The 54,728-nt window shown below is 47.6% G+C and carries 52 protein-coding genes and 1 tRNA gene; 26 read left to right on the plus strand and 27 right to left on the minus strand.

The window, feature by feature from the left end; genetic code table 11:
* Positions 1-97 precede the first annotated feature (97 nt).
* The 5 genes from ACYVGO_RS25645 to ACYVGO_RS25665 all read right to left on the minus strand — a co-directional run bounded on the left by ACYVGO_RS25645 (position 98) and on the right by ACYVGO_RS25665 (position 4,488).
* Positions 98-1,231 carry an AAA family ATPase gene (locus tag ACYVGO_RS25645; protein ID WP_460971718.1) on the minus strand — a complete coding sequence of 378 codons (1,134 nt, stop codon included), beginning with the start codon at positions 1,229-1,231 and terminating at the stop codon, positions 98-100.
* A gap of 79 nt (positions 1,232-1,310) precedes the next feature.
* Positions 1,311-1,514 carry a hypothetical protein gene (locus ACYVGO_RS25650; RefSeq protein WP_460971719.1) on the minus strand — a complete coding sequence of 68 codons (204 nt, stop codon included), beginning with the start codon at positions 1,512-1,514 and terminating at the stop codon, positions 1,311-1,313.
* On the minus strand, positions 1,511-2,656 hold the full coding sequence (locus ACYVGO_RS25655; RefSeq protein WP_460971720.1) for a site-specific integrase: 1,146 nt from the start codon (positions 2,654-2,656) through the stop codon (positions 1,511-1,513). The genes ACYVGO_RS25650 and ACYVGO_RS25655 overlap by 4 nt, the downstream gene beginning before the upstream one ends.
* Before the next feature lie 228 nt (positions 2,657-2,884).
* Positions 2,885-4,261 (minus strand): tyrosine-type recombinase/integrase, encoded by a 1,377-nt coding sequence (locus tag ACYVGO_RS25660; protein WP_460971721.1) that lies wholly within the window; start codon positions 4,259-4,261, stop codon positions 2,885-2,887.
* Positions 4,262-4,272: 11 nt separating this feature from the next.
* Positions 4,273-4,488 (minus strand): hypothetical protein, encoded by a 216-nt coding sequence (locus ACYVGO_RS25665; protein ID WP_460971722.1) that lies wholly within the window; start codon positions 4,486-4,488, stop codon positions 4,273-4,275.
* Positions 4,489-4,624: 136 nt separating this feature from the next.
* Between ACYVGO_RS25665 and ACYVGO_RS25670 the strand changes: the two genes are divergently transcribed.
* From ACYVGO_RS25670 to ACYVGO_RS25695, 6 genes are all read left to right on the plus strand, one after another.
* Positions 4,625-5,293, plus strand: a complete 669-nt coding sequence (locus ACYVGO_RS25670) for a helix-turn-helix domain-containing protein (RefSeq protein WP_460971723.1) — start codon at positions 4,625-4,627, stop codon at positions 5,291-5,293.
* Positions 5,294-6,263: 970 nt separating this feature from the next.
* A complete protein-coding gene (locus tag ACYVGO_RS25675) occupies positions 6,264-6,764 on the plus strand; it encodes a hypothetical protein (protein ID WP_460971724.1) in 501 nt (166 codons plus the stop codon).
* Between the two features lie 14 nt (positions 6,765-6,778).
* Entirely contained in the window at positions 6,779-7,051 is a 273-nt protein-coding gene (locus ACYVGO_RS25680; protein ID WP_460971725.1) for a helix-turn-helix domain-containing protein, read from the plus strand.
* Between the two features lie 615 nt (positions 7,052-7,666).
* The gene (locus ACYVGO_RS25685) at positions 7,667-8,482 is read left to right on the plus strand and encodes a helix-turn-helix domain-containing protein (protein WP_460971726.1); all 816 of its coding nucleotides are present in this window, start codon (positions 7,667-7,669) and stop codon (positions 8,480-8,482) included.
* Positions 8,483-8,707: 225 nt separating this feature from the next.
* The gene (locus tag ACYVGO_RS25690) at positions 8,708-9,565 is read left to right on the plus strand and encodes a helix-turn-helix domain-containing protein (protein ID WP_460971727.1); all 858 of its coding nucleotides are present in this window, start codon (positions 8,708-8,710) and stop codon (positions 9,563-9,565) included.
* 81 nt (positions 9,566-9,646) lie between these two features.
* Positions 9,647-10,798 (plus strand): FAD-dependent monooxygenase, encoded by a 1,152-nt coding sequence (locus ACYVGO_RS25695; protein ID WP_460971728.1) that lies wholly within the window; start codon positions 9,647-9,649, stop codon positions 10,796-10,798.
* 77 nt (positions 10,799-10,875) lie between these two features.
* Here ACYVGO_RS25695 and ACYVGO_RS25700 read toward each other — a convergent pair whose 3' ends face one another.
* Positions 10,876-11,844, minus strand: coding sequence for an aldo/keto reductase (locus ACYVGO_RS25700; protein WP_460971729.1), 969 nt, complete (start codon positions 11,842-11,844; stop codon positions 10,876-10,878).
* A 90-nt stretch (positions 11,845-11,934) separates the two neighbouring features.
* On the opposite strand from ACYVGO_RS25700, the gene ACYVGO_RS25705 reads away from it, so the two are divergent.
* The 6 genes from ACYVGO_RS25705 (at position 11,935) to ACYVGO_RS25730 (ending at position 19,260) form a co-directional block, all read left to right on the plus strand.
* Complete coding sequence (locus ACYVGO_RS25705; RefSeq protein WP_460971730.1) at positions 11,935-12,300, plus strand: winged helix-turn-helix transcriptional regulator; 366 nt, start codon at positions 11,935-11,937, stop codon at positions 12,298-12,300.
* A gap of 152 nt (positions 12,301-12,452) precedes the next feature.
* A complete protein-coding gene (locus tag ACYVGO_RS25710; protein ID WP_460971731.1) occupies positions 12,453-12,908 on the plus strand; it encodes a VOC family protein in 456 nt (151 codons plus the stop codon).
* A gap of 98 nt (positions 12,909-13,006) precedes the next feature.
* Entirely contained in the window at positions 13,007-14,137 is a 1,131-nt protein-coding gene (locus ACYVGO_RS25715) for an FAD-dependent oxidoreductase (RefSeq protein WP_460971732.1), read from the plus strand.
* Positions 14,138-14,309: 172 nt separating this feature from the next.
* A complete protein-coding gene (locus ACYVGO_RS25720; RefSeq protein WP_142773122.1) occupies positions 14,310-15,164 on the plus strand; it encodes a DUF2911 domain-containing protein in 855 nt (284 codons plus the stop codon).
* Between the two features lie 190 nt (positions 15,165-15,354).
* Complete coding sequence (locus tag ACYVGO_RS25725) at positions 15,355-16,572, plus strand: sensor histidine kinase (RefSeq protein WP_460971733.1); 1,218 nt, start codon at positions 15,355-15,357, stop codon at positions 16,570-16,572.
* A gap of 126 nt (positions 16,573-16,698) precedes the next feature.
* Positions 16,699-19,260: a TonB-dependent receptor gene (locus ACYVGO_RS25730; protein ID WP_460971734.1), complete on the plus strand. Its 2,562-nt coding sequence runs from the start codon at positions 16,699-16,701 to the stop codon at positions 19,258-19,260.
* Positions 19,261-19,468: 208 nt separating this feature from the next.
* Here ACYVGO_RS25730 and ACYVGO_RS25735 read toward each other — a convergent pair whose 3' ends face one another.
* Positions 19,469-20,683 (minus strand): PQQ-dependent sugar dehydrogenase, encoded by a 1,215-nt coding sequence (locus ACYVGO_RS25735; protein ID WP_142773119.1) that lies wholly within the window; start codon positions 20,681-20,683, stop codon positions 19,469-19,471.
* A gap of 313 nt (positions 20,684-20,996) precedes the next feature.
* Here ACYVGO_RS25735 and ACYVGO_RS25740 point away from each other — a divergent pair, with 313 nt between their 5' ends.
* Positions 20,997-21,377, plus strand: a complete 381-nt coding sequence (locus tag ACYVGO_RS25740; protein ID WP_460971735.1) for a DUF805 domain-containing protein — start codon at positions 20,997-20,999, stop codon at positions 21,375-21,377.
* 90 nt (positions 21,378-21,467) lie between these two features.
* Entirely contained in the window at positions 21,468-22,073 is a 606-nt protein-coding gene (locus tag ACYVGO_RS25745) for a hypothetical protein (protein WP_460971736.1), read from the plus strand.
* 12 nt (positions 22,074-22,085) lie between these two features.
* On the opposite strand, the gene ACYVGO_RS25750 is transcribed toward ACYVGO_RS25745, so the two are convergent.
* The 6 genes from ACYVGO_RS25750 to ACYVGO_RS25775 form a co-directional block, all read right to left on the minus strand.
* Entirely contained in the window at positions 22,086-22,277 is a 192-nt protein-coding gene (locus ACYVGO_RS25750; RefSeq protein ID WP_142773115.1) for a hypothetical protein, read from the minus strand.
* 191 nt (positions 22,278-22,468) lie between these two features.
* A complete protein-coding gene (locus ACYVGO_RS25755) occupies positions 22,469-22,774 on the minus strand; it encodes a hypothetical protein (protein ID WP_460971737.1) in 306 nt (101 codons plus the stop codon).
* Positions 22,775-22,965: 191 nt separating this feature from the next.
* Positions 22,966-23,655, minus strand: coding sequence for a LytR/AlgR family response regulator transcription factor (locus tag ACYVGO_RS25760; RefSeq protein ID WP_460971738.1), 690 nt, complete (start codon positions 23,653-23,655; stop codon positions 22,966-22,968).
* A gap of 6 nt (positions 23,656-23,661) precedes the next feature.
* Positions 23,662-24,693 carry a sensor histidine kinase gene (locus tag ACYVGO_RS25765; RefSeq protein ID WP_460971739.1) on the minus strand — a complete coding sequence of 344 codons (1,032 nt, stop codon included), beginning with the start codon at positions 24,691-24,693 and terminating at the stop codon, positions 23,662-23,664.
* A 12-nt stretch (positions 24,694-24,705) separates the two neighbouring features.
* Positions 24,706-25,113: a DUF2846 domain-containing protein gene (locus ACYVGO_RS25770; protein WP_460971740.1), complete on the minus strand. Its 408-nt coding sequence runs from the start codon at positions 25,111-25,113 to the stop codon at positions 24,706-24,708.
* Positions 25,110-25,865 (minus strand): hypothetical protein, encoded by a 756-nt coding sequence (locus ACYVGO_RS25775; RefSeq protein ID WP_460971741.1) that lies wholly within the window; start codon positions 25,863-25,865, stop codon positions 25,110-25,112. The genes ACYVGO_RS25770 and ACYVGO_RS25775 overlap by 4 nt, the downstream gene beginning before the upstream one ends.
* A 272-nt stretch (positions 25,866-26,137) precedes the next feature.
* Here ACYVGO_RS25775 and ACYVGO_RS25780 point away from each other — a divergent pair, with 272 nt between their 5' ends.
* The gene (locus tag ACYVGO_RS25780; RefSeq protein ID WP_460971742.1) at positions 26,138-26,827 is read left to right on the plus strand and encodes a hypothetical protein; all 690 of its coding nucleotides are present in this window, start codon (positions 26,138-26,140) and stop codon (positions 26,825-26,827) included.
* A 70-nt stretch (positions 26,828-26,897) separates the two neighbouring features.
* Here the strand turns inward: ACYVGO_RS25780 and ACYVGO_RS25785 are convergent, their stop codons facing one another.
* Complete coding sequence (locus ACYVGO_RS25785) at positions 26,898-28,172, minus strand: ComEC/Rec2 family competence protein (RefSeq protein WP_460971743.1); 1,275 nt, start codon at positions 28,170-28,172, stop codon at positions 26,898-26,900.
* A gap of 224 nt (positions 28,173-28,396) precedes the next feature.
* Here ACYVGO_RS25785 and ACYVGO_RS25790 point away from each other — a divergent pair, with 224 nt between their 5' ends.
* Positions 28,397-29,278, plus strand: a complete 882-nt coding sequence (locus ACYVGO_RS25790; RefSeq protein WP_460971744.1) for an oxygenase MpaB family protein — start codon at positions 28,397-28,399, stop codon at positions 29,276-29,278.
* Between the two features lie 18 nt (positions 29,279-29,296).
* On the opposite strand, the gene ACYVGO_RS25795 is transcribed toward ACYVGO_RS25790, so the two are convergent.
* The 3 genes from ACYVGO_RS25795 to ACYVGO_RS25805 form a co-directional block, all read right to left on the minus strand.
* On the minus strand, positions 29,297-30,217 hold the full coding sequence (locus ACYVGO_RS25795; protein WP_460971745.1) for a glycoside hydrolase family protein: 921 nt from the start codon (positions 30,215-30,217) through the stop codon (positions 29,297-29,299).
* Positions 30,218-30,235: 18 nt separating this feature from the next.
* Positions 30,236-31,696 carry a glycoside hydrolase family 30 protein gene (locus ACYVGO_RS25800; protein ID WP_460972111.1) on the minus strand — a complete coding sequence of 487 codons (1,461 nt, stop codon included), beginning with the start codon at positions 31,694-31,696 and terminating at the stop codon, positions 30,236-30,238.
* A 97-nt stretch (positions 31,697-31,793) separates the two neighbouring features.
* Positions 31,794-33,392, minus strand: a complete 1,599-nt coding sequence (locus ACYVGO_RS25805; RefSeq protein WP_142773105.1) for a SulP family inorganic anion transporter — start codon at positions 33,390-33,392, stop codon at positions 31,794-31,796.
* A 111-nt stretch (positions 33,393-33,503) separates the two neighbouring features.
* Here ACYVGO_RS25805 and ACYVGO_RS25810 point away from each other — a divergent pair, with 111 nt between their 5' ends.
* The 5 genes from ACYVGO_RS25810 to ACYVGO_RS25830 all read left to right on the plus strand — a co-directional run bounded on the left by ACYVGO_RS25810 (position 33,504) and on the right by ACYVGO_RS25830 (position 37,606).
* Complete coding sequence (locus ACYVGO_RS25810; protein WP_460971746.1) at positions 33,504-34,742, plus strand: THUMP-like domain-containing protein; 1,239 nt, start codon at positions 33,504-33,506, stop codon at positions 34,740-34,742.
* A 47-nt stretch (positions 34,743-34,789) separates the two neighbouring features.
* The gene (locus tag ACYVGO_RS25815; RefSeq protein WP_460971747.1) at positions 34,790-35,473 is read left to right on the plus strand and encodes a hypothetical protein; all 684 of its coding nucleotides are present in this window, start codon (positions 34,790-34,792) and stop codon (positions 35,471-35,473) included.
* 292 nt (positions 35,474-35,765) lie between these two features.
* Positions 35,766-36,071 carry a hypothetical protein gene (locus ACYVGO_RS25820; protein WP_460971748.1) on the plus strand — a complete coding sequence of 102 codons (306 nt, stop codon included), beginning with the start codon at positions 35,766-35,768 and terminating at the stop codon, positions 36,069-36,071.
* Between the two features lie 121 nt (positions 36,072-36,192).
* A complete protein-coding gene (locus ACYVGO_RS25825; RefSeq protein WP_460971749.1) occupies positions 36,193-36,411 on the plus strand; it encodes a hypothetical protein in 219 nt (72 codons plus the stop codon).
* Positions 36,412-36,745: 334 nt separating this feature from the next.
* Positions 36,746-37,606 carry a DNA/RNA non-specific endonuclease gene (locus tag ACYVGO_RS25830; RefSeq protein WP_460971750.1) on the plus strand — a complete coding sequence of 287 codons (861 nt, stop codon included), beginning with the start codon at positions 36,746-36,748 and terminating at the stop codon, positions 37,604-37,606.
* A gap of 167 nt (positions 37,607-37,773) precedes the next feature.
* Here ACYVGO_RS25830 and ACYVGO_RS25835 read toward each other — a convergent pair whose 3' ends face one another.
* Both ACYVGO_RS25835 and corA read right to left on the minus strand, forming a co-directional pair.
* The gene (locus ACYVGO_RS25835) at positions 37,774-40,317 is read right to left on the minus strand and encodes a bifunctional UDP-N-acetylmuramoyl-tripeptide:D-alanyl-D-alanine ligase/alanine racemase (protein WP_460971751.1); all 2,544 of its coding nucleotides are present in this window, start codon (positions 40,315-40,317) and stop codon (positions 37,774-37,776) included.
* Positions 40,318-40,357: 40 nt separating this feature from the next.
* Positions 40,358-41,482 (minus strand): magnesium/cobalt transporter CorA, encoded by a 1,125-nt coding sequence (gene corA, locus ACYVGO_RS25840; RefSeq protein WP_460971752.1) that lies wholly within the window; start codon positions 41,480-41,482, stop codon positions 40,358-40,360.
* 106 nt (positions 41,483-41,588) lie between these two features.
* Here corA and ACYVGO_RS25845 point away from each other — a divergent pair, with 106 nt between their 5' ends.
* Positions 41,589-42,812 (plus strand): hypothetical protein, encoded by a 1,224-nt coding sequence (locus ACYVGO_RS25845; RefSeq protein ID WP_460971753.1) that lies wholly within the window; start codon positions 41,589-41,591, stop codon positions 42,810-42,812.
* A gap of 90 nt (positions 42,813-42,902) precedes the next feature.
* Here the strand turns inward: ACYVGO_RS25845 and ACYVGO_RS25850 are convergent, their stop codons facing one another.
* From ACYVGO_RS25850 to ACYVGO_RS25860, 3 genes are all read right to left on the minus strand, one after another.
* Entirely contained in the window at positions 42,903-44,354 is a 1,452-nt protein-coding gene (locus tag ACYVGO_RS25850; RefSeq protein WP_460971754.1) for a S41 family peptidase, read from the minus strand.
* 100 nt (positions 44,355-44,454) lie between these two features.
* Positions 44,455-45,297: a LytR/AlgR family response regulator transcription factor gene (locus ACYVGO_RS25855; RefSeq protein ID WP_460971755.1), complete on the minus strand. Its 843-nt coding sequence runs from the start codon at positions 45,295-45,297 to the stop codon at positions 44,455-44,457.
* Positions 45,278-46,324, minus strand: coding sequence for a sensor histidine kinase (locus ACYVGO_RS25860; protein ID WP_460971756.1), 1,047 nt, complete (start codon positions 46,322-46,324; stop codon positions 45,278-45,280). The genes ACYVGO_RS25855 and ACYVGO_RS25860 overlap by 20 nt, the downstream gene beginning before the upstream one ends.
* A 157-nt stretch (positions 46,325-46,481) precedes the next feature.
* Here ACYVGO_RS25860 and ACYVGO_RS25865 point away from each other — a divergent pair, with 157 nt between their 5' ends.
* Positions 46,482-47,108 (plus strand): DNA-3-methyladenine glycosylase family protein, encoded by a 627-nt coding sequence (locus ACYVGO_RS25865; protein WP_460971757.1) that lies wholly within the window; start codon positions 46,482-46,484, stop codon positions 47,106-47,108.
* On the opposite strand, the gene ACYVGO_RS25870 is transcribed toward ACYVGO_RS25865, so the two are convergent.
* The 5 genes from ACYVGO_RS25870 to purL all read right to left on the minus strand — a co-directional run bounded on the left by ACYVGO_RS25870 (position 47,105) and on the right by purL (position 52,682).
* Positions 47,105-48,499: a DUF4403 family protein gene (locus ACYVGO_RS25870; protein WP_460971758.1), complete on the minus strand. Its 1,395-nt coding sequence runs from the start codon at positions 48,497-48,499 to the stop codon at positions 47,105-47,107. The two genes, ACYVGO_RS25865 and ACYVGO_RS25870, sit on opposite strands and share 4 nt — an antisense overlap.
* A 50-nt stretch (positions 48,500-48,549) precedes the next feature.
* On the minus strand, positions 48,550-48,705 hold the full coding sequence (locus ACYVGO_RS25875; RefSeq protein WP_142773093.1) for a FeoB-associated Cys-rich membrane protein: 156 nt from the start codon (positions 48,703-48,705) through the stop codon (positions 48,550-48,552).
* Positions 48,706-48,829: 124 nt separating this feature from the next.
* A complete protein-coding gene (locus ACYVGO_RS25880) occupies positions 48,830-49,366 on the minus strand; it encodes a YfiT family bacillithiol transferase (RefSeq protein WP_460971759.1) in 537 nt (178 codons plus the stop codon).
* A gap of 125 nt (positions 49,367-49,491) precedes the next feature.
* Complete coding sequence (locus ACYVGO_RS25885; protein ID WP_142773091.1) at positions 49,492-50,292, minus strand: inositol monophosphatase family protein; 801 nt, start codon at positions 50,290-50,292, stop codon at positions 49,492-49,494.
* Positions 50,293-50,423: 131 nt separating this feature from the next.
* Positions 50,424-52,682 (minus strand): phosphoribosylformylglycinamidine synthase subunit PurL, encoded by a 2,259-nt coding sequence (gene purL / locus ACYVGO_RS25890; protein ID WP_460971760.1) that lies wholly within the window; start codon positions 52,680-52,682, stop codon positions 50,424-50,426.
* Between the two features lie 177 nt (positions 52,683-52,859).
* Between purL and ACYVGO_RS25895 the strand changes: the two genes are divergently transcribed.
* The 3 genes from ACYVGO_RS25895 (at position 52,860) to ACYVGO_RS25905 (ending at position 54,661) form a co-directional block, all read left to right on the plus strand.
* Positions 52,860-52,944: transfer RNA gene (locus ACYVGO_RS25895), tRNA-Ser, on the plus strand.
* Positions 52,945-53,031: 87 nt separating this feature from the next.
* On the plus strand, positions 53,032-53,613 hold the full coding sequence (locus ACYVGO_RS25900) for an HIT family protein (RefSeq protein ID WP_460971761.1): 582 nt from the start codon (positions 53,032-53,034) through the stop codon (positions 53,611-53,613).
* Between the two features lie 4 nt (positions 53,614-53,617).
* Entirely contained in the window at positions 53,618-54,661 is a 1,044-nt protein-coding gene (locus ACYVGO_RS25905) for a thiamine-phosphate kinase (protein WP_460971762.1), read from the plus strand.
* Positions 54,662-54,728 lie beyond the last annotated feature (67 nt).

Genomic DNA, 54,728 nt, shown 5'->3' on the forward strand with positions numbered 1-54,728 from the left:
AATTATATATATAGGGACAGTTGTCCTGTCTGTCTATATAGGGCGGGGGCTGTCCGGCTGACCAGGTGGCTTAAAAAATTACTATTCTGAAAAAGACTCATGCCATTGTCGTTAGTCGTTTATAGAACTCTCCGTCATGTTCTAATTCTAATAAACCAAGCTCGATAGCCCCCTGGATTCGTCGGTTAGCCGTTTTGTCCGAACCTGCATCTTTGTCGTATTTACAAATAGCAGCTTGCAGATCTGCTTTGTTTAAAAAGGTCGTTTCTTTGAAACACAGCTTTAATAGACCTCCCAGAAACTCAGGATCTTTGTCTTTACCGGCTTTCTTCTGCGTTAGACGCTTGTTGTGTTCTTCAGTCGATACTGCATCTAATAGCACCATTCGATTAAGGTCTTCCGAATACCGGAAGTAGACATTATCAAAGTCATCCCCTATCCGGATCAGGCGGCTTTCAATGCTATGGGTTTTGGTTTCTCGATCTTTCCGAATGGAAATCAAACCCGCGCATTTACGCTCGATCTGACTACCTAAGTGACCTCGTACCGAACCCCCACCTTTATTTTCGTGAATGACCACTACCAGGCATGTATTATGACGGGAAGCCATCAGTGCGAGTTCTTCAATTAAGGCATTGGCCTTTTCTTCATCGTTTACACTGGGCAATAAGTCAGCAAGGCCATCTAATATGATTAAATGCGGGTCTAGGTCGTGAAATGTATCTCTTACGGCTTGTAGGCGCTCTTCGGTTGTTAGCTCCAACAGACTCAAAATATGTAGATTCTCCGGGCATTGACTTAGATTAGCATACCTTAACACCTTATCATGTAAATCTTGAGTGCTGCTCACATGCTGTTCGAAGTCTAAATACACTACATCGCGGTTGTCAGCCAGGGATGATTGAATACTGAGCGATTCAGTTGAGTTAGCAAATGCGGTCAGTGTTGTGGCGATCATAAAGCCAATGACCGTTGTTTTGCCCGATTTAGGAGGTCCAGTCAACGCTGAAATCATCCCTTGTAATCCATAGTATGCCTCTGAAATGCGAATCACCGGCTTGGGAGCCGGATGTTTCGTTTCATGGGATACGCCATACCTCTTTTTAAGACTGGAAAAAGATTGAGCTTTATCCGGCTGTTTACTTGCGCCAATACCCTGCTGTCCAGTCGGATATAGATTGTTCTTTTGTGTAGAACTCGGTAGATTTGCCACGGTAGATTTACTTTCCATTTAGGGCACTTTTCGAATAGGAATTACAAGTAAGCCCGCTCACTTTGGCCAGTGAGCGGGCTTTACAATAGGTAGCCAGTTAGTTTAAAGGAAAAACCGCTTTAAGTCGGTCAATCTGCCTTTCCTTCTCTCGAACCAAGCCCATTAAGGCCAGGAATTTTTCTTCCTGCAAACGGATGATTACATTCTGGTCACTAATCATGGAGGCTTGCAATTCCACAATAAACCAGGCTATTTGCAGGTCACTGGCTCCCGATCCAGGCATTAATTGATCCGTCCTCATTGCGCCTGACGGTTAGAAAAATTCCGAATGTCCCGGATTACAGCTTCCGGCTGTAATTGAGCATAGTGTCGCTCTGTCATGACAGAACTAGAATGGCCTAATACCTTAGCCACGGTATTAATTGGCACTCCATTGTTAATAAAGATCGTAGCGCACGTTCGCCGGGCAACGTGCGAAGAAAGTTGCTTTTTGAGATCAATAATTCCACCTAGCTGTTTGAGATAGTTATTCATCTTCTGATTAGATAACACCGGCAATAATCGCCCGCTCTGTTGGCAGTACGGATCACTAGCATATTTCCTGAGAAGAAGCTCTGCTTGGGGAATTAGTGGAATGATCGATGGAACGCCAGTTTTCTGGCGGTGCTTGATGATATAACGTTCCCCTTTAGTAGTCGTCATGATATGTGTAGACCGAAGGTCAAACACATCCCGATAGGACAAACCCGTATAAATTTGAAAGGCGAATACGTCACGTACACGAAGCAAAGCAGGAGCAAATATGTCTATGCTAAGTAGTTGATCCACTTCTTTCTCCGTCAGGATTTCGCCCATCTTAAACTCCTTTTTGTTGCGGTGAGTGGTAAATGGATTGTGTTCAATCCATCGATTATCTACAGCAAAAAAGAGCATCTGTTTAGCCGAGCTAACCAGTTTAATGGCGTAGTTATGGACAAACTTATGGTGCCGTTTCATCCAGGTTATGAACTTATTGGCATCGGCAGGCAGAATCTCATCCAAGGTCACTGTATTCCCATAGGTTTGTTGTAAGTAACTTAAAAACAGATGAGTAGCGCGTTTTTTTACATCGTAAGCACTATTGCCTATATCCCCGACAGTAACTCGCTCAAACTGAGCCGCTAAATGTTTCTCGATAGCCACTGATACCCTGACTGTAGATGGATCAGTCAAGGTCATACCTAGTAAGGCATCTCGAATAAGTTCGACTGAAATAGGCTGCTCTGTTAAAAGTAGCTGATGGTAAATCTGAAAAGCTGATGATTTCATCAGGCGCAACACCTCGGTTCCTTCCGGATTTCCGATGATAGCCACTGTGCTGTGATCGAAGAGTTGCCGATCCGTTCGAATACCGGTACTGACTATTAGTTCATGATCATTATAAACCAATTTGATGTAAACCACTAGATTTTTGTTTTTATCCAGAGTTGGCTTCCTCTTTGGCTGTTTGTACTTTCCTCGCAATTTGAAGGATACTGACAACCGGTTTGCACTTTGCTTAGGCTCACATCGGGCCTTACTAATCGCCATTGTTAAGCGAGTTTTCTTTAAATTTGCCATGTTTGACACGGTTAGATGGTTAAACAAAAAATGGCTCGGTCACTATTTGCAGTAGAGACCGGGCCAAACTCTTTAATAGCCGGTGGAATTCTCCGGATTTGGGCTCTGACTTGACACATTATTATTGACGGTTTGAAGAGCAGGAATGCCAAACAAACCGTTGCCATTCAGCCGATGATTGAGCTCATCCATATCCTGAATGACTTTACCAGGTGAAATCTTTGCGTAGTAAACCTGTGTGGTCAATGTGCTGGAATGCCCTAGCATCGCACTCACACTCTGCAACGGTACATTCTGATTGACCAAATAGGTAGCCAGGCTATTGCGAGCCACTTTCGTACTGACCGACTTATCCAAGCCACACATAAAGGCGATCTGTTTTAGGCTCCGGTTGAAGGGTGCGTTGGCCTGTAAAGGCAGCAAACGGCCATTGGTCATTACAGGCTCATATTTGGCTAATATGGTCAATGCAGGTGCAGTCAGCGGAATAGTGGCCGGAACTCTTGACTTGCGGGATAGCATTTTACGGCGGTACAAATGAATGAACTTCGCGCCGTCCTTTTCCGTCTTAATATGCTCATAACTAAGTCGTTCCACGTCAGAATAAGACAAGCCAGTTAGACACATCAGGAAGAATACATCTCGTACTGAGTCCAAGCTAGGAATGGCCAGTGGAAACGTGCAGAAGTTGCGTATTTCTTCCTCGGTAAGCGTCACCCGATCAACGGGGTCCATACTTCGCCGAAAATTGATAAACGGATTGCGATCAATCCACTCATTATCTAGCGCATAGTTTAAAAGCACCTTGGCATGCGAAGCCGTTGACTGAGCGACATTGTTGGAGAGTTTACGAGGTACCTGTTTGAGCCATCTGACATACTCTTTGATGTCAGCAGCTTTGAAATCAGTGATCCTTGCCTGGTATCCGTATTTCTGGACCGTAAATGCCCAAAAATCATTTGTCCATCGTTTGTTCTTCCAGTGAGTTCGTTGAACAATTTCGCCAATCGCAAGTCGCTCATTATCATAAGCAATCCATCGATCTACCAACTCCTTTACATTTGGTGTATTAGCAACTAGCACGTCCTGAGCAAAAAGCGCGTCCCGGATTGCAAACACGTCAATAGGTCTCCCAGCCAACCTACAGTCAGCAAACATCCTTTCAACTCGACTACGAAAGTCATGGAGCAAAGCGGTTTTCTGAACATCTCCTTTAACCTCTAATCGTTCAAGATCAATTGAGTCCCATGGTGCGATAATGCCAAGGCTGAATGGACCTGTGTACTTTCCTTGTTTTGATATATTGCCAGTAATGGTAGCATCAATACCATTTTTAATCCGTCTACGGCCAATAGTAAAGGGAGTGGCTGTAGATGCTCGCTCCGCCCCTTTCCTTTTAAAGGATTCCTTTTGCTTCAAAGAGCGGTCTGTTTTTAAGAGTTTCGCCATAAAATATTGATTTAAAGGATCTCTGTTACCGGAATCTCAAATAGATTGGCTAGCCGTTTAGCTTCTTCGGTGTACATCTTTGTTTCTCCCCGAAGGAGTTGGGCAAACCGCTTGCGGTTAATCCCGACGATAGAATAAAACTTCTTATCGGGCTTGAACTGGCCTGGGATTTTAGACTTGTAGGCTTCAAAAGCCTGTGCTACAGGAGCAACCATTGGTGTTTCCATACATTAAATTTGTTATTTTACGTACAACATTCGCAAAAAATACAATAACATGCAACAATTTGACAAAAAGCCTTCATCAAATTTGCCAATTATAATTAGCACTATTATGAATAGTATTGCACAAAAAAGACAATAGATGGATGTTACAGCCAACATTAAAGCTATAAGAGTTGCAAAGGGTGTTTCTCAAGCCGAGCTGTCAAGGCGGCTTGAACTAGATACATCCTCTTACCACCGTATAGAGAATAGAGGCAATAAGCTGAGTATTGAACAGGTAGAAAAGATAGCGACAGCTTTAGATGTGTCGTTTATGGAGTTACTTACTTGGGGAGAAGAGAAGGGATATGACACTCCTATTAACGATCTCCCCAAAAAACTACAGGAGCGAATTAATGGTAAGGAGAAAGAATTAGAAGAACAGATAAAGCAAAAGGACTATCTTATTAATCTTCAAAGAGATAAGATAACTGATTATGAGCAAATATTAGCTTCAGAAGCTTTCACTAATATATTGATGTATGCATTAGAAAATAATTATAACATAAATAGGGAAGTAGTGGATGTAGTGACTTCAGATTATAGTGCCATGTTAGCAACTTGGATTGATCCCGATGATCTAATGAAAATGTATAAAGAAGGTCTTATTGAGGATAATATCGTTTACAACGTTATAAAAAATCGCATTATAAGAAATGATGCCTTACTAAACTATACAAAATCTCTGGCCAAAATTGATCTTAACCAGGCACTCAATCCTAATCAATCAAGTTCACCTTCAGATTTTCAATCAGGCGAATCCAAATAATAATAGCTTTTAAGGTTAGATCATGTCATAATGTACATAACATTCCTCGTAAAACACTAACTATCATTAACTTACAAAAAAGTTAATGACACCGCTACTTCCTACAAAATTCTAAAAAACCTCAAATCAAGCTGATTTGAGGTTTTTTTTGCTACTGTATTGGATTACTGTATGTAAATTACCAAATACACTAACCAATATATCTACACTAAGAGTTACTCACTTAAAACTAAAAACTGCCATTTTATATATCATGGCTGCTTCCAACTTCATTATTTAGGTGTACTTCCGAAGGGATTCGAACGGGCATCTGATTACCAGTTAATTATATACTTTTTTATATAAGCTGTACCAAAATGCTATCAATACAAACCAATTGCATAACCAATCTCAGGACATCAAGAATTATTTACTTCCCCCACTCTAATAGTTGATATAATATAGGCCGACATCCTTAATTAAAAGGATTCAAGTAAATGAGCCTATTTTGAAAAGAACTGGAAGAGCATATTCGATTTGGGGGATAATGAGGATGTAAATCTGAAAATTCAGGATAACCCGTTTGTGATGATGTCTGAGGTGTCCAATGACAAGGTGAGGGTTATGCATAGGCTAGTGCTTCCAGACTGATTTCTTGATTCATAATCAGTCGAATGGTTGCTTGAATTAAGCCTTCTTTTTATGGATGCTTAATTTAAAATTCGGGCAAAATTGAATCTAGCTTAATCGTGGCCAGATATGGTTCCAGATTAATCAGATTTCTAAATGACCGGCAGGCAGTTACTGTGTTGAAATACATATTGGATGCGCTATTTCTATAAATAAGGAGCCAAGCGCATAGATTAGAACGCTGGAACTACTAATATTCAGAAGCGCACAAGAAACCAACAAAGCCATCAAAAACTAACTAAAGAGGTGAGTTGATTTACTTAAAAGCAGGAGCTACATTTGCCCAATACTTAACTTTAAAGTGAATAAATTTGTAACGATTCGGCTTTTCAAGACGTTTACACAGGTAGCCTACTATACCTTTTTGGTAGAAGGCAGAGAGCAGACTGAAACTGATGCCTTCTTCACTCATTTTGAAAATGATCCAGTGCTAGCCAATGATTTGAATCTATTAGTAACCTGGATTCAGGAAATTGGCCAAAACCGAGGGGCAAAAAGCCGCTATTTCCGCTTTGAGAATGATGCTTCGGCTCTGCCTCCTCCGGCCAGGATCATGGCTGAGTTGGGTAGTAGTTATTGTCAATTCCGCTTGTATTGTATTCGTCTATCGGATGAGATCGTCATCTTGGCCAATGGTGGACTAAAAACGAGTCAGACAGTGCAGAATAGTCCACAACTAATGGCTCACTTCCGATTTGCAAATAAAATGGCTCAACAACTCATTGAGTTGATCCAAACTGGCGAATTAGTGCTAGATGGGAAACAAATAGTGAATTTAGACATGATTGAACTACTCGATTAATTAAACTTACCTCTATGGACGCATTCGACCGTATTGCCGCTCGGACGCCCGATCAAACTCGGCGTTCAGTTCGTAAAATGCTAGATGTAGCTGATCGTATTCATGCTATTCTTGAGCAAAAGGGTATGACTCAGAAGGATTTGGCAGTTGCCCTCCACAAATCAGAATCAGAAATCAGTAAGTGGGTCAGTGGCACACATAACCTGGAGTTGAAGACAATCATTCGGATTGAGGAAGCTCTAGGTGAAGATATTTTAACAGTGCCTAAACCTCAAGCTATAGCTTGACGACCTTCACCGATCCGTGGATTTTTGCTCCCATACATACCAACGGCTATGTGCAAAACAGACAGCAACCAATACTTAAGTTGCTTTTTGAATTTGCTGAGATTAAAAAACAATAGAATAATTAGAGAGAAAATGACAAGTAGTACACAAAGAGCTGACCTACAGAATAAAATTTGGAAATAGCCAACGATGTACGTGGCTCAGCAGATGGATGGGATTTTAAATAATTTGTACTCGTAACACTTTTCTATCGGTTTATCAGCGAAAATTTTATCAATTACATTGATGGCGGTGATGAAAGCATCAACTACGCCGGTTTATCCGATGATGTAATAACGCAGGAAATAAAGGATGATGCCATTAAGACCAAAGGGTATTTTATCTACCCTAGCCAAGTCTTTATAACTATCGCCAAAACGGCCAATACCAACCCCAACCTGAATACCGACTTAAAAACCATTTTCGACGCCATCGAAAGTTCGGCCAACGGTTCATTTAGGTAAACCATCTTTTTACTCCTAACTATCGGCGCTGAGCATATATTCATCTAAAGCGAGAAAGAATTTATCCGGCAGGTTCAATACGGTCTATACGCCAAATGGCCTATCTTTCAACATGGATGCACACGTAGAATTTGACCCTCCTGAAGTACTACGGGATTCCATCAAGTGCTTTTGGTACGACCGAATAGACGTCGGAGAACACGAATCGAGTTTCGAGGTACAGCCGGATGGTTACGCAGAATTGATTTTCTATTTCGGAAGCGGCTGTAGTCTTGCGCACCACGGACGCTTGCAGCCGTTGCCCTCCCCATTTATGATGGGGTTACTCAATCAGCCGGCTGTTTTTTACACGAAAAACCAGTTAGAAATCCTTGGTATCCGGTGCTTTCCCTGGACCATATTCGATCTGCTTGGGCTACCGTCCGGGCAAGACGGCGTGCGCATCGTTGAGCATCCGATCGCCCGGCTTCAATCTACGCTGGATGAGTGCATCCATACGGGTAACATAGCCGAAGCAGTAAACCACCTAAACCAGTATTTTCTGGATGCCCGGTCGCAGGTCGGGGTCGACAGTACGTTGTTCAAAGCGGGTGTTGCCATACGGGAGGCAAATGGCACTATGCCAGTCAGCGACGTAGCGGCAGCCGCCCACGCAACGGTTCGTACGCTGGAACGGAAGTTCCGGCAATCGTCTGGCTATACGGTAAAAGACGTGTCGGGCCTGATTCGCTTTGAGCAGGTACGCAACCACTTATGGCTTCATCCAGATGCCAACCTGGCCGGTCTAGCGCATGAGTTAGGCTATACCGATCAATCGCACCTCAGCCGGGAATTCAAGCGCTATAGCGGCACCACGCCAGCGGCATTCGCCCGAAAGGCCAGGAAACAGGCGATGAACCGCGATTTTGTCGCGTTTACAAAAGATTGATGCAAGGGTAGTCCGGAATTTCGTGTGTTAATCAGGTTATCAATGAGCTGTTTAAACGTTCTAAATTTCGTTAAAACTGAATCGTTTTTGTCATCCCGACGCCAGGAGGGATCTCAAGCTCCATAATAGACGGGCTTGAGATCCCTCCTGGCGTCGGGATGACAAAAACACGCAAATTATAGCTAGAAAATGAACGTTTAAACAGCTTCGATTTAACCAGCCTCAATGCCTAAAAAGACGACATCCATTCCTGTTAATACGATGACTGACGAGTTCGGTGGTGATATTGCCATTGAAAAAACAACCATCGACGATCTTCACATGATTCAGGAAGCCGAACAATCCCATCGGCACGACCGTCATTCGTTCTTTCTGCTCGAACGTGGAACCGTTCACATCGACATTGATTTTCAAACGTATAAACTAGAGGCTTCGTCGGTCATTTACCTGCACCCCAATCAGGTACATCGCACCCGGATCGTTGACCATGCCACCGTCAGCAGTTGGGCCATCAACAACGAAAACCTGAATCCCGACTACCTGAACTTATTGGAAAGCCTCACCCCCGCCAAACCCTTGGTGTTAACGAACGAAACGTTTTCCCTTATTTCCGAAGCGGTATCGTTAGCCTTGAAATTTTCGGAACGGAAAGCCGATAAACTATATCATTCCTTACTCAAAGACAGTACCAATGCCCTGGTTGCCTTAGTTATTTCCCTGTATGCAGCCGAAACAACATCAACAGACAAGCTTTCGCGGTTCGATACGATTACCAAAGCCTTCAGGGAACTATTGGAGCGTAATTATACCACGGCCAAACGTCCGGCCGAGTATGCCCAAAGACTAAACATCTCTACGTCTTACCTGAACGAATGCGTTAAAAACACAACAGGCCATTCCGTTTCCCATCACATACAGCAGCGTGTTGTGTTAGAAGCCAAACGGTTGCTGTATTATTCCGATAAATCGGTGAAAGAAATTTCCGCTGAACTGGGCTATGACGATTACCCCTATTTTTCACGGCTGTTTACCAAAGTTACCGGTATGGCGGCTTTGGCGTTCCGAACCAAAAACCGCGATTAGTCCAATACTTACGCTGTATTGCCGTTTTTTATCCCTGCCAGACGCTGTTGCTTTGCATCGTCTAGTAAAAGCACATAAAAAATGGAATCAGTAAACGATAATCATATCGGGCGGAACACTGTCGCCCAACGAACCGCCCTCGTGTCGGGGGCAAGTTTTGCCGGCCTGTCAACAGCGTATTGGCTGAACAAATTGGGGTATCAGGTAACGGTTGTTGAAATCTCAAACGAACTTAAAAAGGGTGGTACGCCTGTCGACATACGCGGCAAAACCATAGATGTCGTTAAGCGTATGGGCATCTTTGCGCAAATTGAGCGAAACAGATTGGCCCCGAAACGGATGGAGTTTAAAAATGCGGACGATCTCACCGTAGGCTTCTTCCAGGAAGAAAACAGCGAGCCCACTCGTGCTGACGAATACGAAATCGAGCGGGATGTGTTATTGGCTATTTTATTCGATCTCGTCAAACAGGATGTTGAATTTATTTTCGGTGATAGCATCACAGCCTTACACGAAACAGAGAATACGGTACAGGCTACTTTTAAACATAGTCCGCAACGCGCCTTCGATCTGGTTTTTGGCTGCGACGGAATCCATTCGGCGGTACGACGAATCTGGTTCGGGCATGAAGCCGACTACGTACATTTTCTGGAGCAATATTTTTCGATCACCATTGTCAACAAGTTGCTGATCGACGATGACACGGCTCAGATGTATAATGTGCCCGATAAAGCTATTATGCTAAACGCGTACAACAACAAGACCGACATTGTGTTGTGTTTCCGTTCCGAAAACGAAATCCCGTATGATTATCGGGATGAGGAGCAACAACGGAAAATCATTCTGGAACAGTTTGCGGGAGAGGGCTGGAGAACGGCAGAGCTATTGGACGAAGTAATGCGTTCGAAAACGTTTTACTTCGATAAACTCTGTCAGGTAAAAATGCCATCGTGGACAAAAGGCCGAGTGGCGTTGGTGGGCGATTCCGGCTATTGTGCTTCACCGGCTGCGGGCCGGGGCGGATCGCTGGCCATAGATGGAGCGGCTGCGCTGGCGGATGCCTTTCAAAAACAGCATGGAGATTATGAAGCCGCCTTTCAGGCTTACAATACCGATTTCCGTCCGTTTATTGAGGAAGTTCAGGCCGAAGCCGTTCATGTTGGCCTAGAACTGCTTGTGCCAAGAACCGAAGAAGCTATTCAGAAACGAAACACACAACTAGCTGGTTTTTAGTATGTAACCAATTAAGCAGAAGTAGAATAGAGAAATTTTGTATGACGGCTGCGGCCCAGCCGTCATACAATGAAGTATTAGTAGACTTTTTGGACTGTTTTAAGCAACTCATGCGGATAGCCCATTTTTACAGCGCTGATAGCATCTAAACGCGCAATCTGATCAGGGCTTAGTTGGATCGATAGCGCGTTTATGCTTTCCGTGATGTGTGCAAGGGTTCTTGCACCGATTATTGGAAAACAGTTTTTGGTCAGCGTCCACCCTAAGGCTACCTGACCGGGCGTTGCGTCAACTTCGGTAGCAATCAATTCCAATTCGTCCAGTATGGCTTTGGTGCCCATATTCTCCTGATAACCTTCCGGGGCAGAACGTGTCAGGCGCCCTGTTGCCCCCTGGCGGTATTTGCCGGTAAGCAACCCACCTGCCAGGGGAGAATAAAGCATCGTACCCTGGCCAAAGTACCTGGCCATAGGCATCAATTCCCGATCGGCTGTTCGTTGCACCAGGTTATACTCGAGTTGCAAGGCGCTCAATGGAATTGTACTGGCAATGGCAGCAGCTTTCCACGCCGGAAAATTTGCCAGGCCGGTGTACAGCACTTTACCGGATTTAACCAGGTCTTCGAGCCCACGTGCAATTTCTTCAACAGGCGTTCGGCCATCATCATAGTGCGGCATGTAGAGGTCAATATAATCTGTCTTCAGACGTTTCAAACTGGCTTCAACAGATTGACGCATCGCTTTGCGATGGTTACCCTCATTGCTGGGCAACGGCTCAGTTTCACTGCTTCGGGTGTATTTGGTACAGATAATGAAATTGTGGCGCTCTGAGGCTATAAACCGCCCAATGATCTCTTCCGCTTCGCCAAGTTGGTATTGATCGGCCACGTCTATAAAATTGCCGCCTGCCTCGGCATAGGCTACCAAAATTTTCTGACTATCGTCGGGCGTAGCGCCATACCCCTTACGGCTACCCAGACTCGCGGCACCCAATACAAGTTCGCTGGCCGGTAAGCCGGTGTGTGTTCCAACTAGTTTATAGTTCATGATCCAAAATTCGATTGCCAGACTTGTTGAATCAAGTACGGCTAAATTTAGCCGTATCAAAAAAATGACAGAATAGAGGAGATTTGCAGGATGTACGAACGAAAATTGCCAATAGAACTGGATTGCGGACTGCACCTGTTCATGGAAGTGATGAATGGGAAATGGAAGATCAACTTGATCTGGTGCATACACAGTGGTATCAAAAGACCAGGTGAGTTGCAACGCCATATACCTAAAGCTTCCAGGCGGCTGCTTGATACGCAACTGAAACAGCTGACGGATCAAGGCATCCTGATCAAAACAATTTTTGATCAGCGACCAGCCAAAGTGATGTATGAGCTGACACCCCTGGGCGAAACGTTAATACCGGTAATCGAAATTGCTGCGCGTTGGGGGGAATCACACCGTGCTGTACTAGAGCCTTTGTTTCAATCGGCCAATTTTCTGAAGGCGTAACTAGTCGCAAACCACCTTCCTTTTGGCGCAAATGCACCTGCTGTGGGGAGCCCACCTATCTTAACTTTACTCAACCAATAACTGGACAGCAAACAACCATGAGTACGATCAACAATACCATCGCCGGACTCGAATTCGCACAAATCGGCTGGGTGGTCCCAGACATTCACGTCGCTTTAACATTCCTTTCGAGCGCCCTGGGCATCACTGGCTTTCCCCAACCGGAACATGTTCGGGCACAGGATCTGGGAATGACCTATCATGGGCAGGTTGTGGCTGGTGAATGGCTGACCACGCAGACCTATAACGGAGGTAGCTTTATCGAACTCATCCAGCCTGTTTCCGGCCAAAGCATGTTCCACGATTACCTCGCCCAATATCCCGCAGGCGGCACCCAGCACCTTGCGTTCCGTTTGCCGGTTAACGAATTCGACCGGATCACCAGCGATCTGCACGAACAAGGGTATGCACTCATCAGCGAAGTGGATCACCCCATTGCACGAATGGCTTTCTTCAACACTTACCAAACGCTGGGCGTTGCCACCGAGATCATGGGTGTAACGCCGGAAGGATGGACAGCCATTGAACAAATGCAGCAGGTCCGGTGAGGATTTGTTGATCCCGACCCACTGATTTTGTCGCGTTTGTACAAGCCTGGGGAAGTAGCATTCCGGAATTTTGCATCGTACATCAACCAGGCAAGATCATGTTACTGACGAATAAAAAAGTAGCCATCCTTGGCGCAGGGCCCGTTGGGCTAACAATGGCCAGATTACTACAGCAAAAAGGAATAGACGTAACCGTTTACGAACGGGATAAAGACGCCCGCACCCGAATTTCGGGCGGTACGCTTGACCTGCATAAAGGGTCGGGACAGGATGCCCTGAACGAAGCAGGTTTATTGGAACGCTATTATGCACTGGCCATCCCCATGGGAAGAACCGTGGCCGACAAACAGGGAAACGTATTGTTCTCTAGAAAACCGACACCCGACGAGCAATATGACAATCCGGAGATAAACCGAAACGATTTAAGGCAACTACTGCTCGACAGCTTAACCGACAATACGGTTGTCTGGGACAGGAAATTTACCGGACTTGACCACCAGAACGGAAAATGGCTTTTGCATTTCGAAAATAATGGGATTGAAACCGCCGATGTTGTCATTGGTGCTAATGGAGGAATGTCGAAGGCAAGACAATATGTTACAGATGCCGAAATTGACTACACCGGCACCCTGATTTTACAGGGCGAAGTAGTTCAACCGGAAAAGACTTGCCCGGCGTTCTACCAACTGTGCAACGATACCATATTAATGACCGCCAGCAATGGCAATTTAGTCGTGGCAAACCCCAGGAACGGAAACCTGTTGAGCTACAATGTAATGTTTAAACAGCCTTCTGCCTGGAGTCCAGAACATGGAGTAAACCTTCAGGATACGAACACTATTCGTACATTCCTGTTACATAGGCTCTCTGATTGGGATGCGAGTTACAAAGAATTAGTGCGCGCTACAGCTTCTTTCGTGAGTTGGCCAACGAGAAAAATACCGCTGGATAAACTCTGGACAACGAATAGACCGTTGCCGATAACCCTTATTGGTGATGCCGCGCACATCATGCCGCCCTTTGCCGGTCAGGGGGTAAATACTGGACTGATGGACGCCATGATTCTAGCCAATAACCTGACTAGTGGAAAATTTGACACCCTGGCAGCCGCGATCAGCGACTATGAACAGAACATGTTCGTTTATGCTACAGAAGCTCAGCTTGAAACAAGCAGGAACGAACTGGAGATGCGCCATCCAGACTTTTCATTCCTGAACTTTTATCAATAAGGTACAGACTAATTTTTTTAATTGCCGTTCAGGCATGATGGTGCTGGGCTATTGCTTGCTTTTGATAGGCAGTCCTTATTTGCTTACCAGAAGAAGACTATCTGGTCTGCTAATTGTACCTTTGAGTTTCGCTAACTAAACGCACAACAATTAACTCCATCATTCCTTCATCATGAAGAGCCTAAAGTTCCAGCCAATAGCCCTGGCCATGCTGCTTGCCATTTGTTCATTTTCTATTGCGCAGGCGCAGCTTAAAGTACCAGCCGCCAGCCCTGCCCAAACCACCAAACAAAGCTTTGGCTTAGGGGACATTACCCTTGAGTACTCCCGACCCGCCGTGAAAGGACGTACCATCTTCGGCGATCTGGTTCCCTATGATAAAGTATGGCGGACTGGTGCCAATGCCACCTCTAAAATTACGTTCTCAACAGACGTGAAACTGGAAGGGAAAGATGTGAAAGCGGGCACTTACGGCCTGTTCACTATTCCGGGTAAATCCAGTTGGGAAGTTATGCTGTCCAAAGACCTTAATCTGGGCGCAAACGTGGGCGATTATAAAAAAGAAAACGAAGTGGTACGGGTTCAGGTAAAACCAACTACGCTGGCCAACAAAGTAGAAACCTTTACCATCAATCTAGCCGATATTCTACCCAACTCGGCTGTGCTGGAAATCATGTGGGATAAAACCCGCGTTCCCGTTGCCATTACTGCCGATATCGATCAAACGATCGTGAAGAACATTGAGGCCTCGTTAGCGTCTGACAAACCAGCTTATTTTGAAGCAGCCAGTTATTATTACGACACCAACCGGGATTTGAAACAGGCACTGGGTTGGGTGACCAAGGCCACCGAACAAAATCCAAAAGCCTTCTGGGTGATGTTGCTGAAAGCCCGGATCGAACAGAAATTAAACCAAAAAGCGGCTGCTATTGCCAGCGCCGAGAAAACGGTAACTCTGGCCACCGAAGCTAAAAATGCAGACTACGTAAAAATGGCCAATGACCTGATTGCGGCTGCAAAAAAATAAATTTCGTTATCAACTATCGCTAAAACGGCTGGCCTTGCTAAGGTCAGCCGTTTTTTATTAGGATTCTGTACAGGTCGAATCTGGCTACGCGTTCGCCCTCACAGTGCCCATAGGAACACAATTCACTTCTATTATGAAACCCAAGTTGAAAAATCTGGTTAGCTAGTTAACAAATTACATCTATTCCTTCATGACAGAAGTAAACGACGAGGCTATTTTTCGTTCCATTGTTATGGAATCCCCTATTCCCATTGCCCTACTGGTTGGCCGGGAATTGATCATAACAGTGGCCAACGAGCCTCAGTTGGCAGTATGGGGGAAAGGCGATAAAGTAATCGGCCTGCCATTAGCCAGGGCCATTCCAGAAATGGAAGGGCAACCCTTTCTGGGCATATTAGATGACGTTTTTACGTCGGGTATCCCCTTCGCATCCAATAACACCCCAGCAACTATGGTCGTTGATGGGATCACAAAGACGGTTTGTTTTGACTTTTCCTTCAAACCTATCCGAAATCATCAGGGAGCCGTGTACGGGATCATCGCAACAGGTATCGAAATTACCCAGCAGGTGGCCGATCGCCAGGCGCTCCAACACAGTGAAGAACGCTATCGACAACTGTCGACGGACCTCGATCAGCAGGTTCAGGAACGGACCCAGCAACTGGAAGACTCAGTTCAGGATTTGAAGCGATCAAATGTTAACCTTCAGCAATTTGCCTATATCGCTTCCCACGATTTGCAGGAGCCTCTTCGCAAAGTGCAGCAATTTGGGGATTTACTTAAGACCCAATTCGGCTCTGAGTTGGGCGAAGGGATAACCTATATTGAACGCATGCAATCCGCAGCCAACCGGATGTCTACGCAGATTCGCGACTTACTGAGCTTCTCCCGAATTTCCACCCAACGGGATACCAGCAGGATGGTATCACTGACCGAAATCGTTCGGTCAGCGGAGAAGAATCTGGACTGGGTCATCGACGAAACGAATGCAGTTGTGCACGTGAGCGACTTACCCATGGTGGAGGGCGACCCTTCGCAATTAGAGCAATTGTTCCAAAATTTGTTGAGCAATGCCCTGAAATTTCACAAACCGGGAGTTACTCCTCAAGTTCAGATCCTCTACGAATGGGTAGCGTCCAGTAGTGTTCCAAAAGCGGTTAAGTCAGATCGAAAAGGCATCGCCTATCATCGCATTGATGTCGTCGACGATGGGATTGGTTTCGAGGAGAAATACCTGGACCGCATATTCACAGTCTTTCAGCGACTACATAGCAAAAGCGAGTTTGACGGAACCGGCATTGGGCTAGCCATCTGCGACAAGGTAGTGGCCAATCATGGGGGCGCAATCATAGCCAGAAGTCAACCCGGCCAGGGCTCAATCTTCAGTGTGTTTTTACCTATCTACTGATTGCCGCCGGTTTCCTGTTTTAACGCCGAATTCACGTTAGTTTACCTCATGTCTGGTTTAAATTTAGCCGTTGTATTCAAACAAACATAGCGAACCGTTATATTTGTTTGAATACAACGACTCATCATGAAATACCTCTTCCTTTTACTAATCTTTCTTACTACAACCGTACAGGCCATCAGCCAATCAGACACCACGGGTACGTCCACTGATTCGCTGCGAAAAATCCAACTCAATGAGGTCGTTATCTCTGCTTCCCGCGTATCGGAGAGTATCCTGAAATCACCGGTTAGTATTGAGGTGATCGATGCCCGGCGCATCCGTTTATCCGCCCAGCCCTCCTATTTTGATGCGATCGAAAATCTTAAAGGCGTCCAATTGCTTACCTCGAGCCTGGGTTTTAAAGTCTATAATACCCGGGGCTTTGCCGCCACCACCAACGTCCGCTTTGTGCAACTCGTAGATGGCCGTGATAACCAGGCTCCGCACATTGGGGCGCCCATTGCGAGCGCGCTGGCACCATCGGATCTGGACATTCAACAGGTTGAAGTAGTACCGGGCGTGGCTTCGGCGCTTTACGGAATGAATGCCCTTAACGGGTTAGTTAACATATTAACGAGAAACCCATTCGATTCCCAGGGACTCAGTATCGGACAGAAAACAGGTCTCAATCACGTTGGCGATGCCGGTGTGTCGGCTAAGGTGTATTCTGAAACCAGTATCCGGTATGCCCATCAACTTGGTAACCACTTCGCCTTCAAGGTGAATATGGTTTACCAAAAAGGATACGACTGGGTGGCCGACAATCACGACGTTCTCAACCCCAACGGCAATGCATCCCTTGGTTTGTTCGGTGCTGATAATCCGGCCTATGATCCGGTTAACGGATATGGCAATGAAGCAGCCAACCGCCGAACGCTAACACTGGGTGGGAAACGCTATAGCATTGGTCGAACGGGCTATTATGAACGGGAGTCTACGGACTACGGATTGCAAAATCTGCGGGGTGATCTATCCCTGCATTATCGGTTCTCGCCCACCGTCGAGCTGGCGTATACGTACCAGGGAGCCACGCTGGACAATGTTTATCAGCGAACCAACCGTTTTCGACTCGATAACTACCGGCTCGATCAGCACAGCATCACGTTTACCACACCTTCAATACAAATTCGGGCCTACCGAAGCAGTGAAAACACGGGCGATTCCTACAACATCCGGTCAATGGCCGAAAACATCGACAAGTCGTTTAAAACCGATAACCAGTGGTTTACCGATTTTACCAACCGGTTTAATCTGGATACGCAGACCGGTTTAGCGGTGACGGACGCGTTACGGGATGCTCGCTCCGTGGCGGATCAGGGCCGCCCGATTCCGGGTACGCAAACCTTTAACGACCTGATTACCAAACTCCGGGACATTAACAACTGGGACATTGGCGCGGCCCTCCGGGTACAATCGTGGATGTACCATGCCGAAGGACAAGTTGAACCGACAAAAGTCCTCTGGCAGCGGTTCCGGCAGCAGACCGGCCTAACGATTCAGGCTGGCTTTGATTTCCGGCGATACGTTGTTTTCCCGGATGGCAATTACTTTATCAACCCCACCGAGCAGGGAAAAAACCTTGTTTATGGCAAAACAGGGGGATTTGTCCAGCTTAGCCGCACGTTTTTTAATGATAAGCTGAAAGTGGCCGGATCAGTACGAGTCGACAAAAACACCTACTTCGACGCCCGCCTGAATCCCCGATTATCAGTGGTCTACTCCCCTTCGGAAGCGCACAACATTCGCCTGTCGTACCAGAATGGCTACCGGTTTCCATCCTTGTTCGAGGGCTTTACAAACATCAACTCGGGCGGTGTAAAACGCGTTGGAGGCTTACCGATCATGTCGCATGGGATTTATGAAAACGCCTATCTGGTCACTTCGATCAATGCCTTTCAGGCGGCCATCACTACGGATGTCAATACGAACAAACTCACTACAGACCAGGCTATCCAGAAAAACAAAGGGCTTCTGAAACAGAGTCCGTATACCTATCTGAAACCCGAACAGGTCAATAGCTATGAACTGGGTTATAAAGGATTGTTAATCAAAAATCGGCTTTATGTAGATGCCGATGTGTACTACACGGCTTATCAGAACTTCATTGCGCAGGTGAATGCCAACCTTGCAAAAGGATCAAATCCAGATTCGCTGGCTTATTACTTTTCGTCGGCAACAACCCAGGATCGGTACCGATTGTGGACCAATTCACAAACGCGGGTGTATAATTACGGGGCCAGCTTAGGCCTTCGGTACAGCCTGACCCAAAACTGGTCGGCAGGTGGCAATGCCTCCTTTGCCAAACTTGACCGGGCCGATAATGGGGATGGATTGGAGAGTTCATTCAATACGCCCCGTTGGATCACGAACCTGAGCGTCTCGAACGGAAACCTGTGGCGTGGACTGGGCTTCTCGGTGAACTACAAACATCAGGATGCGTTTTTGTGGCAATCGGAACTGGCTACAGGTACCGTATCGGCCATCAATACGGTGGATGCTCAGGTGAGTTACCGCATACAGCCCATACATCTTTTGGTGAAAGTGGGTGGCACTAATCTGACCAACAAATACTATTATACCTTCATTGGCGGACCGGCGGTTGGTGGCCTTTACTACACGAATCTGGTCTGGGAACCCAGGTTTTAGTCTGATAGCTCTGACTTTACTAAAATTGATTGCCTCAAGCCCTAAAACCAGTTAACCCCTAGGGATAAAACAGCGTAGTATCGGCGCTGGATAGAGTTGGCTGAGACTAGCCTAGCCCGGTTGTTTATACATAAGGTGCCCCTTTTCCCTGGCTAGTTTTAGCAGGGAAAAGGGCACCTTATTTTTAGGCTATCAATAAAAGCGAACCTTACTTTTTATCGATGCGGTACAATCTTCCCTGATCTGTAATGGCATACAAGGCCCCATCTTTTCCTTCTGTAACATCACGAAAACGCTGGTACTCATTAGGCAGCAACCGCTCTTCACCCACGATCTTACCATCCTTGATAACAAGGCGTACGATGTGCATGCCACTCAGCGCGCCAATAAAGAGGTTGTTTTTCCATTCAGGAATATGATCACTGCTGTAGAAGGTTGACCCACTGGGCGATACAACAGGATCCCAATAATAAGCCGGTTGCTCCAGTCCATCCTTTTGCTGGATAGCGTCGCCTACCTGTTTGCCACTGTATTCAATGCCATAGGTGATCGTAGGCCAGCCATAGTTCTTTCCGGGCTTAATATGATTGACTTCATCACCTCCCCGTGGGCCAAATTCATTCTCCCACAGATCGCCCGTTACCGGATCGATAGCAAGTCCCTGTACGTTCCGATGCCCATAGGAATAGAGTTCGGGGCGGGCACCGGCCTGACCTTCAAATGGATTGCCGGGGGCCGGTTTACCGTCTTTTGTAATCCGGATTACTTTCCCCAGGCCAGAATTGAGCGACTGAGCCTGTGGCCGGGTTGCCAGATCAGAGCGTTCTCCGGTACTGATCAGCAGGTTACCGCTTTTATCGACAAGAATTCGCCCCCCGTAATGCAGATTGCCTTTATAAGCCGGTGTGGCGCGGTAAATGACCGTTGCGCCCTCGATCTTTTTTTCATCGGCCGACAATTTACCCTTGGCTACGGCGGTCAGATTTCCTTCGGGAAGCGCTTCAGAGAACACCCAATACACCATCCGGTTCGTCTGAAAAGCGGGGTCAACCCGAAGCCCTAACAATCCGCCCTGGCCCGATGGATTTACCTTCGGAATACCCGTGATCGGCTCACTTACCTTACCGGCAGAGGTGACAATACGCATCGTTCCTTCCTTCTCCGTGATCAGCAGTCGCCCATCCGGCAGGCTGGTAATACCCCAGGGGCTCTTCAGGGCTTCGGTCAGCACCTTGCCTTCGTAGTTGGTAGCCGACTTCACAGCAGCGATTCTGGTTTGACCCGCAAAAGCGGGTTTATAAGCAGAATTGGGCTCTTTGGTTTCTACCGATGGAAGGGTTTTTGAGTTATCGGATGTAGCCTGGCCACAGGCTGTTAATGCCAGCGAAGTACTTGCCAGCATCATTAGAAAACTGTTCCTCATTTTAGTTCAGTATTTTGCTTGGTTAACGTGAATATAGAGTTAGCTATAAACAGGCATGACAAACATACGAAGCTTGCTGCCATAAAAATGATAATTTACAAAGCTAGTGTTTCCCCAGACTAGATTCTTTTGATTCTAAGGGATTCTAGGCGTCTGATTAGCAGAATCTATAGAAGCAGATCCTGTCAGCCAATTAACGGCAAGTGACTACCTGCCACCCGAATTTCCCTACCTGTTACCAGTTGGCAGTTGTTCACCCCCCAACGGACGTTCTACTTTTGACCCATCATCCTAAAACAACTCATTACTACTCATGAACACCTCAATCAATTCCGCTACCAGTGTTTCCATTGTTGACAATTATGTTGCGGTACTAAAAAAGTACAGCGACTTTCAGGGGCGCGCCCGCCGAACTGAATACTGGTATTTTTTCCTGGTTAACGTTGTGGTTACCCAGGTCTTAAACTACACCAACATTTTTCTATTTGGTGGCTCAACGGTGATTGGCTGGTTACTGATGCTGGTTAATCTAGCCATTCTGGTGCCATCCGTTGCGGTTGCCGTTCGGCGTATGCACGATGTAGGCAAGAGTGGCTGGTATGCGCTGATCCCCATCTACAACTTGATTCTGGCCTGCACAGAAGGCACTCAGGGTGCCAATGAATACGGCAACGATCCTAAAGCGAAAGCCTGATCAGGTTGTACCCATGGGTTTTACCCGTGAAGGGTTGGAATTAAATACGGGCCAAAGCCCATGGATACATTTTTTTCGTCACGAGCACACATGAAACGGTTCCTTTTTCTATTCCTGATGGCCTGCCTATTCCCACTGGTCTCACCAGCGCAGACCGCCAGATCACCTATTGATTATTTACAGGTGCCCGGCCCCATCCTCTTCGAGCGAACGGCCTATCACTTAGCCTGGGCATCGCACCCGACACCTGCCTTTTACAAGCAGGAATATTTGGCTGTTGGTATTGACCCATCCCGGTTTACATCCATGATTTTCTTTGACCTGCTGAGAGGCACTCTTACTGTACAAGAAGCGGTAGGAACGAAAGTGGCGGAATTAAAGAAACTAAAAGAAACAAATCCGCTGGTGAGCTACCAGCTTAGAGAACTGCCCGGGACCGGTGAGTTCCTGCTCGATTTTTTGCTTAGTCAGGCTACGCCGGATGGGAAATCGCAGAGCATAGTTGAACGAAATGTGTACCGATATAAACCGTTTACCGACCCATCGGGCAAAAAGGGGATCCTTTTATTCGGAGTTAGCCAGCGAAGTTACGGAGCGGATACAGAGTCATTCCTGACTTCTCTAAAACGAACGAATGTCGATTTACCAGCTAAGGTTGAACAGTTTAAGCTCCCTAGTATAGCGATTGCCAGATAACCCTGGTAGCGGTTAACGTTTCCTGTTTGATTTTGCCAGCACTCGGTGCGTACTCATCCAGTCAATCGAATCTTGCCGGGCTGACAGCCGTACTCGTTCCAATCGGCGATGCTCTAGTGTTTGCATCAACCAACCCATGGCAACCAGCAGCAAAATCACCCCTATTAGTCGAATCACTTTCATGTAAAGGTTCAGCTTATTCATGTTCTGAGGTGAAATTGCGAGGATTTATGGGAATTGTCAACTGTGGTGCCTGTATTGGACAAAAAATAATTGCTAACCTCCTCAAGTATACGTAACCGATAATCAACACGCGGCCAGGAAATTTACTCAGTGAACGATTTGATCTGCAGAAAGACGCTTCTACTGGACCACGAACCTTACAGTAGCATCCGCTAGTTGCTGGTTAGATTTTGGTTCGGGGTTTCTTCAGGCCAATCATCGTAATAGCCGCCCAGTTCTAATAGTGTATATAAAGTGGCTCGCAGTAAAACGGTTTCCTTCCCCTCGTCCAATAACAGGAGCGAGTTTTCGCCCTCCTGATAGAGGCTAAATACGTCATTTGGATCAACCGGGTTGGCCAGAAGCCATTGGTTGGCTAAGTAGTTTGCCTGAATACCCGTGAGCTGACGAACCCGTTCGATGATTATAGGGATAGAAGGTGGCGGCCCTTCAAAACGTACTTCCCGACTATATACCATCCTGTATGCGCATTTTTAGATTTAGTTTCGAACTTCAAAAATCAACATCTTAGTTCAAAATTAAGTACGCTGAATGGCTGGTTGCGGGGGTGGAATGCCCTGATTTCGGGGTTAAAACCGGAGGGCCGTTACCGGGAAGTCGAAATTTTATAGGTAGTTCGTAATCCGTAGAAATACGGTTGTCCAACTAATTACTTACCCAACAGACGCTGCTCCAGCGGTTGGCGGTAACTAGCTGCCAATGGAATGACTGCCCCCCCGCTCCCAACCGTTACCTGATGACGCTCCAGTTTTCGAATGGCCTTTACCGCAACTAAATAGGATTTGTGAACCCGAATAAACTGGTCGCCCGGCAGCATAGAAACCATCTCGGCTAAGGTCATACGCGTGCTGACCTGCCGGTGCTGTTCATGAATAAAGAGCAGGTTCGTGTCCGAATGAATATAGAGTACATCTCCCAGATTGACCCGAACCCAGTCATACCCATCTTTCACAAAAATACTCGAGGGCTCTCCCTGCTGAAGCAGGAACTGGGTATACGCCCGATTGCAACTGTGCAGAAATCGCCCAAAATCAATGGGTTTTAGCAGATAGTCGAGGGCGTTCAGCGCAAACCCTTCTAACGCATAATCACTATACGCGGTCGTAAAAACAATCGACTTCTTGAGTGGAGCCACCAACTGAGCAAAATCCGTCCCTGACAGATCCGGCATCCGGATATCCAGGAAAATCAGATCAACGCGCTGTGTGTGCAAATAGGTGAGTGCTTCGGTCGTATTCATGAAGGTTTGCGACAGTTCCACAAATGGGACCTTGTCGGCATAGCGGCTCAGCACATCCAGCGCAGCGGGTTCATCATCAATGGCAATGGCACGAAGCATAGGCTTTTAGAGGTCTATTCGTAACGTTATACTAAACAACTGGCTGGTTTGTTCAATGTGCAACTCGTGCCGGTTTGGGTACAATAGTGCCAGGCGCTGGCGGGCGTTCCTGATCCCGGTTCCGGAGCCACCCTTAGCACCCGTAATGGTCCCTACTGTATTGACTGCCCGCATAACAAGCCGTTGATTTTCGACCAACACATTCAACTCCAGGGTAGTCGGATGGTTCAGACTGATGCCATACTGAAACATGTTTTCCACGAAGGGGATTAATAACAGAGGAGCTACTTGCGCTGGGTGCTCATCCCAGTCCAGTTGGGATCGTACTTGCAGGGAGTCCAGTTTAGGTAGCCGGGCGCGTTGCAGGGCCAGGTATTTTTCCAGAAACTGAAATTCCTGCTCAATGGAAATAAGCGGACGGGTCGATTCTTGTAAGGTGAATCGTAAGATGCTGGCTAACTGCTCAATGAGATCGGCAACGGGTTGATTTTCGGATTGCTGCGCTTCATTATAGATCGTATTGAGCGCATTGAACAAAAAGTGAGGATTGATCTGCGCCTTTAATGCCGTTAATTCAGCTTCCGTTTTTTGTTGAATCAACAGCTGTTGTTGCTGTCGGGTTTGCAGAGAATCCGCAATAAACCCATACAGGATAACGATGCCGATCAGCAACAGGGTTACCAGAATATTTTCGTCGACGAAGTCTGGTTCCTGATCGGTGCGAAATTGCAGGCCCTCAAACAACAAATACGCGAGTAAACATAGCCAGCTCCAGTAATAGAGCCGCGTTTGATCCTGATGCATCCATCGCCGAAAGGCCAGCCGATAATTCAGATAGCCCAGTAAACCAATGCAGGCGATCAAAAAAAGCAGGCCTATTAAATAGCGAACCAGGCTACCTAAATCAGGCATCAGTTGCTTTAGGTGCGGACCAACAAGGCGGTACAGAAGCCACCCCCAATAGGCAAGCAGGGCTAGCAAAGCGCCTGTAAACAGGAGTCTGGCGTATAACGATGAACGTGGAGGTCGTCGGTTCATGAACAGGTTCGCTTAATCGGGTTGCTCAGGTTTCATACGACGAAGCTCCTGGCGGGCCTGTTGCGGATCAACGGGTGCCATCACCATCATACTGCTCAGGAAATCGACTTCGACTGCCGCCTTCACGTAGTAGGTTTGACCAGCCTGCACCGATAACCAAAGTGGCCGACTATGCGTAAAATAATCGTTATCAAACTCCACTTTAATTCGACCCACAGGTATGGTTATTTGAACAAACCGGTTGGGCGAAAGTTTGCCCTGCTTCTGTTCATTGATTTTGAAGGTATACGCTTTCCCAAGGCCCGAAATAAATTCCTTTTCGCGGTACAGAATCAATTGAGCTGATTCGGGTTGGTTGGCAGGGCGCAGCTCGTTTCCTGTAAATAGCGACACAAGCAGCGCAACTAGGACCGGCATCATTGGTTCCGACGATCCAGACGGTTTCGGGAAAAGTAAATACCCAGCTGAAGGTAAAACTGGCTGATCCGGTCCCGAGGAGCATCTGTCAATTGATAGGCCTCAGACTGCCAGGCAGTGGGTTGGAAACCCCGTCGGTAGCCAATACGGCTTACCCATAGAAAGGTATCCTTCCGTTTTTCACGTTGAGACACTTCCACATGAACGTCCCAGTACCCGCTGGTTAAATAGAGCGATGGTACACTGGCCGGAGGAGCATATTGGAAGATCGTTTGAAAAGGAACAATCTGACTGGTTGTTCGAAACAGACTGTATTCATACCGTATACTACCTACGCCAGCATTGATAAACACACGTTTGTTGCGGGTATTGGCTACGTCGTAGCCCAGGTGTACGTCTAACCCGCTCAAGTTCTGTCGGCGAGCTACCAGATTTGATCCGGCGGGCTCAGATGGCGGTAATAAGCGCTGATCTAGCCCCACAAACGAGTGTATCATTCCTTTGAATCGGTATAGGCGATAACCGAACCCAGCCACAATAATCTTGTCCAGATTACCTTCAGTCTTAACATGATTGTCGCGAAAGAATGATCTCATCGTCGGAATCAGGGTAGCCACGTAGGCATATCCAGGCTCCATCAGGAACCCAGATCTAAAATTGCTTTTTGCCGGAAATGGAGTCTGGCTGGTCGAATCCGTTACCTGACTCCAGGCTGGAAAGGCCCCTAAAAGGGCGAGTAAGATAAAGAGTTTCATAAACTAGACGTTGGGTTTATTGATTCAAAAGAACCTTAGGCTAGGTTAGCCTGCAAATGAATGTGGGAAATCGTGTCAAGTTTGTGGCCAAACCCCCAACGTTTGTTTTGATCGGGAAACTCATTAACCGTTCCAGACTAGTAGGGCTTTTTACTGGTCGTACCATCGTCCCGGACGGTACGACATCAGAATTCCCCTTAGTTTAAGCAATCCTTTCCAACCTAACCCGCCCAGAAAGGGTCTGTCCAGTTAAAACAGCCCCCTTTTACTCAATGAAAACTAATCTAGTTGGCGTATTGCTACTCATAGCCCTGATAACCAGTTGTCAAACAGGACCATCCATTTCACCTACCACAACAACGGGTCCTGAGCCGGTGCCATTTCGCATGACCCGAGACAGCGTCTTAACCGGAACCTATCTGGGTATACCGATCGGTGAAGGAGCTGAACCCGTTTATACGACTATTCAATCGCTCCAGCAAACCAAAGGAGTGACGTACTTAAACGTAGTCAGCAATATTTTTTCAGATCTCGCGAAGCTAAAGGATCGCATACCCCTGTACCAATACATTATCCTGGATCAACAGCAGGGAACCGATTCTGGCGTACAAATCACAATTGAAAATAAAGCGATTAAAAGTATCTATTTGAATAGCGGAGTGAAGCTCACTCAATGGCCTGTCCTATTGATGGCAAATGCCGCAGTTCGTGTTGGAGATCCGATTGGCACGTTATATGATAAGCTGGCTGTTATCAAGGGAATGACTACCTACTCGAACAAATTTGAGCGTATTTCCTTACAGACCAAAAACCTGTCAACTATGTATGACCAGGGCATGAGCCAGTCACCCCAATGGTATTTTATGTACAAAACCGGACCCGATCAGCAGGACGAAGTCCAGGTGCATTTTACGCAGGGCAAGGTTAGCAAAATTGCCATTAATCACTATACCCCCTACTGATCGACAAAAATGGCCAAACCCGGTCAGGAGGACTAATTTCTGGTTCCATTTAACTTAAACTGAGTTTATTTTAGCGTGCCTGATAAGGCCCGAAGACAGCTTTAACTGTAAAATTTTCGGTACTGTCGTCTAGCGTTATAACCTGATAGCGCTCCCCTCCTGGTGCAACACGAATTACAATATGACCTTTATCACTTTTGAGCCGGTTCAGTAACTCCCCGATTACCAGCTTGTTCGCGTCCAGCATGCCGGTTGCGAAAACATCCCGTTCCCCTGGGTATATCTCCAGCGAGTAAATACGGTCGAGTACATCGTGGCCGGGATGGTCCGACGACCAGACCGGAATGATAACAACCCTGGGACGAAGCGCGGCCAACAGATTGTCGTTTTGCGAATCCCGATTGCCGTGATGATCAAGAATATGGGCATCTACAGGGCCAACCACTTTAGACACCGGCGTCTCTACATCATGCCACGTGGGCGCACCAAACCGCAGGACACCAGGCATATCGCCCCCCGAGAAATAATCAAACTGGCCGTAGCGAAGCCGGACGCCAATGCTGCACATATTTTCAGACGGGAGCTGCTGTTGAGATAGTCCGGTTAGGGCTGGGAAAAGCTGCCGTGTTTCTGTTCCTGAACCCGTCCACAATTCTCCGTTGGCAATGATGTTTCTGATTTCAACCGTTTTAGCGAATTGATTCGGATTTTTCGTCAGGACAATCTGATCCGTACGCCCAGGTTTGCTGCGCTCAAAGACAGTGCCCTTATGTTTAGTTTGCCAGTCGGCAAATGCCCGATAATTCGTCACCATCTGGTTGGTCAGTGGGTACGGATAGGCATAATCCGGCCAGCCCCGATCAATAATCTTGTCGATGGGCAAATACGCGGCCACCTCCGTAATGCCCGTCAGCACGAAATTACCGTTCTCCGATTTCGGCGAAATCCGGGAGGGGCTACCCATGTGGTCATTATGAAAGTGCGTGATCTGTGCATAATCCAGCTTCGGCTGAAGCTGACTCATCGTCATGAACCTTGTAATATACCGGGCAATCCATTCGCCGGGTTGCTTTTCGGCACTGGGTACAGCGGGTGTATTCCGGGGGCTTAGGGTTCGATCTGATGTGGGGTCAAGAGCTCCGGCATCGATCAGCATCGTTGTTCCATCGGGCAAAATAAAAAACGTGGCATTCCCCCGGCCTGTATTAATATGATGAATATCCAGATGCCCGGCTTTCCAGGGTGGCAACATTTCTTTGGGACTTTGCGCTTTACTGATCCTGATTAGCAAGAGAAAAATTGAGAGAAACGAGAAAAATCGGTTGGCCCAGGCAGTTTGCATCATACAAGGAATCAATTGAAATTTGCATCCTAATTGGTATTAATCACCAATCCATGAACATCCACGTTAAAAGGGATAAGTTCAGGTAAACTACCGGCAACTCAATCCCTGTTTGCACAAGTCTGGTCTCTCGCTTACATTGTCTTCTAAAAATGAATGAAATTTAAGTACTCCGCTATATTTTCGATCTCGACTTCGAAGGGACCATTGCACCGGAGTAAATAACAATGAAGAATACCTACAGCAAACGGTTTGGATTATTCCGAAACCCGGCGGTTCGTGCCGAACTACAAACACTCGACCCCGTTCGCGATCACCAGCGTATGGTTCATTTGTTAACGGCCTACGAATTTCCGTTCGATATGACCCGTGCGCTGGAACTAGCCCTGTTTCATACCTATGCCAGCCCTCGCGTATCCGGTTTGCTGGCCCGCACGGGCGAATTTGAGCACCACGGACAGAAACGCTATGACGACACCAGCCGACTGATCTCGGAGTTTATGGAATCGGGTTACGACAGCGACAAAGGCCAGCGGGCCATTGCGCACATGAATACGATTCACGGCCATTATCGCATCGACAATGCCGATTTCCTGTTCGTACTGGCCACGTTTGTCTTCTACCCCATCGACTGGCTCAATCGATTCGGCTGGCGGAAACTAACGGCGGCCGAGGAGCTGACCTTGTTTTATTTCTTTCGGGAGGTTGGCAAGCGAATGAACCTGAGCGACCTCCCCGAAACCCTGGCCGACTTACGCGCCTTTACGGATGCGTATGAAGACAAGCATTTTCGCTATACGGAAAGCAACCGCAAAATTGCCGATGCAACCGTGAAGATCGTCCAGGGCTGGTTTCCCCAATTTCTGCATCCACTGGTGCAACCCACTTTTGCTGCACTTATTTCTGATAAACTCAGGCTGGCTTTTGGCTATCAACGCCCAGCCGACTGGTTCATTAATCTGACCGAAGGGGCGCTATGGCTACGTAAATGGCCGCTTCGATGGATTACGTTCAAGCCCTATCCATCCCTCATTGCAAAGACCAGCTTCCGGTACTACCCCGATGGACCGCCTGAAATTGAGGCCGTTGGGCCCGATGGGCTCTTGTAAAGACGAAAGGATGCGTCTTTACTTTGCTGGCAGAAATACATTGACGGCTGGGTGCATGGTATACAGCCGAAACTGGTTACCGTCGTCCACCAGAATACCGCTTGATTTGTTTCCCTTTACAATTGGATTACCCGAGTACTTGGTCCAGTGAATCAGATCATTCGAGACGGCCACGTTAGTTGACCACTCGTGCCAATCCGAAAAGGCTGATGCATGGTAATAGGCGTAATAAGCGCCTTTGTAACGGATTATCTGGTTCATAGCCACGGCATAGAGGTCATAATCGGCTGGGCCTTTCGCCAGAACGGGTTCGTCCTGCACATTGGTCCAGACCTTCAGGTCTTTGGAGGTTGCCAGCCAGACTGCCTGATCCTTTCGCTCGTAAAACAGATACCAGATGTCGTTTTCCTTCCAGATCGCGGGTGTTCCATAGGGTCCCTGACTGAGGGGCTGATGGTTGGTATATCGGATATCGAGCGGGCCTCGCTCCTGCCAGTTCACCCGGTCTTTTGAGGTTAGCAGGTGCGCTATATCGTTTTTCCCCTCGGCAAACATGTAATACGTCCCATCCGATTTGAGAACCGTCATATCTTCTACCCAGACTGATGGTAGAATTGGATTTCCTTTGTAGCGTGTCCAGCTCAGACCATCCGCAGATGTAGCGTACCCCAGCGACCGGGTCTGATCCTTTCCATCCCGGTAGCCTGTATACCAGAGATGATATTGATCCCCTTCCTTAAGAATATAGCCCCTCTCCCGAATTTTCTGATCCCAGGTATCGGCACCAGTTCCACTAAAAACCGGATTGGACGCATAGGGCTTAAAATGGATAATCTCCGCTGGAAAGTCAGGCTCAACCGTTGTAGTTGATGGAGCTGAATCCAGCAGTACCCATCCGCTAGATAGAAGACAAGCTAGAAAGAGGATAATTCGAGTCATATTCTTTTAAAAATTTCATCACCACACATACGTTCCCACGGCTCCGGTCGGCAGGGTGGCACTGGCCTGTTTGCCCTGATAAGCTATACTGAATTTCTGGGCGGATGGGCTATCGTTTAAAACAATCAGCACGATATGTCCATCAGGTGTTTTGAAGGCGACATTCGGTAAATTTTTGATTTCGTCGGATGCGATACGTACCGAACCCGGACGCACAAATTTAGACGCTACGGCCACATTGTAATAGGCCGGATTTCGTTTAACTGTATTCCCATCAATCGTTAATGCTCCTAGGCACTGGTCGCAGCCGCCGGGCGTGTGTGGATTCTGTTTCGGATCGGCGGCCAGGTTCCATTGTAACACCGTCCGGCTCCAGTTGCGGGTGGCTCCAATGATGAGTTCGCGAACATGCCAGACTAAGTCACCCTTCAGATTTCCGGGTGCGCCAATCCACTGCTCCGTAAAATACAGGTTTTTGTCAGGGTAAGCCTTATGTACTTCCGAAAGTGCGCTGATTGGACCACCATACAGGTGAAAAGCCGAACCATCAATGTATTGGCGGGCTTCTGGGTCATTCAGAACCGTTATGGGGTAATCCGGCCGGTCGGCGTTATGATCGTAGAGAATTACTTTTGTTTTGATTTTAGCCGCTTTAAACGCGGGGCCCAGGCTTTTTTTGATGAACAATGCCTGTTCGGAAGGTAGCATCAGCAAGCTGGGGTTATTACCCGGATGCAGCGGTTCGTTTTGTATAGTGACCGCATCAATCCGAATGCCCGCTTTCGCCATGCCCTGAATGTACTTGACAAAATAGCGGGCATAGGTATCATAAAACTCCAGCTTCAGGCTCCCTCCTTTTGAGTTGCCATTCGACTTCATCCAGGTGGGTGGCGACCAGGGCGATCCCAGAATCTTAATGGCCGGATTGATGGCCAGAATCTCGTTAAGAAGCGGAATCAGGTACTGTTGATCGGGAGCCAGACTGAATTTAGCCAGTGTGGGATCTGTTTGACCCGCGGGCAGGTCATCATACGAAAACACCTGCTCATCAAGGTCCGATGCACCAATGCTTAGCCGTAAATAACTAACCCCTATGCTTTTCCCCTCCGTTGAAAACAGTTCGGTTAGTAGTTTAGCCTTGGCAGTCTTTTCCATTCGGCTGATGAGCATAGCACTGCCCCCCGTTAAGGTGTAGCCGAATCCATCAATGGTTTGGTAAGTCTGTGCGGCATCGACGTGAATCGTTGGTGTCTTTGCGGTTCCTTCTGTAAAGGAAAGTGAAGGTTGCCGCACAAACAGCACCGGGCGAACTGGATCCGTCAGCCAAAACTCGACACCCCCTACGTTAGACTTGCCAGACTCAGGCGATCCTGACCGGGGTTTCGTTGAAGCTACCTGACCATAACCAGTAGCTGAAATAGAGACAAACAGGCTGAGTAAAAAACTGATCGACCAGAACCGTATTGAATAGGTATACATACGTATGTGGAGGCTCACGTTTTAGGGCAACCTCCTACCGTCTGTAAATCGCATTTTGCCAAAACCTACTGTTGAAATTCCCTGGGTGCTGAATTTATCAATGGACTGCCTGTCGTTTTCGCTTCCGTCGATTCAACTGCACATTCTTCAACTCATAGTTAATCCCCTGAACTGTAGCCGTTTCCCGGTAATCATGAAGCATGTTGAAAATGTCGTGATCAATGAACGGGGCTTTGGTCCCGTCAATGAGTACCTCATCGCCAGGCTGGAGCGAATTCAGTGCTTCTTTCAACTGTGGCTTGCTTAAGAAATACAGGTCTTTTTCAAACGCAATCGTCACTTTATTTCCAGTACGGACCAGTTGGAACGTAGATTGAAAGTTGGTATAGAGTACATAAATAATCCCCACAACCGACCCCATTGCAATACCAATCAGCAGATCGGTGAATACAATCCCCACGACCGTGACGATAAACGGGACAAACTGGCTCCAGCCATCCCGGTACGTTTTTTTGAAGATTGCGGGTTTAGCTAGTTTATAGCCAACCATAATCAAGACCGTTGCCAGGCAAGACAACGGAATCAGATTGAGCAATGCACCGCCTAAAAACACCGCCAGCAGCAGGAATACCCCATGCAGGATTGTCGACACCCGGGTTCGTGCTCCCCCATAGACATTGGCTGACGTTCGGACAACTACAGAGGTTACAGGCAGTCCCCCAATCATTCCCGACAACAGATTACCGACGCCCTGCGCCATTAACTCCTGATTGGTCGATGAGATGCGTTTCGCAGAATCGAGTCGATCGGACGCTTCGAGATTTAGGAGCGTTTCCAGGCTGGCCACCAGCGCGATGGTAGCTGCAATTCCATAAACCCTTGGGTTAGATAAGACACTAAAGTCGGGAAAATAGAAAATGGAAAACAGGCTTTTACCGGGTGCAATAGTTGGAATCTGCACCATGTGCTGATGAGCCGTATCCCCCAGATACCACTCCGGAATGGCCACCCGAAAAAACTCATTTAGGGCTACACCACCGCATACGACGACCAGCGCAGCCGGAAAACTTTTGAAGACGGTTCGGGTACTTCGCCCGGCCAGCGCATCCCAGCTTATTAAAAAGGCCAGAGAAACAAGGCTGATCACTACAGCACCAGGGCTAGCCGTTTCGATAGCGCGGTAGATTTCCGAAATTGTATTTTCGCCATCGGCCAGCTGTTGAAATTCAAATTCACCTTCATAGTCATTATCGCGGCCCAATGCATGGGGAATCTGCTTAAGAATAATGACGATACCAATGGCAACGAGCATCCCTTTAATGACACTGTCCGGAAAAAAGCTGCTGAAACGACCGGCTTTAATGAGTCCGAGCACCAACTGCATCAGGCCAGCCAGCACAACGGCCACCAGAAATGCCTCGTAAGAACCTATTTTTGCAATTGAGTCGGCAACGATGACCGCTAACCCAGCCGCCGGGCCACTCACACTGACTTCGGAACCCGACAACAAGCCAACCACAATACCACCAATCATACCCGCAACCAGGCCCGAGAACAAGGGGGCTCCCGAGGCCAGGGCAATACCCAGACAGAGGGGCAAGGCCACTAAAAAAACGGATAAACTGGCGGGCAGATCCCGACGGAGGAAAGCTAGTTTATACTGTGTAAGGGTTTGAATGGGACTAACTTGTTTCATAAACGGTAGTTTTGTCAGCGACGTTATGCGTCTGCAACGTTCAGGCAGTTGGCAACGTTGCACTAAATTAAAAAGAAATTAAAAACAGGTTAAAAAGAAATTAATAAACGATTGTCTACTCTTCTTTCTCCCGCAGAACGTCAGTTCATTAAAGCCCATATTACCGACGATGTACGGGCTTTACTGCTGCGCCCGAACCCAACTGCACTAGACCTAAAAAAGCTTGCGTCACAAATTGTAGCCCGGCAAAAAGCAAAAGAAAAACTGCCTAGCTGGTACGCCAACGATCAGCTGATTTTTCCACCTGCCCTATCCGTAGAACAGGCTTCTTCCGAGCGAACGGCCCGGTATAAAGCCTCACTCGTTCAGGGAGAATTGTTAGTTGACCTTACAGGGGGTATGGGCGTAGATACCTGGGCATTTGCTCAACAGGTCAACCAAGTAGTGTACATAGAGCATCAACCTGAATTGGCAGCTCTGGCGGCTCACAACCTGCCACTGCTAGGGCTGGAGAATGTAACGGTTCAGACAGGAAACGGCCTGGCTCTCCTGGAAAATCCCACGCCGAATACAAGCCAGGTAAGCTCATCAACAAACCAGGCTGACTGGATCTATCTGGACCCACATCGGCGCGACGAACAGGGCGGGCGGGTGGTCAGTCTGGAAAACTGTGAGCCCGACATAACCCAACCCGGCACCGTTTCGGCCCTCTTAAAGCTGGCCGGAAAAATATTAATAAAGACATCCCCGTTACTTGACATCAATCTAGCCGTCAGACAGTTGTCCGGTTTTGTCGAATCTGTACATATTGTAGCTCTACAAGGAGAAGTAAAAGAAATTCTGTTTACACTTAGTAATCAGTTAATTACAAAAGACAACATAAAATTTAACACTGTTAACCTATTAAATGACAAGGATATTCTGTTACAATTTCAATGGCAGGACGAACTTACAGCGAACGTTCAATTGGGAGATCCCCAACGTTACCTATATGAGCCGAACGCAGCCGTATTAAAGGCGGGTGCATTCCGGTTAGTAGCCTCCCGGTTTGGCCTGACCAAGCTGGCACCCAATAGCCATTTATACACTAGCAATGAGTTAAAGCCCGATTTCCCGGGTCGGATATTCTTACTACAGGAAATTTGCAAACCCGATCAGAAAGCACTTAAAATGGCCGTTCCAGACCTAAAAGCAAACCTTACCGTGCGCAACTTCCCGCAAACCGTAGCGGAGTTGCGGAAAAAATTATCTTTACGGGAAGGTGGTTCTGTGTATATTCTGGCCACAACCTTACTCAATGGTGACAAACGCCTGCTAATCACCCAAAAAATTGACCAAACCCTATCGTAACAATTCACTTTATCCCGGCTTATAAACCGGACAAACCAACTATTCCAATGAACACTTTAGTACGTTACATCCTGATTATAGGGTTACTAGCCCTGGCAACTTCAACCTATGCTCAAACTGTTTATGCAGGTGAAAGCACAATTGATAAAGCGAAAGTATCCGGCCTGTATTTAACCCTGCAAGGCGATGGAAAGCAGATTGAAAAGGATTGGGAAGCCCAGCTCCAGAAATACGGCAAGCTCTCGTCATCCCGCGGTACCTATCGGGTTCCTAATGCTGATATTCCAGCTATTTCGTCGGAGCCGATCAACTTAGTGAGTACGGTAAAATCGTCCAGAACATCGGCTACAATTTTTGCTGCCTTCGACCTCGGTAATGGTAACTTCGTAACAACAGGAGGCACGGGTTACTCCGCTGCCGAAGCCCTGCTAAAAGGATTTGCCGACGGCACCCTGTATGGACAGGAAGTCAAAACAGCGGAAGTCAGTTTTGACGATGCTCAGAAAAATCACCAGAAAATGGTGCGAAAAGGCGAACAGCTCCAACGTGCCATTGAGCAAAATGCCAAAGAAAAAGAGAAGCTTCTGAAGCGCATTGACGATAACGCAAAAGAACTGGAGCAGCTTAATAAAGATATTGAAACGAATAAAACCGATCAGGCTACAGCGCTCACTGAACTGGAAAGTCGCAAAAAGAACGTTGAAGCAGTGAAGGCGAAGAAGAGTAATTAGGGTAGGTCAGTGAGTGGAATAAGGGCAATAGGTGAAGTAAGTTTTCACCTATTGCCCTTATTCCATTACCAACTGCGTGCAGGGTCAGTAAAACGAAGCCACCTCCTTATGAAACACGTTTCACTGTCCATCTTCCTGGAGTTGGTGATCCTTCCTGCCCAGTCATGTACACTCAGACGAGTAGAATACCCGCTCCTACCTTACTTACGGCTGGTCCTGCTAAACCTTAAGGAGTACTTCGGGTTAATCCACTAAGGCTCTATTCTTCTCAAATTGACGGCCTTTCACGAGTATGGATAACGAACAGATTAAACAGAAAATCGTAGCTGAGACAACGGCCCTGATGCCGTTAAAGGTTGATAATGAAGAAGTGATCAAGTACAAGTTCAGACACATTCAAACGCTGGTGACAGACTTGCAGAGCGAAGTAGCTGAAGAGCGCGCGATTTATTCGAACGCATTTAACCTCATGCAGGCTGCTATTAATGAGGAGTATAAACAGTTTAGTGAATCGGTCAATTACGAAGAAAAGGAACAGATACTGATTCAGATTAAGCACAAAGCGACTGAGGTATGCGAAATTTTACAAGCCAGTTAGATTCCTGTCCTTTAAAAAGGTTCAGAAAATGCTTGATAAATTAACTTTAATGGATGTTTAATAACTATTTAGTTTATAACAAGTTATGAGTAATGTACATTCACTTTACTCCGAATAAACAATGAAAAATGCAATGATTTTTGCTGTCGCTATACTGCTGATGTCTGGTGCAGCTTTCGCTCAGGATGAAACCAAGAAGGAAGCTAAAATGGAGCAAAAGCAAATGAAGAAAGACGCAAAAGCGATGAAAAAAGAGGGTAAGAAGGAAGGCAATGAGATGAAAGCTGATTCGGGAAAGGCGATGAAAAAAATGCATAAAAGCATGAAAAACAACAGCTAATCACAAGTCAGAAAAAGGAATATTCAGTACGATTAAAGCAAAACCAGCCCCATCAATGATGATGGGGCTGGTTTTGTATCAGGCAGGCACTTCAAATGGGTTCGTACGAACTATGTACTGTTAGGACTGATGAGGATGCTTTGCTATGAGCCCGAAATTCGTTCAGTATAGTTAGTTTCTTTACTTGAAAGCAATGAATCATTTTAACTAATTATTAGTCAAGATATTATACAACAATATACATATTCAGGATACAAATAATATCCAAATTATGTTAATAGTGATAAGAAAATAATATCTGGTTGTCTTAAACGTAGCTATCTATCTTTGATAGATGAAAACGTTTTCACAACTCATTATCTGTTTACTTCTAGTTTTTTCACTCGGCCAGTGTAAGCAACCGTCCGTACCGAGTGCAGTCAGTACAACGCCCACCCGTGACGATAATATGGCAATGGGTAATCCTGATGGAGCTGAGCCGTCAGCATTCAGTCCGAACACTTATCTGATTACCCGATCCACTTATTCGCTTTCCTACAATCAATCGACGGGGATTGCCAACTGGTGTAGCTGGCATTTAAGTTCAGCCTGGAAGGGTTCTGCTTCTCGTTATGCAGGCAACTTTATTCCTGATCAGTCATTGCCTGCTAGCTGGTACCAGGCTAGGCATGCAGACTACACAAATACAGGCTTCGACCGGGGACACCTATGCCCTTCGGATGATCGGGATAGTACGGCAGAGGAAAACAAAACCACATTCATCCTGACCAACATCGTGCCCCAGGCACCTCAACTGAATCGGCAATCCTGGTTGCGGCTGGAGGACTACTGCCGTAATCTAGTGGCTCAGGGTAATGAGCTATATATTATTGCTGGAACAGCGGGCAAAGGTGGTGAGGGTGATAACGGCAAGGCTATAACTATTGCCAGTGGCAAGCTAACCGTTCCTGCTGCGCTCTGGAAGGTGATTGTCGTATTGCCGATAGGATCGGATGATGTGAATCGGATAAACGCACAAACGCGAGTTATTGCAGTCTGGATGCCGAATACTAATACCACTGGCGAAGGGGCTTGGGGCAGCTACCGTGTCAGCGTCGATGAGGTGGAGAAAAAGACGGGATATAATTTATTGTCGAATGTGCCGGAGAGCGTACAGCGTATCGCTGAGTCGGGTGTAGACAAGGTTACTATTTAGGATTGCCCAAATCGTACGACACAATTCACTACGACCACCCTACTGATAAGTTTGCACTCAGGCCACTTCGTATCAAGGTGGTTTTGGCATTTACTACCTGCTTAGCTGATGGTACACCTGGCAAACGCTGGCTGGCATCGATGTATGTCAAAGGATGTTCAGTATAGTTAGTTTCCCTCCTTGAAAAACACCCGTTTTACCCGTTCACTAACACCCGTCAGGATCTCATACGGAATTGTGTCCATCTGTTTTGCCAGTTCCGTAATGGGTAGATCAGGACCAAAAATTATGACGTCATCCCCTTCCGAAGCCACTGCCGACGTGACGTCGATCATGGTCATATCCATGCACACATTGCCAACGGTTGGACAGCGCGTTCCATTTACCCAAACCTGACCAACGCCATTGCCCAGTCGACGATCGAAACCGTCGGCATAACCGATGGCCAGGGTGGCGATGCGGGCTTCATGATCAAGCACTCCCCGCCGGCTATACCCGATCGACTCCCCTGCCCGAACGGTTTTGATCTGACTGATCACCGTTCGAAGGGTGCCAACCGTCTGTAAAGCCGCCTGATTAATCCCACTGGCTTCAACTCCGTATAGACCAATACCCAGGCGAACCATATCGAGTTTATAGTCCGGAAAGCGTACGATACCGGCCGAGTTAAGCAGATGGCGCGTTGGACGGTAGCCTAAAGCCGCTTCGAGTATAGCTGTACTTCGCAGAAAGGTTTCATATTGCTGCGTTGAGAAGCTGTTGAACCGGGCATCATCGGAACCGACCAAATGGCTGAACACTGTTGCCACATGTAGATTATCGTGGCCTTTCAAGTAGTTCGCTACCTCTGCCAGCTCCGTTTCCAGAAACCCCAGCCGATGCATACCGGTGTCAATTTTCAGGTGCAGGGAGGTTTTGGCAGAGGGCATGGAGCGGGGAGCAGGGGGCAGGTCGCTCCCATCTCCATGCTCCTTGCCCCCTGCTCCCCGCTCCCTGCTCCCCGCTCCATGCACAAACCTCCCCCACTCCTGCAAAATACGCATGCTGTACAGTTCAGGCTCCAGGTTGTACGCCAGCAGCGCATCGAAGGTTTCAGGGGCAGGATTCATGACCATGATGGGTAGCTCGATCCCATTTTGCCGAAGCGCTATCCCTTCGTCGGCGTAGGCAACCGCCAGGTAATCGACCCGGTGAAATTGCAGGAGTTGTGCCACTTCCGTACTGCCACTGCCATAGGCAAAAGCCTTCACCATGACCATCAGCTTCGTGTCGGACCCTACTTTCTCCCGATAATAGTTCAGGTTATGCGTCAGCGCATCCAGATTTATGTCAAGAACGGTCCCGTGGACTTTCCGCTCCAGGCGGGCCACAATCCGCTCGAAGGAGAACGGCCTTGCCCCTTTTACCAAGACAGAACTGTCGCGCAGTTCGTGGAATGGGAACTGAGTTAAAAAGGCATCCGTGGTCGCGAAGAATAAACTGGAATCAGCAAAAAAATGAGCATTCCGACTCAGGACCGGGCCAATCCCAATAAATTGGTCAATTGCATTGGTGCGGATCAGTGTCCCAACCTGTTCATACAGATCGTGTTCGGCCTGACCCGACTGTAGTACATCCGACAGAATGACCACCCGACGAGTCCGGGTACTCTGTTGATTGAGAAAACTGAGCGCCAGTTGCAAGCCAGCAACGTCATTATTATACGAATCGTCAATCAGTACACAGTTATTGATACCCTCTTTCTGTTCCAGCCGCATTGAAACCGGTCTAAGGCGATTCAACCGGGCTTGCAGGGCCTCGGTAGTCCAGGGATGCAGCGTCAGGAGCGTTACCAGACAATGCATCAGATTCTCCACCGAAGCAGGGTCTGTAAAGGGTAATTTTAGCTGAATAGCCGTACCCTCTTTGCTTGTCAAGGTCAATTGGTCATGCTGCAACTTACCCTGATACGTAGCCGGTTTCCCATTCAGCGACCAGGTAATGACGTTCATAGTTGGATTGACCGCTTTGAGCAGCAGATGTACTTCTTCGTCAATATCGGTGTAATCGGAACAGTAAATGAGGGTATTGGCGTGAATAAATAGCCGGAGCTTTTCGGCTATTTTCTGTTTCCGGGTCCGGAACCCCTCATCATGGGCCGTGCCTATGTTGGTAAAAATGCCAATTGTTGGTCGGATAATGGCCTCCAGCGATTGCATCTCATGGACCTTGGAAATCCCGGCCTCAAATATTCCCAGGGTATGCTTATCAGTAAGTTGGTGAACCGACAGCGGTACTCCCAGTTGCGAGTTATAGCTCTTGGGACTTTTAACGACCACATACTCGTCAGGAGACTGCCCTCCATCAAGTAATTGGGCCAGCCATTCCTTCACAATGGTTTTTCCATTACTACCTGTAATGCCAATAATCGGAATATGAACTTGTTTCCGATGTTCAGCGGCCAGTGTTTGCATTGTTTGCAGACTACTATCGACCTCAATGAACGTTGCATCGGCATACGCAATGAATTCCGTTCGGCGCTCGGGTGTCAGCGCCGACCGTTCCACCACAAACTGACGGACACCTTTCTGGTAAAGCTCCCCAATAAAGTTGTGCCCATCATGGTGTTCGCCCTGTATGGCAAAAAAAACAGCATCCGTAGCATTCCCTGTCACTTGCCGGGAATCGGTAAACCACTGACGATTTATTAATTGCAAATTCTTCGTTTTCATACTACGGTCTGGACCACCCACCGGTTACCCAGGTTTTAAATTACATCCAGCGTCTCCGTCTGAAATACACAACCATACCTATGGTTACCAAAAACATAACCCCCCACACCACGAAATAACCGTTGCGGGTATGCAGCTCAGGCATGTTATCGAAATTCATCCCATACACACCCACAATGAACGTCAGTGGCATAAAAATCGCCGAAAAAATAGTGAGTGTTTTCATGACCGAGTTCATCCGGTTACTCACAATCGAGTAATAGACATCCATCAACCCAGCCGTTAATTCCCGATATGATTCCAGCGTTTCAATGACCTGCGTAACATGATCGGCCAGGTCGCGCAGGTAGGGCAGGGTGTTGTGCTGAATGACATCGGATTCCTCGCGAAGCAACGTATTGATGATGTCGCGTACGGGATAGACTGTTCGTCGAATAAAGGCCAGTTCACGCTTCAGGGTGTACAGGATCGCCAGGGTCTGCTGATTGGCCCGCTCCTGTACGATCTGGTCTTCCAGCTCATCCATTTTCTCGCCAATACGTTCCGTTATCAGGAAATAGTGATCGACAATGACGTCCATCAGGGCATAGAGCAGATAATCGGCCCCATTCCGCCGGGTTTTTCCGGCAGAGGCTTTAATCCGCTCGATGACGGGTTCGAAAATATCCCTGGTTCGCTCCTCCTGAAACGAGATCAGGTAATTTTTACCCAACACTAAGCTCACATGCTCCACATCCAGTTCCTGCCGCTGACGGCTGTGGTGCAGCATTTTGAGCGTTACATACACAATTGTACCAGCCGGATGAGCAACCCCATTGCCATTGCCGGGTGTTGGTTCATCATAGATATCTATTTTGGGTTTCTGCTCCGTATTAAGAACGTCTTCGAGCAATAATGGGTGCAAATGAAACTGCTGCCCCAGAGCCGCAACCACTTTCGGCTCATGAATCCCATCCACATCAATCCAGTTGATATAAGGTGTTTCGAAGCCCGGTAGCCGACAGGCACTTAGTTTACTACTATCGTCGATGCGATAGTCTGAGGCATTGAATTCAATGCGTTTAATTTTTGTGGCATGCTCAATTTCCGCCCCTACATAGGTTAGCGTACCGGGCGAAGTACCCAGCGTTTTCTCGGCAGAACGGTACCGTTTATGTTTCGACATAGGTAGTTTGTTGTTCCAGAAGCAACGCTACACTGATTTTTGGCATCAAAGATAAACCAACTACTCGGCGCGTTGTCAAAAGTTCAAAAAAACGTATCTTAACACCATGTTCCGCTGCATCCTACTCCTCCTTTTTACAACCGCTATCCTTACATCATGTAGCAGCGGCAAAAGTGCACTGAATCGGAACCACTTCGACTTAGCGGTTCAAAAAGCATCGAAGCGACTTCAGCAGCGGCCTGGGTTGAGCAAGCGTGGGCATACGATGGCTTCGCAGGTTCTGGAGCAGGCGTTTGTTCAGGCCTACGAACAGCACCAGACCGCCATCCGTCGGTTATCGGCCCCTTCCAGCACCGAGGCTTTTCGCTGGGAACGTGTTTATCAGGAATACGAGCAGCTCCAGGCCCTCACGGATAATGCCCGTCGTGGATTCGACCGTCGTGGATTCGACCGTCGTGGATTCGACCAGCAGTGCGAGACCTGTGCCGAATGGCTATCGGCCTACCCAAGCTCTTATCAGGATCGCCAGCAAGCCACCCGTGAGCTGGCCGCGGCTGATCGCTATCAGGTTGCAGAACAGGCATTTGCTTACCGACAGGAAAATAGACTGGCCGCTAAAGATGCCTACCTGAACTTTAGAAAAGCGGCTGACTGGATACCCAATTACCAACAGGCGAATGCAAAAGCGGCTGAATCCCTCCCCTTTGCCATCCTTCGTGTGGTGGTTGAACCGCTAAGCCCAACTCCTGAACTGAGCGCTGATGACAACCGGGAATTAGAACGTTTGATTTTACAACAGCTGGGGCGAAACACAACCCCCTCTCAATTTGTACGACTTTATCACCCGGATCCGCCCGGAGAATCCACGTTGGGAGACGGCTATCCGATTCATCAGGCTATCCAGCTAGTTGTGACCAACTACTCGCCCTTCCGCGAAAGCAATTCCTCTTCGTCCACAACGGTGTATAGCAATCAGGAGTACAAAGTCGGTGAGAAGAAAATAAACGACTCCACCAAAGTCGATGTCAAAGAAAAAGTATCGGGCACTCTGACAACCTACCGGCACGAAATTCAGGCTGGACTGGATCTGCGGATGCGGGCCCTGGACACGCAAACAGGTAATATACTGTGGGAAGAACCCGTTTGGGAAAGCCGTTCCTGGCAAAGTGAGTGGCAGTCTTTCAGTGGCGACGACCGTGCCCTGAACGGCCAGTCGCTGAAAACGGCCACTCTGTTCCCCCCTTCTCGCTGGCAACTTCTGGACAGCATGCGGGATGAACTTGCCGGCGATGTAGTCCGGCGACTCCTGTCGAAGTATAAAAATGATTAATTGTTCGCAAAAAGGGGTCAGTTGTCAGCTACGCCATATCTCGCAGATATGGCGTAGCTGACAACTGACCCTGACAAGCCTTTTATAAATTTATTGGCTCTTGGTCAATACCCCTTTCTTGGATTGAATGAGCGTCAATGTATATGACATGACCCGATCGTTGTGGTTCAGGACATCATCAACGGTGGGTTCAACCCTATGGTCGGGAATGATGCCGCGATCGGCGTATGGATAGGCTGATACGTTGGCCATATTGAAACCAAACATACCGATGCCGAGGTCAATTTTAGAATTGGGCAATTGGGTAATCGTGAAAATACCGCTACTGTTGACTTTGTACCCACCCCCACTCTCCTGCCCGATAAAAACGGTCTCACCCGGCCGCCGTTGTCGGTCGGCGTGAAGGCGGGCCGCAAACTCCGTCGTGACCGAAAAACTAGTACCATTCAGCAGTACGTAGAGGTTACCGTGGTAGGCATCTGCTTTAGGTTTTGTTTTACGCAATCCCCGATGCCAGGTAAACACATAGTCGGTTCCGCGTTTCTTAACGGCCAGTCCTTTCGCCATTCGGTACAGCTTTGATGTCCAGGCAGGGAACGAGTAACTCTTTTTCTGCCGAACACGGATATGATCATAATAACGGAAGGGTTGCCCGGCAAAATAACGGTATAACTGAACACCCCACGATTCTTCCCCGCCTTCGTTATCCCGCAGATCGAGTACCAGGTTCTGTACATTTTTCTGTTTGATTTCCCGGAACGAATCGGCCAGAAACTGAGTATAATCCTGCTCTTTTTTATCGCCCATAAACCGTTCGATGGTCATCAGGGCCGTTTGCGGATCTGTAAACGTCAGGCGAAAGGGCTTTTGCGGACTGGCTTTGTGCGTCTCGGCATAGGCTTTAATCGTCTGTTCCGTTACGGGCTGGAGTGTTATGGTTTTCGCTTCCCCGCCGATTTGGTAGGCCAGATTAAACGTAGTTGGAGCCTCAATGAACGTAGCGTAGTATCCCGAAAAATACCGATTCAGATCTTCCAGTTTTCCACCTATTCGATTCCCATCGGCAAAGGTCATCCTGGGCAGTAACGTCCGAATAATATCCGCCATCGGCTTACCGTTTATTGCGGTTACCTCTGCCCCATCCGGTACGGTAACGGAGCCGTAGTTACCTGTCACCCAGGCTTTCTCTCCCAGAACATAAAGCTTTACCGGAAACAGTTTATCGGCGTAAAAGGGGTAATGCTCATCTTTTCCCGAAACAATCCACTTAATATGCCCATCGCGCAAAGCGACCAGCAGTGGAGTCATGGTCACGTAAAATTCCTGTTGGGTCATGGGGCGGTTCAGCTGAGCGGCCGTTACCGAAAACAGCGAGTCGAATACGGGCTTCGGTGTGTACCGGTACATCTCCGGGTGCACTTCGTTAAGGGCTGTTCGGAAGCGGGTAAAATCCGTTTGGAGTTGCTCCGGTGTCAGGGTTTGCCCAATTAGCACCCGGTGTTGCGCTAGAAAAAGGAAGGAAATAATCAGGAGTCGTTTCATTAGCTGTTGCTTTTTGTACGAAGCAAAATTGGCCCAAACAAAACTCGACCGAAACGAAGCAACGACCGAAAAGGGGGCTTTTCTGACTGAAACGTCGATTTTACTCACCCAACCAACGCTTCAACTCACTGGCTTTTTCCCGGCTAACCACCACTTCTTCCTCAAAGCCCGGCTGTAAATTGATCTTGAGTTTGCCATTGAAATACAGGTAAACTTTATGAACCGCCTTCAGGTCGGCAATCACCTGTCGGTTAAGCCGAAAAAAGTGACGGGGATCAAGCAGTTGTGCCAGTTCATCAAGGGTGTGATCAAGGAGCCAGTCGTGATTGTCGTGGGTTTTGATGAACGTCAGTTTATTTCGACTGAAAAAATAGGCGACCTCCTCTACTGGCACCGAAAACAAACGCTGCCCCTGTTTAATCAGGAATCGGTCTTTGAAAACTGCGGGGGGCTGGGGGCGCGGAGCAGGGGGCACGGAGTCTGACGGAGACGATAGTTGCAGGTGTTGAAGCAAGGTTGCCAGTGATGCCTGTAGGCTTTTTTCACCCTGCTCCGCGCCCCCTGCCCCCTGCAACCCCAACAAAATCTGCTTCATCGACTGTAGTTTAGCCAATGCCTGCCGTAACTCCGCTTCTTTTACAGGTTTAAGGAGGTAGTCGATACTATTGACTTTAAATGCCTTAATGGCGTATTCATCATAGGCCGTTGTGAAAATAACCGGACTCGTTACAGGTATCTGGTTGAAAATATCGAAACTCTGCCCGTCGGCGAGTTCAATGTCCATAAAGATCAGATCCGGTTGAGGATTCGCCCGCAACCACTCCACCGATTCGTCGACACTAACTGTCATACCCACCACCCGAATGGCAGGCTCAATGTCACCCAGTAACCGCTGTAGCTTTCGGGCGGTGGGTTCTTCGTCTTCAATGATGAGAATAGTCATAGCGGGTTTCCTGAATGAGGGGCACCAATACCTGAAAGCAATCGTCCGATTGGTTGATCACCACGTCGGGCTGTCCCAGCAACCGGTATTTGGCGGTAATATGGGCTAGCCCGGTTCGGTTCGACGGGACTCTGTTTTGTTTCGGACGGCGTGTATTACTGACAACCAGATGCTTGTCGGCATCGGTATAAATTCGAATGACCAGCGGTTTGGCTGGGAGTGCCGTGTTGTGTTTAACCGCATTTTCAACCAGCAACTGCAAGGTCAGCGGAGGAATAAAAAAGGCGAGATACGACTCATCGACGGTAACGTCCAGTTCAACACTTCGCCCGAAACGCATTTGCAGCAAATTAAAATACGCCTGAATAAACGTCAGTTCACTCGCCAAAGACGTTAGCAGTTGCTCGTTGGTTTGAAGCACATACCGATAGACCGACGCCAGTTCCTCGATAAACGTTTCGGCCTGTTTCGGGTTTTCAGTCACCAGCGACGAGAGTGTACTCAGGCTATTGAATAAAAAATGGGGATTGATCTGTGCTTTCAGCGAATCGAGCTGACTTTGAAGGGCCTCCTTTTTAAGCTGCTCCGCTTCGTAATACGTTGCCCACCACTGTCGATACAGGTAATGGGCCTCGTAGATTACGGCCAGTGGAACAACAAATAAGAATGGAATCAGGGTATTGACCCAATAGGATCGGGTGGACATCGGGTAGCCCCAAAATTGAGTCACATCATAGAGGTAAACCAGGGCAACCCGCTGCACAACAGTTATGATTACAAACCAGGCCAGTTGCCTGCACACACGCGCTGTTGTCTGGTTCAGTCGGGGATACCGACGGCGCGCCTGGATAATACCCAGCCGGGCGACCTCCCAGATCAGGACGCATTCGGCCAGGCTTATCCCAAGCGCCACCCAGCGGCTGATATGCCGGGCATCGTTATCGGGTTGAAAGAATATAAAATTCGAGACGATTGAAATCAGGGGTACACCCACCAGCCGCAACCATCGGTCGTTCAGTTTTTCCATCGTCGGTAAAGATGCAATAACCCGCACTCAACCGAAAGTGAATGGTTTCTGAACTGTCGAAAAAACAGACCAGAGTGCATGAATAGGGTCTCTCAACCTGCCTGGTTATCTTTGTTGTTCAGGTAGCGCCTGCTCAGTAAGGCAAGAACAACCGTCCATGCAACTCACCAATTCTCCAGCCCTCGCCCACCTCGTGAGAGACCCGATTATGGCCCGTCTGATTGCCGAGACGGCCAACCCTAAAGTCTTTAACGACTACGCCGATGATGTGTATCTGGCGCTACTCGAAAGTATCGTGTCGCAACAGATCTCCGTTAAAGCCGCCGATGCCATTTTTACCCGTTTCCGGGCGTTGTTCCCGGAAAACTATCCTGACGCTTCGTTACTGCTTTTAAAAACGACCGACGAGCTACGGAGCGCGGGGCTGTCCTTCCAGAAAATTAAGTACCTGCAAAGTGTTGCGGAGTTCTCGCTCCAGCATCCAGTCAACCGGGCGCATCTGGATCCTATGTCAGACGAGGAAGTGGTGCAATATTTACTCCCGATCAAAGGTGTGGGCCGATGGACCGTAGAGATGTTGCTCATGTTCGTACTCGACCGCCCGGACGTTTTCCCTATAGATGATCTAATTATCCGGCAACGGATGCTGCTGGCGTATCCCGAACAAACCAGTGGCCTGACGGGCAAAGCGCTATACAAAATTTTACACGAAATAGCCGATGCCTGGCGACCGCACCGCACCACAGCGAGTCGATATTTATGGCGGTGGAAACCGGTACATTAAAACCGCTTCACCTGCACGGCTACTTTGGACTGGACTTTAATCAGGATCTGAACCCCTTTGGGCTGGACAACGATTCGCTGGGGCACTAATTTGAACGTATCAATATCGAGTGCCGTTTTCTGGCCAACTTTAGCCTTAGAAAAAGCGGTTTCTATTTTTTCGGGAATGGATGAAATCGGCTGCCGAAGTGGAATAACCATGGCCGCCTGAATCGTATCGCGCAGGTGGTCATGCAGGAGCCAGTCGGCCGTAGATAATAGACGCTCCTCCGTATCCACGTCAAAATCTACGTTCTGAATACGCAAGGTGTTGGTCAGTGTATCATAGGCCGGTGTACCATGAAAATAGAGCGTTCCATGCACCTTTCCGCCCACATCGGCTTTCAGGATCAGCTTTTTCCCACTCCCGTACATGGTCGTATTTTTTATCATTATGTTGCCGCCCATTAGCTTCAGCTTCTGTTTGTCCAGCGTCTTGGCCAGCACCTGGTTCACATCGGTATAGGGAATAAAGGCCAACACCTCCAGGCGCGAGGCTTCGGGCAATGCATTCCGGCGTAAGAGTTGGGGAAGACGTTCCAGGGAATCCACTACGGGTTTGGGGCCTAAGCGCGTATCAACCCGAAAGGCAATTTGAATGGGTACCGTAATCTGTTTTGTATTGCCATAAACGGGGGCGGCTGCAATGCTAAACGGCCTTGGAATCAGCCATATATTTTCGGGGACTTTGGCAACACGCAGCGGTTTCTGCATATCCCGCCAGATCTTACTTACCTCCTTATCCAGGCGTAGCCCCCGATGAACGGCATTATCAATGGCTTGTTCGATATCGGCCCGACGCTTATCGAGGATCGTTTCGGCAATGTTTTTCACGCTGATGTTTATCCCCAGCAACCGAACCTTGGGTTCCAGGGTCCAGTGATATTCTTCAAATTTGACTTTTGTTTGCAACCGCCAGTTTGGTCCTATCCCCACCGGACTGGTAAAATTTACCGCCAGCGCACACAGTGGTCGGCTTTTTCGATCCTTGCTTTTACGAAGGCCAATTGGATTGGTGTAGTAGACCTGCAGGGGAGCCGAAAAAAACACCCGTCGATTTTCGTAGCGAATCTGCACGGGGCCGGTTCGCTCAACCCGAAGCCGCCAGGCTTCCCCTTTTTTTCCTTCGAATGTTTCTTCGGTAACCAGTGTGGTCGACAGACCCTTATTGACCTTTCGTTCCAGGTCGCGGATGTTGAAGGTGAGGTTCCCGGCCATATACGACACGGGATCTGTTACGGGAGGATCGAAGGCTTCGGCAGTGGGTGCAGTGGGTTTAACACGCTTACATCCCTCGAACCCGATACCTATGGTCAGTAAAACTAAAAAACCGATGATTCGTTGAGCATTCATTGCTACAAGAACCATCGGAATACTAAAATGTTATCTCCCAATAATCATATTCATTTTTCGGTCGTGTGCAGGGTCGGTTTCGCATCCGTAGCACAACCGCATCCTTTTCCGCAACCCGCCTGTTTTTTCGAAAAACTTCGGTACACCCGTCGACCTAAATAGGCCAGCGCAGCCGCAAAAACGAGAAGTATGATGAGTTCCTGCATAGCTTTTTAATGAATAATGGCTAATGTACAATGGATAATGCGTTTCTACTTATTCGTGAGTACCTAAATCATACTGCATTTTCACTTTACATTTTTCATTGTACATTATCCATTATACATTATTTCACACCCAACCGTTCCTTTCCGCTAGCCGATAGGCGTGTTGATAGTGGTGTTCGCTGTGCCAGGCGTACAGGGCAATTACTTCGGCCAGTAAAAAGGTGCGCTGGCTACCGGGGTGATAATACGTTCGCTGTAATTCGGCCTCCGAAAGTGCCTCAAGGACGGTTACCCAACGTAAATGCAGGTTTTTGAGAATAGCCAGCGATGGGGCAATAGCGAGTCTGGCATCCGGGAGTTTAGCCCATTCGCCTTCTTCATACGGGCTGATGGTTGGATGCGGTTCAGTTAACGCCAGTTTCGTTCGGACATAGGCGTTGATATGGCTATCGGCCACGTGATGAACCAACTGACGAACAGTCCAGCCGCCGGGACGATAGGGTGTATCGAGCCGATCATCTTCCCACTCACTAACCAGTTCAGCTAGTTTATCGGGGAGGGTAGCAATGATTGCAATATGCCGGTTCGTATCGTCAACTGAGAACGATTGACCATACACAAAATCACCAATCGGGTAACGGAGGGTATCAATAGCCTGCATAGCTTTTCAAAAGATGGTGGACACAAATAACGTAGGGCGTCGGTCTGGCAAAATCGTCCGATTTTCAGAATTTGGCTAGTCCGGTTTTGCAGACTGGGCCAAGCCTGAGCCTGGCCCAGACATTATCATCCCCAATATTCCTGAATTGCCTTTATCAACTCCGGGTGTACTCCGCAACCGGCTATTACATCGCCCCGGAATAGAAACTCATTGCCCCCTTCGAAATCAGTTACCACGCCACCGGCCTCCTGAACGAGCAACACACCCGCTGCCATATCCCAGGAATTGAGGTTGTATTCATAAAAGGCTTCAAACCGTCCACAGGCTACATAGGCCAGATCGATGGCGGCCGAACCCAACCGACGCAGGCCGTGCGTTTGCTTCATGAGTGATTCCAGAATGCGCAGGTATTGTGGCATCTGTTCGAAGTGATAGTAGGGAAATCCAGTCGCAATCAGGCTCTCACCCAGTTGGGTAGCGGGCGAAACCGAAATTCGATTGCCATTGCAATAGGCACCTCCCCCCTGCCAGGCCGAGAAACACTCGTTGCGATTGGGGTCGTAGATGACGCCGGCAATGGGTGTTTTGCCCTGGGCGAGTCCGATACTAACCGAAAACACGGGTAAATCATGAATGAAATTGGCCGTGCCATCCAGTGGGTCGATCACCCAGTTGAGGGCCTCTTTGTCGGCTTCCTGCCCGGTGGTTCCCTCTTCGGTAATAAACCCCGCTTCGGGCAGTAACTTGCTCAGTTTCTCAACTAACTGCTTTTCGGTTTCTTTATCGACGTACGAAACCAAGTTATTCAGTCCCTTGTATTCGATGGATTCGCGCTGGAACTTGCTCCGTTCCTGAAGCAGAAACGCCCCGGCTTCGGTGGCGATGGTACAGATTTCTTTGGTGATCTCGACTAAATCAACTGCCATATTATTGCGAATTCTCCCTAATAGAAAAAGAGGTTTAACCACAGAGGCACAAAGAACACAGAGTTTTCCAGATTTTAGTCGTTGGGTTCTTTGTGATCTCTGTGCCTCTGTGGTTACTCCTTTTTAGATGTTTACGCCATTATTTTCCCTAATGCAGTATCGTACAGCCCTTTCGCTTCAGATACGCTCAGGATTAGGTTCTCGTCGATCACAAAGTCCTGGGCCGTTACGGTTCCTAACAGCACGAACGGCAATACGCTATCTTCCAGATAACCAACCACATGCTGGTGCTGCTCGGGCGAAATCGAAATAACCACCCGGCTCTGGCTTTCGCCAAACAGGAAGGAATCCGTGCGGTGACGGGTATCGGTCGCAATTGCAAACCCCGTGTTACCTGCCATGCCCGACTCCGCCAGCGTTACGAACAGGCCACCATCCGATACATCGTGCGCCGACTGAAGCCAGCCGTGCCGAATCATGGTTTTGATACCCTCCTGAACGCGCCATTCGGTTTCAAAATCAAAGGTTGGCGCGGGCGATGCCTTAATGCCCAGGTACGAATACAGGTATTCCGAGGATGCAATATCGTTGGTTGATGGGCCTACCAGGTAAATCAGATCGCCTTCGTTCTTGAAGTTCAGCGTCATCAGATCGTCGGGGTTTTCCATCAGGCCCAGCATGCCGATGGTTGGCGTCGGGAAAACGGGGCCATCGTCGGAGCTTTGGTTGTAGAAACTGACGTTACCGCCCGTAACCGGGGTACTGAACCGACGGCAGGCTTCGCCCATACCCTGCACGGCTTCCACAAAATGCCAGTACACTTCCGGCACATACGGATTCCCGAAGTTCAGGTTGTTGGTGACAGCCAGTGGCTCGCCACCCGAGCAAACGATGTTGCGGCAGGCTTCGGCCACGGCGATCATAGCCCCCTGACGCGGATTGGCATTCACATAGCGGCTGTTGCAATCCACGGTAATGACGATGGATTTATCGGTAGCGGGTAAGCCGGGGCCTTTCACCCGCACTACAGCCGCATCGGAGGGGGCGTTGGTACTGCGGTTGGCCGTCCCCACCATTGAATCGTATTGTTCGTACACCCATTTGCGCGAGCAGATGTTCGGGTGGGTCAGCAGGTGCTGGGCTATTTTTTTGATGTCGTCGGTTTCGATATCGTCAACCTCCTCCACATCGAATTTGGCATACTCCTTAATATAGGCGGGCTCTTTGTACGCCCGCTCGTACTGGGGTGCGCCACCGCCTAACACCAGGTCGTAGGCGGGAACATCGGCCACGAGCTGACCGTAGCGGTAGAAATGCAGCCGACCGAGGTCATTTTCTCCTTTGGCCGTTACTTCCCCGATCTGCGCGCAGTTCAGATCCCATTTATCGAAAATACCCTGAATAATATGCTCTTTCCCTTTCTCGATAACCACCAGCATCCGCTCCTGCGACTCCGACAACAGGATCTCGAACGGTGCCATGTTGGGTTGACGCGTGGGCACTTTGTCGAGGTCGATGATCATACCGTGCTCGCCCTTCGCGCTCATCTCGGACGTGGAGCAGATGATACCAGCCGCCCCCATATCCTGAATCCCGATCACGTAGCCGGTAGCAATGATTTCGAGGGTGGCTTCGAGCAGTAGTTTTTCCATGAACGGATCGCCGACCTGTACTGCTGGCAGCTTGTCGGTCGAAGCGGCCGAAATATCTTCCGACGCGAAGGTAGCGCCGTGAATTCCGTCTTTCCCGGTGGCCGATCCTACAATGAACACGGGATTACCCACCCCGTAGGACGTTGCTTTGGCGGATTTGCCCACTTCTACGATACCCGCCGAGAAGGCATTCACGAGCGGATTGGTGTTGTAGCACTCATCGAAGAACAGCTCACCACCCACGGTTGGGATACCAAAGGCATTGCCATAATCGCCGATACCTTTTACGACACCCCGCAGCAGCCGTTTGGTTTTGGCCAGTGTCAGATCGCCAAACCGGAGCGAGTTCAACTGGGCTATGGGCCGGGCACCCATGGTAAATATATCGCGGTTGATCCCCCCAACGCCCGTTGCCGCCCCCTGATAGGGTTCCAGTGCTGACGGGTGGTTGTGCGACTCGATCTTGAACGAACAGGCCAGCCCATCGCCAATGTCGACCAGACCCGCATTTTCTTCACCGGCTTTGGCCAGCATCCGGTCGCCATCGCGGGGGAGTGTTTTCAGCCAGAGGATGGAGTTCTTATAGGAACAGTGTTCCGACCACATCACCGAGAAGATACTCAGTTCGGTAAAATTGGGCCGACGACCTAAAATTTCGGCAATCCGGTCAAATTCTTCGGGCAGCACGCCCAATTTCCGGGCCGTTTCAAGCGAGGGTAGCGATTCAGTAGCGTCCATGTTAGCGAATTGTGAATGAATGAGTTAATACTGGTTGGTATAGGCGAGTGCCGTATTTTACGCCGGTACGAATGCATTCATTCGCTCATTGAATATTGGCAAAACTACGGTTTTTGGCCGAAAATGGCCCGCAGTGGGTTGACAAATATCGAAAGACTCGTATATTTGCACCCAGAAAGAGAGATGGCAGAGTGGTCGATTGCGGTGGTCTTGAAAACCACTGACTGTAACAGGTCCGGGGGTTCGAATCCCTCTCTCTCTGCTCAACAAAACTTAAGGCACTCATAATCAATGATTTGAGTGCCTTTTTTTGTATCATTTAGTCTACATCTTTTAAGGGTAAAAAATAATGGATTGCAGCATATGTACCGCTATTAATATTGATACTCATTTACCCCAGAATAAGGTATTATTTGAATCTAAAAGCTTTATCTTATTGCCAACAATTGGCCCTTTAGTTGCAGGTCACGCTATGCTTGCTAGTAAATTGCATTATGAAAGTTTAGGTCAAATGGGATTAGAGGCAATCAATGAATTTAAAGGTATACTATCATATTTTGAGAATAAATTTTCTTTTTTCTCAAATATGCTTATTACTGAACATGGATCATACAATCAACAAAAGGGAGGGGCATGTGTAATACATACCCACATTCATTTAATTCCAAATTATAGCGATTGCTATAATATATTAGACGAAATCCTCCCAGAATTAGAAAATCCTGAGTTAACTAATTTAGCTACTACACATGCACCATATATATTAAATATGAATTCGCAAGGTGATTTAAAAATTTATGAAGCGTACAATTCATACTCTCAAATTGTAAGAAAAGCAATATGCAATAAGTATAAGAGATACGATAGCGATTGGGCAGCTGATTCAAAACCAGAGTTAATTCAAGAAACTATTAATGTATGGAAATTTTAATTTCATGGAAGAACTACTAAATCCAGATGGAGTTCATACATGGCTTTCAGCACTTTGGCCAAAACAACTTTATCCAAACTTAATTGCAGGAATTAATGATGATGATTGTGCTATAATTAAAGTTGGAAACCAAGAAATTATAATTACAACTGACTATTTAAATGCAAACCCAATAGCTAAACAATTGGGCATTGCTACTAATAGGGATTTAGGAAGATTATTAGTAGGAGCAAATTTATCTGATTTATTAGGTACAGGTGCAGAACCCGTTGCTTTTTTAGCATCTATAATGATGAGAAAGGGGACTAAACTTGAAGATTTTAAAGAATTAATAGATGGAATAAAATATCAACTTGATCTATATGGCATACCCTTAGTTGGAGGGGATACTAAACTGGGATCGAATGATGTGCTTTGTGGAACCGCTATAGGTATTTGTATAAAGCCAAATAAATTATTTATAAAGAATGGTGCTAAAAAAGGTGATAAAATTTGGCTTTCAGGAGAAGTTGGTAATGTAGGTGCCGCAGTTAACGGACTTTCTACAAGGAAAATGAGCAACGATTGGATTGATTGGGCTAAAAATATTCTAGTATCTCCAGATTTACCATTTGACAAATCTATGCAGCTTTCAAGGTCTGGCTTTGGAAAAGGGGGAACAGATATAAGTGATGGCTTAGGAGAAAATCTATATGATTTATGTGAATCAAGTAATGTCGGTGCAATAATATATGCAGAAAAAATTCCGGTTAATGATAAAGTAAAAGAATTAGCAAGTATATTAAGTATACCACCTTGGTTTTTCTCATTTAGCCTAGGCGGTGATTTTCAATTCATTGTTACTGCAAACCTTGAGCATTCTTACTTTTTGGAAAAATTAGGTTTTTTTGAGATTGGGGAAATCAAAGAAGCTAATAATATATTAATGTGCGAAGAAGGTTCATTTTTTCAATTACCTAGAATAGGGCATACAGATTTTAACCTTGATACATTTTCACTAGAAGTACAATATATGTTAATGGAATTAAAACGTGCTTTTGGTAAATGATAAACCCTACAGAAATAACAAATAGCCAAAAAGAAATAGAAAAACTTTTCTATTTAAGTCGGATCGT

The sequence above is a fragment of the Spirosoma migulaei genome (genome assembly GCF_054776855.1).

Coding starts and splice junctions, on each gene's coding strand:
- ACYVGO_RS25645 (WP_460971718.1), bottom strand. CDS start 1,231: ATGGAAAGTAAATCTACCGTGGCAAATCTACCGAGTTCTACACAAAAG.
- ACYVGO_RS25650 (WP_460971719.1), bottom strand. CDS start 1,514: ATGAGGACGGATCAATTAATGCCTGGATCGGGAGCCAGTGACCTGCAA.
- ACYVGO_RS25660 (WP_460971721.1), bottom strand. CDS start 4,261: ATGGCGAAACTCTTAAAAACAGACCGCTCTTTGAAGCAAAAGGAATCC.
- ACYVGO_RS25665 (WP_460971722.1), bottom strand. CDS start 4,488: ATGGAAACACCAATGGTTGCTCCTGTAGCACAGGCTTTTGAAGCCTAC.
- ACYVGO_RS25670 (WP_460971723.1), top strand. CDS start 4,625: ATGGATGTTACAGCCAACATTAAAGCTATAAGAGTTGCAAAGGGTGTT.
- ACYVGO_RS25680 (WP_460971725.1), top strand. CDS start 6,779: ATGGACGCATTCGACCGTATTGCCGCTCGGACGCCCGATCAAACTCGG.
- ACYVGO_RS25685 (WP_460971726.1), top strand. CDS start 7,667: ATGGATGCACACGTAGAATTTGACCCTCCTGAAGTACTACGGGATTCC.
- ACYVGO_RS25690 (WP_460971727.1), top strand. CDS start 8,708: ATGCCTAAAAAGACGACATCCATTCCTGTTAATACGATGACTGACGAG.
- ACYVGO_RS25695 (WP_460971728.1), top strand. CDS start 9,647: ATGGAATCAGTAAACGATAATCATATCGGGCGGAACACTGTCGCCCAA.
- ACYVGO_RS25700 (WP_460971729.1), bottom strand. CDS start 11,844: ATGAACTATAAACTAGTTGGAACACACACCGGCTTACCGGCCAGCGAA.
- ACYVGO_RS25705 (WP_460971730.1), top strand. CDS start 11,935: ATGTACGAACGAAAATTGCCAATAGAACTGGATTGCGGACTGCACCTG.
- ACYVGO_RS25715 (WP_460971732.1), top strand. CDS start 13,007: ATGTTACTGACGAATAAAAAAGTAGCCATCCTTGGCGCAGGGCCCGTT.
- ACYVGO_RS25720 (WP_142773122.1), top strand. CDS start 14,310: ATGAAGAGCCTAAAGTTCCAGCCAATAGCCCTGGCCATGCTGCTTGCC.
- ACYVGO_RS25725 (WP_460971733.1), top strand. CDS start 15,355: ATGACAGAAGTAAACGACGAGGCTATTTTTCGTTCCATTGTTATGGAA.
- ACYVGO_RS25730 (WP_460971734.1), top strand. CDS start 16,699: ATGAAATACCTCTTCCTTTTACTAATCTTTCTTACTACAACCGTACAG.
- ACYVGO_RS25735 (WP_142773119.1), bottom strand. CDS start 20,683: ATGAGGAACAGTTTTCTAATGATGCTGGCAAGTACTTCGCTGGCATTA.
- ACYVGO_RS25740 (WP_460971735.1), top strand. CDS start 20,997: ATGAACACCTCAATCAATTCCGCTACCAGTGTTTCCATTGTTGACAAT.
- ACYVGO_RS25745 (WP_460971736.1), top strand. CDS start 21,468: ATGAAACGGTTCCTTTTTCTATTCCTGATGGCCTGCCTATTCCCACTG.
- ACYVGO_RS25750 (WP_142773115.1), bottom strand. CDS start 22,277: ATGAATAAGCTGAACCTTTACATGAAAGTGATTCGACTAATAGGGGTG.
- ACYVGO_RS25755 (WP_460971737.1), bottom strand. CDS start 22,774: ATGGTATATAGTCGGGAAGTACGTTTTGAAGGGCCGCCACCTTCTATC.
- ACYVGO_RS25760 (WP_460971738.1), bottom strand. CDS start 23,655: ATGCTTCGTGCCATTGCCATTGATGATGAACCCGCTGCGCTGGATGTG.
- ACYVGO_RS25765 (WP_460971739.1), bottom strand. CDS start 24,693: ATGAACCGACGACCTCCACGTTCATCGTTATACGCCAGACTCCTGTTT.
- ACYVGO_RS25770 (WP_460971740.1), bottom strand. CDS start 25,113: ATGATGCCGGTCCTAGTTGCGCTGCTTGTGTCGCTATTTACAGGAAAC.
- ACYVGO_RS25775 (WP_460971741.1), bottom strand. CDS start 25,865: ATGAAACTCTTTATCTTACTCGCCCTTTTAGGGGCCTTTCCAGCCTGG.
- ACYVGO_RS25780 (WP_460971742.1), top strand. CDS start 26,138: ATGAAAACTAATCTAGTTGGCGTATTGCTACTCATAGCCCTGATAACC.
- ACYVGO_RS25785 (WP_460971743.1), bottom strand. CDS start 28,172: ATGATGCAAACTGCCTGGGCCAACCGATTTTTCTCGTTTCTCTCAATT.
- ACYVGO_RS25790 (WP_460971744.1), top strand. CDS start 28,397: ATGAAGAATACCTACAGCAAACGGTTTGGATTATTCCGAAACCCGGCG.
- ACYVGO_RS25795 (WP_460971745.1), bottom strand. CDS start 30,217: ATGACTCGAATTATCCTCTTTCTAGCTTGTCTTCTATCTAGCGGATGG.
- ACYVGO_RS25800 (WP_460972111.1), bottom strand. CDS start 31,696: ATGTATACCTATTCAATACGGTTCTGGTCGATCAGTTTTTTACTCAGC.
- ACYVGO_RS25805 (WP_142773105.1), bottom strand. CDS start 33,392: ATGAAACAAGTTAGTCCCATTCAAACCCTTACACAGTATAAACTAGCT.
- ACYVGO_RS25815 (WP_460971747.1), top strand. CDS start 34,790: ATGAACACTTTAGTACGTTACATCCTGATTATAGGGTTACTAGCCCTG.
- ACYVGO_RS25820 (WP_460971748.1), top strand. CDS start 35,766: ATGGATAACGAACAGATTAAACAGAAAATCGTAGCTGAGACAACGGCC.
- ACYVGO_RS25825 (WP_460971749.1), top strand. CDS start 36,193: ATGAAAAATGCAATGATTTTTGCTGTCGCTATACTGCTGATGTCTGGT.
- ACYVGO_RS25830 (WP_460971750.1), top strand. CDS start 36,746: ATGAAAACGTTTTCACAACTCATTATCTGTTTACTTCTAGTTTTTTCA.
- ACYVGO_RS25835 (WP_460971751.1), bottom strand. CDS start 40,317: ATGAAAACGAAGAATTTGCAATTAATAAATCGTCAGTGGTTTACCGAT.
- corA (WP_460971752.1), bottom strand. CDS start 41,482: ATGTCGAAACATAAACGGTACCGTTCTGCCGAGAAAACGCTGGGTACT.
- ACYVGO_RS25845 (WP_460971753.1), top strand. CDS start 41,589: ATGTTCCGCTGCATCCTACTCCTCCTTTTTACAACCGCTATCCTTACA.
- ACYVGO_RS25850 (WP_460971754.1), bottom strand. CDS start 44,354: ATGAAACGACTCCTGATTATTTCCTTCCTTTTTCTAGCGCAACACCGG.
- ACYVGO_RS25855 (WP_460971755.1), bottom strand. CDS start 45,297: ATGACTATTCTCATCATTGAAGACGAAGAACCCACCGCCCGAAAGCTA.
- ACYVGO_RS25860 (WP_460971756.1), bottom strand. CDS start 46,324: ATGGAAAAACTGAACGACCGATGGTTGCGGCTGGTGGGTGTACCCCTG.
- ACYVGO_RS25865 (WP_460971757.1), top strand. CDS start 46,482: ATGCAACTCACCAATTCTCCAGCCCTCGCCCACCTCGTGAGAGACCCG.
- ACYVGO_RS25870 (WP_460971758.1), bottom strand. CDS start 48,499: ATGAATGCTCAACGAATCATCGGTTTTTTAGTTTTACTGACCATAGGT.
- ACYVGO_RS25875 (WP_142773093.1), bottom strand. CDS start 48,705: ATGCAGGAACTCATCATACTTCTCGTTTTTGCGGCTGCGCTGGCCTAT.
- ACYVGO_RS25880 (WP_460971759.1), bottom strand. CDS start 49,366: ATGCAGGCTATTGATACCCTCCGTTACCCGATTGGTGATTTTGTGTAT.
- ACYVGO_RS25885 (WP_142773091.1), bottom strand. CDS start 50,292: ATGGCAGTTGATTTAGTCGAGATCACCAAAGAAATCTGTACCATCGCC.
- purL (WP_460971760.1), bottom strand. CDS start 52,682: ATGGACGCTACTGAATCGCTACCCTCGCTTGAAACGGCCCGGAAATTG.
- ACYVGO_RS25900 (WP_460971761.1), top strand. CDS start 53,032: ATGGATTGCAGCATATGTACCGCTATTAATATTGATACTCATTTACCC.
- ACYVGO_RS25905 (WP_460971762.1), top strand. CDS start 53,618: ATGGAAGAACTACTAAATCCAGATGGAGTTCATACATGGCTTTCAGCA.